Origin of the sequence: Vibrio sp. ER1A (assembly GCF_000733315.1) — a bacterium.
GTDB classification, from domain to species: domain Bacteria; phylum Pseudomonadota; class Gammaproteobacteria; order Enterobacterales; family Vibrionaceae; genus Vibrio; species Vibrio mediterranei.
Genome location: NZ_JPJA01000086.1, coordinates 1,623,784 through 1,681,013, shown reverse-complemented (window position 1 = coordinate 1,681,013; position 57,230 = coordinate 1,623,784). Strand labels below are relative to the sequence as shown.

Below are 57,230 nucleotides of genomic sequence, written 5' to 3'. Positions count from 1 at the left end.
CCGCGCCTTTCGGTTTCACAGGCTGTGAACACCAGTGAAATGCGCATTGAGCGCCGCATCTCTGCTACCTACAAAGATCTGCCTGGTGGACAAGTATTGGGGCCGACATATGACTATACCCATCGTTTGCTGGACTTTAGTTTGATTGCTGAAGGTGAAGCACCGCGAGTCGACACCTCAGATGTTCAAGCGATGGAAGTGTGCCCTCAAGTGATGAGCATTCTTGAAAATCTCGACTTGATGACGACCGAAGAAGATAACCAACAAACCCCAGAAGATATCACTATGCATCCGGTGAACTATCCGTGTGACCGCAGTGCGCGATTACAGAACTTGGTTCGCGGCGATGAAGGATTCTTGCTGGCGCTTGGCTATTCGACGCAGCGTGGCTATGGACGAAATCACCCATTTGCAGGCGAAATTCGTATCGGTTTCTGCGATTTAAGTTTGGTACCAGAGGAGCTTGGCTTTGCTATTGATATCGGTGAAGTTGAGTTAACCGAGTGCCAAATGGTGAATGGTTTTGTTGGTAGCAAAACAGAAAAAGCCAAACTGACTCGCGGTTATGGTTTGACGTTTGGCTCCACCGAGCGCAAAGCGATGTCAATGGCGCTGGTGGATCGCTCACTGCAAGCGGCAGATTACGATGAAGCCATTGATGGGCCAGCTCAAGACGAAGAATTCGTGTTATCGCATTCTGATAACGTTGAAGCTGCAGGCTTCGTTTCTCATCTGAAACTGCCTCACTACGTGGATTTCCAAGCAGAGCTAGAACTGCTTCGTAAGATGCACAAAGAGCATGATGAATTCATTCAGTCTCAGGGTGAACAGAACCAACAGGAGAGCCAGTCATGAGCCAAGTACAAACTAACACTCATGCGCAAGGTGTGACCGGCTACAACTACGGTTACCTTGATGAACAAACCAAACGTATGATTCGTCGCGCTCTGCTCAAAGCCGTTGCGATTCCTGGTTATCAAGTGCCATTTGGTGGCCGTGAAATGCCGATGCCGTACGGTTGGGGAACCGGCGGTGTTCAGATTACCGCAGCGATCATTGGTCAAACTGACACGCTGAAAGTGATTGACCAAGGTGCCGACGATACGACGAATGCGGTTTCCATTCGAGAGTTTTTCAAGTCAGTAGCAAGCGCGAAAACCACCGAGAAAACGGTAGACGCCTCAATCATTCAAACGCGTCACCGTATTCCGGAAATCACTCTCGATAAAGACCAGATCTTAGTGTATCAAGTTCCGATTCCAGAGCCGTTGCGCTTTATTGAACCGCGAGAGACGGAAACGCGAAAAATGCACGCGCTGGAAGAGTACGGAATCATGCACGTCAAACTGTATGAAGACATCGCACGATTTGGTCATATTGCTACCTCTTACGCGTATCCGGTTTGCGTCAACGATCGCTATATCATGGACCCTTCTCCGATCCCTAAGTTTGACAACCCGAAAATGGACAAAATGGCGGCGCTTCAGCTGTTTGGTGCAGGACGTGAAAAACGAATCTATGCCATTCCGCCATTCACTAAAGTAAAGAGTTTAGATTTTGAAGATCATCCATTTGAAATCCAACAATGGGATGAGCCGTGTGCCATTTGTGGCGCAACGGACACCTTCCTAGATGAAGTGGTGATGGATGACAAAGGCAATCATATGTTCGTTTGTTCGGACACTGATTACTGCTCTCAGCAAGTCGAAAAACACACCATCCATATTAAGGAAACGGAGAGTCACGCATGAGCACGTTAGCGGTGAAACAGCCAACATTTGACACTAATACCTTTGATGTAAGTGAGCAGCCACTATTGTCGGTTCGTAATCTCACCAAACTTTACGCACCAGGAAAAGGCTTTACCAATGTCTCGTTTGATTTGTACCCCGGCGAAGTGCTAGGCATCGTGGGCGAGTCAGGTTCAGGTAAAAGTACCTTACTAAAGTCACTATCGGGTCGCCAAACGCCAGACAGCGGTGAGGTGCTTTACATCCGAGGTCGCGGAGAAGATCAGGTAACTCAACTCGAAGACCTCTATTTGATGGCAGAAAGTCAACGTCGTCAATTACTGCGCACAGAGTGGGGCGTTGTGCATCAGCATCCGATGGATGGATTGCGCGGCCGTGTTTCTGCGGGCGGTAATATTGGTGAGCGTTTAATGGCCGTAGGCGAGCGCCATTATGGTGATATTCGAACGGCATCAACTAAGTGGCTCACTGATGTAGAAATTCCTCAAGACCGAATTGATGACATGCCAACCACGTTTTCCGGCGGTATGCAGCAGCGCTTGCAGATTGCTCGCAACTTGGTGACTCATCCAAAACTGATTTTTATGGATGAGCCAACAGGTGGATTGGATGTCTCGGTGCAAGCAAAACTCCTCGACCTATTACGCCGCCTTGTCACAGAACTGGAACTGGCTGTGGTTATTGTCACTCATGACCTAGCGGTGGCGCGTTTACTAGCTCATCGACTGATGGTTATGCGTCGCAGTGAAGTGGTAGAAACTGGGCTGACGGACCAAGTACTTGATGATCCGCAGCACCCTTACACCCAATTACTGGTTTCGTCCGTGTTGCAGAACTGATGGCTGAATAAAGGAATTACTATCATGATAACTGAGACAAAAATTATCGTTTCCGATGTAAGCAAAACCTTTGTTCTGCATAACCAAAATGGCATTACTTTGGATGTGCTGAGCAACGCTAATTTTAGCGTCGCAAGTGGCGAGTGTGTGGTGCTTAATGGTCGCTCCGGTTCAGGGAAATCCACTTTGCTACGGGCACTTTACGCTAATTACCTTGTGGACACAGGCAACATCGAAGTCGAACATCAAGGGCGCTGGGTCAATATTGCTAAGGCGCAGCCGCGTGAAATCATCAATGTTCGCAAACATACCATCGGTTGGGTCAGCCAGTTTTTGCGTGTCATTCCTCGTATTAGCGCTTTGGAAGTCGTGATGCAGCCGATGTTAGAAATGGGTGGATGTCGTCATCAAGCCGAGCAAAAAGCGAAAACACTGCTGACTCGTCTTAATGTACCAGAGCACCTTTGGAATTTAGCGCCTGCCACATTTTCTGGTGGTGAGCAGCAACGGGTGAATATCGCCCGAGGCTTTATCGTCGACTATCCGATTCTGCTGTTGGATGAGCCTACGGCGTCGTTAGATGCCACCAACAGTGCAGTAGTGGTGAATCTGATTCAAGAAGCGAAAGATCGCGGTGCCGCCATTGTGGGAATTTTCCACGATGAAGCGACTCGAGATCAGGTGGCTGACCGTTTGTATGACGTGAAGAAACAAAACGAAGCCACTCGACAGGCCGAGCAGGGCAGTGCTCAGGCAACCTCCATCTCAGCATGCGCATAACGGGAGAAAGCAGCATGATTATCACCAATGTAAATTTGGTTCTTGAGAACGAAGTAGTAAAAGGCTCATTAGAGCTCCGTGACGGCAAAATCGTTAGTATGTCAGATTCACAAAGTCAGGTGGCAGGTGCCTATGACGGAGAAGGTGACTTTCTCATGCCGGGCTTTATTGAACTGCATACCGACAACCTAGAGCAGTACTTTACTCCGAGACCAAAAGTGGATTGGCCGCCTTTCTCTGCGATGAGTGCGCATGATACTCAATTGATTGGCTCAGGCATTACCACGGTACTAGATGCCGTGGCGCTGGGTGATTTTCGAGATGAGAAACGTCAAACTAACTTGGATCTGTTCATCAATACGGTCGTGGATAGCCAAAAACGTAACTTGACTCGTGCTGAGCACCTACTGCACCTTCGCTGCGAAGTACCACATGAAAGCACAGTCGGAATGTTTGAGAAATATGTCGACTTACCGGAAGTCCAGTTGGTGTCGTTGATGGACCATGCACCGGGTCAGCGCCAGTTTGTGGATGTAGAAAAGTATCGTACTTACTATCAAGGCAAGCACAACTTAACGGACAGTGAGATGGTGGCGTTTGAGAAGAAACAAGTAGAGCTCTCAGAGCGCTGGTCGACACAAAACCGCAATGAAATTTGTCATCAGTGCCGAGAGCATAACATCCCAATGGCGAGCCACGATGATGCGACAAAGGCGCATGTTCAAGAATCAAAAGACTTAGGAATGGTCATTGCAGAGTTCCCTACGACAGTGGAAGCGGCGAAACGCTCTCATGAGCTTGGACTGAAAGTGTTGATGGGCGCACCCAATGTGGTTCGCGGAGGGTCTCATTCAGGCAATGTCGCTGCGCACGAACTGGCCTCTCACGGTGTATTAGACATTTTATCGTCAGATTATTACCCAATGAGCCTGTTAGAAGGTATCTACAAGTTATCGTGGGATGAGCGCAACACGTTAACGCTGCCGCAAGCTGTTCAACTGGTCACCAAGAATCCAGCGCAAGCACTGAGCCTAAATGATCGCGGTGTTATTGCAGAAGGGAAGCGTGCCGACCTTGTATTAGCAAAACAAGTGGATGGGCATCCTTTGGTCGCTCGTGTTTGGCGACAAGGTAAAAAGGTGTTTTAGCCGATGACTAATAACACATTATTAGAAGCATCTTCGGATGCTTCTTTTTCATCTACGGCGGACTACGCCGACGCCTCAACCAAACGCAAAGGTAAGCTCTACTACGTGATAGGCCCTTCAGGTGCGGGCAAAGATACCCTGATTGACGCCATTCGCGCCGATCATCCTGACGATATTATTGTTGCTCATCGCTATATCACGCGTCCTTTTGGTGCTGGTGGTGAAAACCATGTTGCCGTAAGTGAGCAAGAGTATTTATCAAGACAGCAAAAAGGGCTATTTGCCATGAGCTGGCAGGCCCATGGGCTGTGCTACGGTGTGGGGTTAGAGGTGAAAGCATGGCTAGATAAAGGCTTTTCGGTTTTGCTGAATGGCTCGCGTGCGGAATTGGCTCAAGCGCAGCAGTGCTTTGGCTCAGATCTGGTTCCGGTTGTGGTCAATGTAGATTTGGACGTATTGCGGACTCGATTGCAAAACCGAGGACGTGAATCTCGCGAAGAGATTGAACGTAGGTTACAACGCGCCACCGAATTCACCCTATCGAAACAAGAGGGTTTTTACCCAATTGATAATAGCGGTGACGTGCAATCGAGCGCAAAGCAGTTCCGCCACATTCGTTTTCAACTTGAAGGGAAATCGTGATGAAGCTGGTCATGTTGGGCACGGGGAACAGTGCCATGGTGCCTGTTTGGGGCTGTGACTGCGAAATATGTGCTGAAGCAAGGCTGGATAGAACTCTGCGACGTGAGAAAAGCTCGGCTTATGTTGAACACAATGGTCGTAAGCTGCTGTTAGATGCCAATGCTCCCGATCTTCTGGATCGTTTCCCACCTGGTTCGATCGATAAGATTCTGTTAACACATTTTCATATGGACCATGTGCACAGCTTGTTTGATCTTCGCTGGGGGAAGGGGGCGCTTATTCCCGTACATGCACCTGAGGACGAGCAAGGGTGTGATGATTTGTACAAATACCCCGGCGTGTTGGATTTCTCGCAGCGTTCACTGCCGTTTCAATCCTTTATATGGCAAGACATCACTGTAACGCCACTCCCCCTCAACCACTCTAGACCTTGTGTGGGCTATGCCTTTGAGCTGAATGGCCATTGCATTGCTTACTTGACCGATACCAATGGGCTGCCAGAAGCGACGACGCAGTGGCTTAAACAGCGCACAGTGGACTGGATTGTCACCGATTGCAGCTTTCCCCCTGTCGAGTGCGAACACACAAGACTTAGCAATAACCATAACGATATCTACCAAGTGCAGAACATCGCTGAGCAATGTCAACCTGAGCGTATTGGCCTAATTCATTTAGGTCACAACGTTTTGCTTTGGGCCAAGCGACATCCACAGTGTTTTTCTGACAGCTTTCAGCTTCTTCATGACGGACAGGAGATCCCACTATGAACCAGCCGCTATCACCAACGCTCTCTGCTGAACCGAGCGTATCGCCGTGCAGCCAATTACATCGCACCGAATTAGGTCGTTGGACTGAGATTGCCCAGCGATGCGTGTTAAATAACGTCACCGTTGGTGATTACAGTTATATCCAAAATGATTGCAATTTGATGTTTACCGAGGTGGGAAAGTTCACGTCTATCGCCGCCGCCGTTCGCATCAATCCAAGCAATCATCCATGGTGGAGGCCAACTCTGCACCACTTCACTTATCGCCCAGGTAAATACGGTTTGGGAGATAACCCATCGGTATTGGATGACGAAGTGTTCAGTTGGCGTGAAGAAGACAAGGTAGTGATAGGTCATGATGTTTGGATTGGCCACGGCGCGATCATTTTGCCCGGAGTGACCGTAGGCAACGGCTCGATTATTGGAGCAGGGAGCGTAGTGACAAAAGATGTCCCAGCTTACTCAATTGTGGTCGGTAATCCGGCGCGAGTCCTTCGTCCCCGTTTTGATGATGACAGCTTCGGGCCCCGCTTAGAGGCTCTGGCATGGTGGAACTGGAGTGACGAGCAAATCGCGATGGCGCTGCCGCTGTTTCAAAAGGATACTCGAGAATTTTTAGCTTACTTTGAAAATATGCAGTAACCCACTTTCTTCCTACCTGATTATCTGTAGATGCTCGAATAAGCGCGACATCGTTGGTGTCGCTGCACATTATTCGCGGCATCTACCTATCCATTCTACGGTTAAATCTGAGATATTACTTTAGGTAATATTTTAAGTTTAATGAGTCATTTCAGACGCCAGTTAACTTTGTTTTATTATTCATTCTGTCAGGTGAAGGTATGGCTTGCCTGAGTTTGCTTGGAATTAATTGCCTGAATTTAATAAGTAATTAATTCCAATAATTTGTTTTTGCTAAGGAGGGCTTTTGAAATAAATCAGAGTAATTATGAATTTACAAACAGCAAAAAGTCCGCTGAGTTGGACGATTTTAACAGCATTGGTTTCTTTAACGTCATTTTCAGTAACGGCAGACGAATATCAGGATATGTCTGACCCACTAGCCGTGTATTCGCAAGCGGGTATGGGCGTGACCAATAAAGGCATCAACTTTAAGTTTGGTCAGGCTTACGATACCAATAATGACTCAACCATGGCGATGCATGTACTAGAAGCGAAAGGGTTTGCTGCAGACAGCTTGGGGCTAAAGGGGGATGATAGTTTCGACTCACTACGCTATCGACATTTTAATGTCGACATCAATAGTGGGCTGGGCTCTCAAGTTGATCTTAGCTGGGACTTTGATAACAAATTAGGCTCAGCTTCCTATTCCTTGATTCAAGCGTTACCAAAAATGGGCGCCGTACAGTTTTATCCACTAGCGGGAATTGGCATTAATGTGGCGGATGTTCATTCGTCTTTGATTCAACCGAGCCCGGATTATGACGGTTCTATCGGTTACACCATCCCCTCGAGTTTTGCTCTAGTGGGTTTCTACTCAAAAATCGAAATTACCGATGATATCTGGCTGAACTACAACCCGATGTACACCACTCAACTTGGTGGAGTGGAGTCTTTCAGCAACTTTTATGGCTGGCAGCATGAAATTGCGGCGAGCTATCAGTTGAACAACCGAAGTAACCTGCGAGCATTCTGGAACTTTGGCGAAGTGCTACAAGGCACGGACTTTAGAGTGGAATACAACTACCAATTCTAACTCTGGCTTTCTTACCACCCATCAAGACGACAATCCAATGAATTGCTAAGGCAATCACAAACGGTTTTATAGGTACGACGATGAAAAAAACAACACTCTCTTTATTAGTAGCATCCTTGTCTTTCGGCTCTCTGGTCAGCGCCGCAGATACCACTCCTACGAACGCAGAACTTACGGGTCAACGTGTCTACCATCATATGGAAAATATGGTCGCGTTTATGGAGCAAAATGGAGTGAATACTTTTGAGTTCCCAGGGTTGGCAGACCACACATGGGATGTCATTACCCCTGCACTGGACCATATTTATGGCAAAGCGATGTTAGACGTGACAGCTGGTCCTGTGGAGTTGACGGTTCCTCCTCGTGAATCAGAGCGTTACGCATCTCTGCACTTGGTGGATGCGGAGCACTTCTCGGTTTATCACGAAGTGACACCAGAGGTTGGCGGTACTTATCTAATCGTACGAGAAGGCGCTGACTATACGATTCCACAAGGCGATTATATCGATACGATTACGGTGAAAGACGACCTTATTTTCTCTTTCATTCGTGTCCAGACATTTGAGTATCGCGATAGTGGAGTTGCCGATACTTGGCGTAAACAGATTGAGGTTAACAACCTTGCGCCGAAGTCTGAGATTGCGTTGCCAGACCGCAACAATATTCATGCTGTAATCAAGTTTGCCGATGAGATTTCAGATGGTTGGGCACAAACGCACACTAATATGCAAACCATTATTTCCGATGACAGCTTTGATAAACAAAGGCTTAATGAGGTTCGCGATTACGTACACGAACTAGGAACATCTGGCTTGGTGGTGAATAACTTATCCGGTTTTGAGCACCCAGGACATGCTGATGACCTTGCTGATGAGCGACGTCGTTCGCTGTTGACTCATTTAGGTCACTTAGGCTTCCCTGCTGAGCACGCTTATTATGAGCTAATTCCAATGACGCCTGAAGGTAAGCAGTTGAATGGCTCAGAAGATTTTGTGTTGACTATGCCTCATGACCAAGCGGTGGGTAAGTTCTGGTCGGTAACACGCTATTCTGATGAGACGCGCTTACCGCTGGACCCAGCGACGATAGGTGGGTCTGACCGTCAAGTATGGGCTGGTGGCAATACTACGCCAGACGACGAAGGAAATGTCACCATTACTTTCTCAAGCGACAACCCTGAAAATGGGACTTATTGGATGCCAGTGGTCGATGGAGAGGACTATTACTTTGTGGTCCGCTATTACCTACCTCAAGCGGGTCTAGCTGGTAATACTGCTCAAAGTATTATCTACAAGGGAACCGAGCTGGAAAGTTTGATGGTTCCTAAAGCGACGTTTAACTATGGTAATTAACTGAGCGTTCAACCACGCTGATACTTTTGCCCCACTGTCAATGAGCTAGTTACGGAAATTAGTTCGCAGTGGGGTTTGTGGTATTAATGCTCTTGCTCAGTCTTTTCCTGCTGTTCAAATACGGTGCGAACTTCGCTATATAACCATTTCACCAATGGCGCATTGGAGAGTTTGCTTGGAATCAAGGCACCAATATCACTGCCTAGTTGGTGTTCTTTATGAGCTGAGAAGAACTGAGTCCCTTGCGGTAAATCAGCATCAAAAATGTCGACACAAGGCAAGATCGAGTCGGTTTGAGCAACGACATGTAGGCAGATACTGAGTTGGTCCGCTCTAAGCCCGACTTGCGGCGTAATTCCGACTTCTCGCAGTTTGGTTTCAATCAAGTTCTCTTTCTTATTGAAGTCAGGAAGCTGAAGCAATGCGAGTGGATATTGTCCAATATCTTGTGTGGTTCTTTGTGTTTCAAGGACTGGATGCCCGTCTCGACAAATTAGCTTGAAATAGCAATGAGTCAGCTTTTTCTGTATCACCTGTTTGGAGATATCTAGAGGTAAGTAATTGATGCCAATATGAAGGCGTGCAAGCTTAAGATCGTGCTCGGTATCTTGCCCCCAGTTGATGATTTTGAGCGTAGCGTTAGGCAGCAAAGGACGAAGGTGGTGATACAGGCGCCTAGATACTGGTCTGTATAGAGTGGTATTGATGGCGATGCTAATGTCACCGGTATACAACGCTGGATTGAATTGTTGATTTCGAGAGAATAGATCTTCTAATAGCTCGAACAGAGCAGGCAGCTTTTCCAGCAGCTCCAAACAATAGGGTGTGGGTTCTAATCCATACTGCTTGCGGATAAACAGCTCATCGGCAAACTCTTCCCTGAGCTTTTTAAGCTGCTTGCTGACCGCAGGCTGTGATAAAAACATGCGGTCGGCAGCGCGTTTGGTGTTGCGTTCTTCACCAAGGACTTTCAGTAGCTTTAGTGTATTAAAGTCTAGCCTTCTTAATAGGTTATCATCCATCTTGGCTGGTATCCCGCGTCATGTGTATTCACTCAATACTACAATGTCATAAGTAACTCGACCAGCTTAACCTAGACCATGTAAAGCTATAATCCTCTCGCAATTTCGTTTCCAGTGTTAGTTGTTTAGCTGTTTTAACTTCATACCTAAAAAGACAAAACTGACTCCTTCAATTAGCAAAGAAATACCAATGAAAGTACCCAGTAATGAAGTGGAGAAAGCGGGGTCTTCAAGTAACGTGAAGAAGTAACCACCGATGATGACGGACAGAAGTCCACTGAAAATGATGAGGCCACTACTTGGAAGGCTGCGGTTGGCGAGCCCGAAGAAGATTCGTGTCAGTCCGTTTAATATCATCACCAACACCATCAACATAGTAATGGTGACCAGCCCTGCAAGTGGTTTAAATAAGATAAATAAACCGCCGATTATGTAGAGTACCGCGCTTAAGACATACCACAGCTTTTGTCCCCACGCATTTATCGAAAAGGTGTGATAAGCCTGCACAAGCCCACTAAACAAGAGTACGGCACCGATAATGGTTGAGATGGTGACACCAGCAAATACAGGTAACGCCATCGCTCCAATACCTGCTAGGGAAACGACGATGCCTACAGTAACAAAATACTTCCATCCTTTTGAAAGGAATTGAGCTTGTGGGGATTGGTTTGAATCTACCATTGAGCGCCTCTTAGATTAATGCCTTGGTTGCATATTCAGCTTAGTCTAAGAATCGTCAATCGCTCAACTGGATAGCATTTTTCGAAACACTCGTTGTTTCAATGTCTTCCAACGGGCGAGAAGTAGACCTATAGCGATTACGATGTAGATAGTAGGCTCAGCCACTTCTGACTTTACCGACCAGTAAAAGTGAATCGGTGCCAAGATGGCAGCTAAATAGACCCAATTATGCAGTTTCTGCCATCTTGCGCCCATTTTACGTTGTATTGCTTGAGTGGATGTAACCGCTAGCAGCAACAAAATCACCCACACTGCCGCTCCGACGGTGAGATATGGACGTTTAACGATCTCAGAGGCCAATAAGCTCCAATCCAATCCTAAGTCTAGCGTCGCGAAGGCAACCAAATGGAGCACTGCCCAAAAGAAGCTGTACAGTCCCAATAGCCGTCTTACGCGAAGAAGCAAACCTTGTTTAGTCCATTTTGCCAAAGGAGAAACCAGCAGAGTAATAAACAAGGTATTCAACGCGCTAATACCAGTGTAATGGATGATGCCTTGTACCGGATCGCCACCTAAGTTATCGGTATTAATAGCAATGACAAGCAGTGCTAAAAATGCCAATGATATAGCGTGGATGACGACTTTTAGCGCGATGATCGTTTTTGGCGTTAGCTTTCTCAATAGAACTTCCTCAGATCCATATTCTTGTATAGATGCGCCACTTCTTCTTCATAGCCGTTGAACATTAGGGTTGGCTGCCTGCGTGTACTGAGGACACTACCTTCTCCGATGAAACGCTCACTGGCTTGACTCCAACGCGGGTGGTCGACATTAGGATTCACATTGGCGTAAAAACCATACTCATTAGGAGCCAGACGATTCCACGTTGTTGGTGGCTCTTGGTCGGTGAGACGAATACGAACAATCGATTTGATGCTCTTAAATCCATACTTCCATGGCACAACAAGTCGAAGCGGGGCACCATTTTGTGGGGCGAGTGTTTTGCCATATAAACCAACCGAGATCAGAGTTAGAGGGTTCATGGCCTCATCAAGGCGAAGTCCTTCGACATAAGGGTATTCAATGCTACTAAATGAACCTTGAGCCGGGAACTGTTTGGGGTCGTAGAGGGTTTCAAAAGCAACATATTTGGCACCGCTTTTGGGGTCGGCCATTTTAATGATGTCTGCAAGTGGAAAACCAATCCAAGGAATGTTCATTGACCATGCTTCAACGCAGCGAAGGCGATAGATGCGTTCTTCTAACGTGAATTTACTAAATATGTCGTCATAGTCGAGTTTCATTGGGTTGTTGACCAGCCCGCCGATTTCTACGGTCCAAGGGTCTGCCACAAACTCCGACGAGTTCTTCGCAGGGTCGGATTTATCAGTACCAAACTCATAGAAGTTATTGTACTTCAGAACCTTACTTTCTGGCGTTAACGAAAGGTCGGCTTGGTATTGTTGTGGTTTAGTGGCTTTGAGATCAATTCGACTATCAGTGACGGGTTTCTCATCGGAAGAAAAGATATCCAGTATGCCCGCTTGGGCATTAGCCGCGATAGGCATGCCGACGACAGCAATACCGAGCTTCTTTAGTATGTCTCGACGCTCTTTGTAGACAGACTCTGGCGTTGCTTCGTTTTCAGACAGAGCCCAGCGATGATTCTTTTTGATCCACATAATCTTCCCCGAGTGTGATTCACGTTTTAGTAAACAGCAAATTGGTGATACGTTGATTAGAGCAGACCGTAGCAATGTCGATTCTCTTTCATAAAAATCAAAAAAACACGCATTCATAACAAAATGCGTGTTCTAAAGGCTGTGGTTATAACTGATTATTTTCAGAAGAACTTTTTAATGGCTTTTTCGGCACATGCGACATCCAGGTGACCTCCTGGTGCGCCTCCAACACCGATCGCACCAATCATTGCGCTGTTAACTTGAACGGGTACACCGCCTGCTAAGAACAGCAGATTATCGTCCATATTTTGTAGCGGTTGCATGATAGGTTTGTCAGCTATCAGCTTCATTAAGTTACCTGACGGTTGTTTCATACTCGCCACTGTGAAGGCTTTTTTACGTGAGCTATCCAGTGTGTGGATCCCAGCACCATCAGAACGAAGCTGAGCAATCACATTCCCTGATAGGTCGACAACAGTCGCGGAGACTTTATAGCCATCGGCTTCGCATTGATTTACCGCTTCATGAGCCAGTTCGAATGCCGCTTTTGATGAAATTTGAGTGATTGATACTGTTTGTGCATCTGAGGCCAGCGCGTTGTTAGAAAGGCTCAGAAAACCAAGGGTTGCAGCGAATACAGTCAGTGTTGTCGTTTTCATGTTTACTCCGTTAATAGCGTGTTTTTATTCAACGAGTTCATAGTAACCAACGGAGGATTGCGACAGGCTTTCTAGAACATTACAAAGTTGTAATCTTGGTTATATTCGAGAAAGGATATTGATAAAGTATATTCAGACCAAGGTTAAGAGGTACATGGACGTTAATGAAAATTCTACTGATCGAAGACGATAGCCATATCGCGAAATTTCTAGTGAATGGCTTTCAGCAAGAAGGAATCACGGTAACGCATTCAACAGATGGTGTAGACGGATTGTACGAAGCCGTTACCGCAGACTTTGATGTCATTATTCTCGACATTATGCTACCTAAAAAAGACGGCTTTGAAGTGTTGGCGGAGCTGCGAGGACAAGGACATGCTACCCCAGTCATCATATTGAGTGCCAAGCATTCTGTAGAAGAGCGGGTGCAAGGACTGCAATCGGGTGCGGATGACTACTTAGTTAAACCATTTGCTTTTCCTGAACTACTCGCTCGGTGTCAAACCTTGATGCGCCGGGGCAAGCCACCTTCGCCTCAAGCATTAGAACTGAATTATGGCCCTCTTAATTTGGATTTACTGAAGCATACTTTGCAAAGGGAACAGCAAAATATCGCCATCAATCAACGTGAGTTCATGTTGATGAAGTTACTGTTGGAAAACCCAGAAACCGTCATGTCGAAAACTGCCATTCTTGAACATGTGTGGGGGCATCAATTTGACCCACAAACTAACGTTGTGGATGTGTTAGTTTGCCGATTGCGCAGCAAAGTGGATAAAGGCTTCGCGACACCATTAATACATACACTGAGAGGTGTCGGTTATGTCCTCAAGTCATAGTATTGAACAAGCTCTTGCGGGTACGCAGCGACATCTTTTGGTGCGCTTTATGGCGACCTTACTGCTGTGTTTATTACTGGTGGAGCTAATTGTAGGCGCGATATTTTTCTACGATCTGTTTCAAACAGAAAAGAAGATTCTAACGTCCATGTCGACCGAGTATCAGCGTATTTTGACCTACGATTCGAGTGACCGTTTAATCCATGTTTTAGAAGCCAACCCTCACCGACTGGTCGACAACAACATCGCTGCCTATTGGGCGCAAGACAATTCGTCTCGACCAACGTTTGTAGCGGGTGATAAAAATGTTGTGCTTAATCTGCCCTTTGCTGACTATCAGATTGATGAGAGTCGTTCTTGGTTTGATACCTTTATTGTCAATCCGTATATGACCTTAAGCATCAAAGGGGAGCAACAGCAGTTTTGGTTGGTTCTGGACAATCGTGCCAGAGACTATATCGCATACAACCAATGGTTAATGACATTCTATGCACTGATTGCATTGGTGATAGTGACGACTGTTTTCACTCGTAAAATCATCCAAAGTGCCATGTCGCCGTTAGTGACATTTGGAGACCTGTTAGACAGGCTAAAAAAAGGACAGCTAGAGTTCGCAGAACCAGAGCCAGAGATTGGCCAAGGACTTACGGTTATTAGCTCTAGTGTTCACTCTGCCGTGGCCAAATTACAGCATGTCACCACCACGTTAAACACAACGGTAGACGCTATCGCACACGATATACGTACGCCGCTATCGCGAATTACTCTCGCGTCTCAAAGTGCGTTGCTGAATAACGCTGATCCGCAAGCAATGCGTGATGCTTTGGCCGATTGTGCAGAGCATGCCATGCAGGCCAGCAATATGTTGACCGCATTAATGAAACTAAACGATGAAGTGACCGGAAAGCGCCAGCCACAAAAGGTGGGTACTCAAGTGTCCGAAGTGATTTCCAAGGTAGTAAGCTGGTACGACGATGTGGCGGAAGATAAACAGATTCAGTTAGTCAGTGACATTGCCGATGGGCTTATTATCCAGTCCGATCCGGATAAACTGACTCAAGTACTGGTTAACCTTGTTGACAATGCGATCAAGTATACCGAAACCGGTGGCCGTGTGACGATTAAAGCGGAACAAAGCTCGAACATTAAGGCGAAGATAAGTATTCAAGACACCGGTATTGGCATTGACCCCAAATACCAAGATCTTATTTTTGAGCGACTTTATCGAGTGGATAGTAGCCGAAGCAACATCGAGGGTTATGGTCTTGGCTTATCGTTGGCACTTGCTATGGTGGAGAATCTTGAAGGACAGTTGATGGTGAAATCAGAATGTGGTGTAGGTAGTACGTTCACGATTTTGTTGTGATTTTCCCTGACCATGTAATATGCAAGCAACCCTGTGGGGAGCGAGATCATAAGAACCAATACGGAAATGCCCAAAGTTATTAGCTTTGGGCATTTCTTCTGGCATTTTGTCAATCACGGACAAGGTTTTACGTACCGAGATGATTACAACGTCATATGCAGAATTGGGAAAGGTTTTCCCGTCTCATCAAGAGATGATCGAGAGCTGATCTTAAAGCCCATGTGTTGGTAAAAGCCAACAGCACTAGGGTTTTGTTCATTAACGTCTACTTTGTTTGCTCCTAGTTTTTCTATTGCGTATCGCAAGAGTACTGTGCCAGTACCTTGTCCACGCTGTTGGTCTAGGACAAACAACATTTCGATCTTATTCTCATGAACACCAACAAAACCAACAATTGCTCCTTTGGTATTCTTAACACATTTCAATGTTACCGCAGGGAATGCTTGCTCGATAATGATGGGTTTAAAAAACTCAATATCTTGTTCTGTTATAAAGTCATGAGTCGCTCGGACAGAATTTTCCCAAACATCAAGCAGTTCAGCGTAATCTTTGGGAAGCACATTTTCGACAATCATAGAGTTCTCTCTGATTAGATTGATTAATTGACTGATGAAGTGTGCAGCCGCTCGGGGATTGTAGCAGTTAATTCCTTATTAAACACACCGCTTTAAGCGAAGTGTTACCACCAAGCCCCTTTGATAGATTTTACCAATTGAATAGATAGGAAAGGACGAATTCTCAAATATGCTCTCGCATTGCAATATAAACCCATCAGCGCAGGACAGCGCCAATCCGAATTACAAGACCATATTGAGAGAGTAAAATTATGATCAACACGACTATTAAGCCATTTTCAGCAACTGCATTCAAACAGGGCGAATTCGTAGAAATCACAGAGCAAGACGTGAAAGGTAAGTGGGCTGTATTCTTCTTCTACCCAGCAGACTTTACTTTCGTTTGCCCAACAGAGCTTGGTGATCTTGCAGACCACTACGCAGAGCTTCAAGAGCGCGGTGTAGAAGTTTACTCAGTATCAACAGACACTCACTTCACTCACAAAGCATGGCACGACAGCTCAGATACTATCGGTAAAATCAACTACTACATGGTTGGCGATCAAACGGGTACTATCACTAATAACTTCGGTGTAATGCGTGAAGGTCAAGGTCTAGCAGACCGCGCGACTTTCCTAGTTGACCCAGAAGGTGTTATCCAAGCAATGGAAATCACTGCAGAAGGTATTGGTCGCGACGCAGAAGACCTAATGCGTAAAGTGAAAGCAGCGCAATACGTAGCGGCTAACCCAGGTGAAGTTTGCCCAGCGAAATGGAAAGAAGGTGAAGAGACTCTAGCACCATCTCTAGACCTAGTTGGCAAAATCTAAGTCATACAAGCCTTAGCTTAAACGGAATATCGGGTCCGTGTTGCATGCCCCAATATCGCATAGCGAATTGGGGCATGTTTTTATTTAGCTTTTATGATGAATACCAGCGCAGAGTCATATGCTGATGGAAAAATGCCGTTTAAGTTCCTGACGGCCTTTAGGTGTAATTATCACCTCTCTGTATCCGAGAACTCTTTCAATCCAGCCATTGTTTTCTAAAAATTCGAGGATAGAGGCGCCTAAGTAGCCGCCTAGATGAAATGTCCTCTCACTCCAGTCTAAACATGGACAACATTTTTTCCGCTTAGTTTTGGCATCGACGGTAATACCAAGTTTCAGAAACTTCTCTTTACCTTGTAGGGTTAGGTCGCTTCCATCACTTTCGAGCCAATGGTTTGATATTAGGCAGTTGTATAGTCTTACTGCTACGTCTCCGGCTAAATGGTCATAACAAGTTCTTGCTTTCAAGAGCTCTTTTGGGATTTTCGAACGCGCAGGGTTGTTGGGTTGAAAAGTAATATTCATCATACTTTCCAGTAATGAAGCAATGTCACTGCTATAAAGGCGAAAGTACCGGTGTCGACCTTGGGATAAACAAGTGACAACATTGGCTTTCATTAGACGAGCTAGATGTGAGCTGGTTGTAGATGGAGAAATGTCAGCGACGGCACTTAACTCTGTCGCAGTCCAGGCTCGCCCGTCCATAAGAGCACATAGTATATTCATCCTTGAAACATCAGACATGGCAGCAGCTAATGCTGCCATATTGGCCTCTTGGCCGTGGACTTTAGGTTCACTAAAAAACGGATCTTGTTTACTCACGTATGGGTTACCTACGCTGTTCTGACCTAGACGGTCACTGTATAGCGACTACGGATGACTATCAAATGTTTAAGACCAATTAGTACGTTATCCATGAGTGTGAACGCTATCTGCAGGCGCTTCGGCGCGTTGATTCATACCATAGTCTCTGACGACACCTGCCACTCTTAGTCGATAGTTTTCAAATATGGTGTTACGTCCTTCGGATTGTGCAAATCGGTGGGATTCTAAAGCACGCCACTCTTGAATAGACCCTTCATCTTTCCAAAATGACAAAGAAAGGACTTTTCCTTCATTGGTTAGGCTTTGAAAGCGTTCAACTGAAATAAACCCTTTCATTTCAGATAGTAATGGTTTTAGATTATTAGCAATATCTAAGTACTCGTCAGACTTGCCTTTGGCAATTTGAACTTCGAAGATCACAGCAATCATGGTTTATTCTCGTTAATCTGATTGGATTGATGCGTTTATTGTAACGACAAAATTTATGGATACTTCGTTGGGTGTCGAAATGTGATCGTCGAAACTGCCATGCTTCAATGTCAAACAAGAATGCCGAGAGGGTACCCTTTAAGAGTTAGTGCTCTCAGAGACACCGTAAATGATCACCTCACTCTGCGTTTACCATGCTGGCAAGTATTTGAAGTTGCTTGTCATCGACTAATACAAGCGGTGATGTAAATTCAGTGTGTCTACGGTACTTTCCACATACTGTTTGAATTGAGAGTCATATATCGACGTTTTTTCGACATTCATAGGAATACTCTACATGTATTGAATTAATCCACTGACATGAAAAGAGTATGGTATGAAAAAGAAACATCTCTCCCTAAGCGTATTACTAGGCCTAATGACATTGTCGACACTGGCTTTTGCAACTACTTCAAACAACATTGACGCACATAAGAAATTCCGAGGAGAACAAGCTCTTGAAGTAGACCAATCACAATGGTTTCGAGAGCTAAGAATGGAAAATTGGACTCACGTTGTACCCGAGCAAGACATACGAGATACGTTAGTTAAGATTGATTCGGGTGAACCGCTGCGCGATTTCATCAACACAAACGAAGCGGGTCACTGGACATATGAATTCGCTCAAGCTGCTGATGATTATGCAAACTCAGCAAGTGATTATGAGTCGTATCGTAAGGCATCCATGATGTACTTAATTGCTTCATACCCAAACCACATGACAGAGCACGAACACGAAGCCATAGAGCTATCGGTTGATATGTATCTTAAAGCAGAAGCATTGAGCCCTACTATTGATGTAGAGCGCGTGGAGATGCCGCTCACGACTAAAGGTTCGATCACGGGTTTATTACATATCCCAAAAGGTGCCGAGAAGCCCGGCGTTATCCTTTACACAGGAGGGATCGATAAAATTCTGACTGAACACCGTGATGCAATTGATACCCTTTTGAGGCAAGGCTTTGCTGTGCTGACTTTTGATATTCCTGGTGGCGGCTTGAACAACAACATCATTATTGAGCTGGGTAAAGAAGATCAGGCCCACCAAGCGGCATTAGCGTACGTTAAATCTGATTCAAGGCTGGATAGCAACAATGTCGGAGCGCTGAGTTCATCGGGTGGTGGCGTTCCATTGATGACATTCATTCTCAACACTCCACAACTCAAAGCGGGTGTTGCTCGCTGTGCTGTAGTGACTGATGTACTGACAGATACGCAGGTATTTCACCACGCCCCTCTCATGTCATCGATGTCTTACGGTTATCGAATTGGTGTCAAAGACGTCAGTGATCTTAATTCTTACGGACAATGGACGATTCCATTAGCACTTATGACTAAAGGCTTTAAATCTAATGAAACCGATGTTCCTGTATTGGCGATTAATACCAAAGATGACATGGTGAACCCGCCGGAAGAAATGAGGTATACAGCAGGGCTTTCAACAAGAGGTGAAGTGGCGTACTTCGGTAACTCAGGTCACTGCCCGGATGGAGCAGAAGCTGAGTTGGCGATTACTAACTTTTTCCTTAGGTACATGTAAGATAACTAAACTTAGGCAGCTTTGTTGAGATTACAGCTTTGTTGAGACGACATAGTGCCTTAGTTCTATTGCTCTAAAGTTGCCGTCATCCAAACTCTCAGTGATAGGATGCGGCCACTTTAACTAAATGACTGCCTGTCCTAACACGCTTAACTGACTGGAAATGACGCCCCTGTTCATTTCCATTTCATCGCACCTATCCTATGTACATCGATGCTAGTTCATTTTTGATTCTGAGTGTTGCTCGATCATAAAGTCAATCACTTCATCATTTAAGCAAGATTTACTGACGTATTGGCGTTGTTTGCCTATATGAAGGATAAAACCCAAATCGCTTTGTTCAAGCTGATCAATATCATTCCAAGTGATGTTTCGGGTGTTCTTGCCGCTTTTATAACTCATACCGTCAGAGTTAATCTTAAGTTGCACTTTACCGCCAGAACTCGTACTGAGTGTTTGCCTCCACAACCACCAAGTTCTTTTAAAATAAACACTTAAAGCTTCAATAATACTCAAGACAATAAAGAACCAACCCACGTAACCACTTGGAAGCAGCTCAAATTTTACGAGTACTACACCAAAAATTAGAAAAAGCATCCCTTTATAATAAGCTTTTGGAAATGTAGCGGGGTGGCTAGTTTGATCAAAGCATTCCGCAAAAAAGGTCTTGTCGAGCGTGTATTCTGTAGTGAAATCATAATCTTTAGACATAGGCAGTTACTTTGGACCTTTCTGTGAGTGAGTATTTCATGCTACGGCCGGGCAGCGAGAGTATTGTATCGCTTAACGGTGTGTTGTTTTAATTGTTTTTGCCCCTCTTCGTCTCTACCTACTTTTTAATCAAGAAAGTGTTTTGATAGGAAACCCCTATCAAATAGATAGGAAAGGACGAATTTTCAAAAACACGCTCTCATTGCAATATATATATACATCGGCGCAGGACAGTGCCAAAACAAACAACACGAACACTTTGAGAGAGTAATCACTATGATCAACACAACTATCAAGCCATTTTCAGCAACTGCATTCAAACAGGGCGAATTCGTAGAAATTACAGAGCAAGATGTAAAAGGTAAGTGGGCAGTATTTTTCTTCTACCCAGCAGATTTTACATTCGTATGCCCAACTGAGCTTGGTGATTTAGCTGACCATTACGCAGAGCTTCAAGAGCGCGGTGTTGAAGTTTACTCAGTATCCACAGACACGCACTTCACTCACAAAGCGTGGCACGACAGCTCAGACACTATCGGCAAAATCAACTACTACATGGTTGGTGACCAAACAGGCACTATCACTAACAACTTCGGTGTGATGCGTGAAGGTCAAGGTCTAGCAGACCGCGCGACGTTCCTAGTTGATCCAGAAGGCGTCATCCAAGCAATGGAAATCACTGCAGAAGGCATCGGCCGTGACGCAGAAGACCTAATGCGTAAAGTGAAAGCAGCACAATACGTAGCGGCTAACCCAGGTGAAGTTTGCCCAGCGAAATGGAAAGAAGGTGAAGAAACACTAGCGCCATCTCTAGACCTAGTTGGCAAAATCTAAGCTAGTCACACTCTAGCTTAAGCGGAATATCGAGTCCGTGTTGCACGCCCCGTCGTCACTTTTATTGCTTCTACCATTGGCAGGTAAAAGTGGGGGCGTGCACCCTTAAACCATCATTTTAGTGAATAACCAAACATCAAAAGGGTCCCCTTTTATTTTTCCCTTTTTAATTCCTTCTGATGTTAAGCAGTCTTATAGAATAGGTATCAGTATGTTAGATCAAGCAATGAAGCAGCAGCTAAAAGCGTATTTAGAAAACGTAAAAACCCAAGTTCAATTAGTTCTCAGCCTTGATGACAGTGATACTGCGAGCAAGATCGAATCTCTTGCTAACGACATAGCATCACTTAGCAGCAAAATTGACGTCGTTCGCGACGACGCAGCAAGCCCTCGCAAGCCAGTCATGCGCGTTATTAACCCAGAGAAGGGCACCGCTATTGGTTTTGCCGGTCTGCCAATGGGTCACGAATTTACGTCACTTGTGCTAGCGCTACTGCACACAGGTGGCCACCCAATCAAGCTAGAAGCGGAAACCATTGAGCAAATCGCAGAGCTGAACTCACCGCTAGATGTCGAGATTTTTATCTCTCTATCATGCCAGAACTGTCCAGAGGTAGTTCAAGCCTTCAACATGATGGCGGCAATTAACCCGCTGGTAAACGTCACTATGATCGACGGTGCAGCGTTCCAAGAGGAAGTGAAGCAGCGCGACATCATGGCAGTACCAAGCGTGTTCATTAACGGTGAACTATTCGGTCAAGGCCGCATGTCACTGAATGAAATCCTAAACAAAGTAGACACAGGTGCAGCGGAGAAAAAAGCTAATCAGTTAAATGAAACAGCACCGTTTGATGTTCTTGTCGTGGGCGGCGGCCCTGCGGGCTCTTCAGCGGCTATCTATGCAGCTCGTAAAGGTATTCGCACTGGTGTGGTTGCTGACCGTTTCGGTGGTCAGGTGATGGACACCATGGCAATAGAGAACTTTATTTCAGTGAAAGCGACCACAGGTCCTAAGCTGGTGGCAAGCCTTGAAGAGCACGTTAAAGAGTACGGCGTTGAAGTCATCACTGAGCAGCGTGCTGCAAACATCATCGATTCAGAAGATACCGATGACGGTTACACCCACGTAGTACTAGAAAGCGGCGCAGTACTAAAAGCTCGCTCTGTGATCACAAGTACTGGTGCTCGCTGGCGTGAAATGAACGTACCGGGTGAACAAGAATATCGTAACAAAGGTGTGGCGTACTGCCCTCACTGCGATGGTCCGCTATTTAAAGGTAAACGTACCGCGGTTATCGGTGGTGGTAACTCTGGTATTGAAGCAGCCATTGACCTTGCGGGTATTGTGGAGCACGTAACGGTTCTGGAGTTTGCTGATACACTTCGCGCTGACCAAGTACTTATCGACAAAGCGAATAGCATGGCGAATATCGACATCATCACGATGGCACAAACCACAGAAGTTCTGGGTGATGGTACGCGTGTTACTGGTCTTGAGTACAAAGATCGCAATACGGATGAAATCAAGCATATTGAACTTGCTGGCATCTTCGTACAAATCGGCCTAGTTCCTAATAGTGAATGGTTGAAAGGGACAAAAGTTGAGTTGTCACCTCGCGGAGAAATTGAAGTAGACGCTCATGGTGCAACCAGCATGAAGGGAGTCTTTGCGGCAGGTGATGTTACCACTGTTCCATACAAGCAAATCATCATCGCAATGGGTGAAGGGGCAAAAGCTAGTTTGGGAGCGTTTGATTTCTTGATTCGTAACCCAGCTCCTGTGAAGCAAGCTGAAACGGCTTAAGGTTAAATAACCTATTTTCATAGCGCTGTTCTCAACTGAGAGCAGCGCTTCTTCGTTTTGTTACTGAGAAAAAAACGCCCGACGAAAATCAGCAACTTGCTGGGCATAGTAGTGTTGCCACTCATCCTGTGATAACCCCGAAAATTGCGTCACTCTTTGTTGTTCAAGGGAAGCTTCTAGGCGCTGTAGTTCACTCTGGTAGTTACTGACGACGGCTTGTTGTTGAGTGACCTGCTGCTGCCGAGTTGCGATCTCTGCACTCTGTTGTGGGGTCAGGAAATGGTGTTCTAGCTCGCTAATCAAAGCGTCACGCTCTGATTCACTGAGATTCTCAGGTACAAGAGCAACAGCCTGTTCAAACTTAGCTTGGTTGCTCACTAGTCCTAATAATTCTGCTCTTTCCTGCCATGTCTGCATCAGGTCTTCAAAATTTTGAATATAATCCTCTGCCGAAATGTACTCTGGAGCTTCCACCTCCAAATGCTTACTCTGAATGGTAAAATCATACAGCGCAAATTCATCTTCAAACATGACGTCAGCCAGTTGACCCCAGACTCTTCTCGCCTCTGCTTTTAATTGTTCGATACGTGCGGCTAATGATATCTGTTCATCAAACAATAAATTGCCGAGCGTTTGTTGCCATTGGTTGTTCAGTTGTTGATAGTTTTCAATAAGATAAAACCGTTCTGGTGAAAGAAATAGAGCTAGATTATCTAGTAACACATCGCAGTTTTCAGCTAGGCTACAACGGCGCCAAAACGACTCGATGTCAGCGATTAAATCGCGACCTCTCGCCTTATTGAAAGCTGCTGCGGTTGCTTGAATGTCGGACTCGCCTTGTTTATTTATTGATGGCATAAACGATGTTTGTTCTACAGGTACTAGAATGTCGGTTGTCGCTGTTTTTGAAATCGTTGAGGTCGTGTCAACGGATGCCGTAGTTTGTTTGATTTGCGGATGGTTGTTGTCGAATGACCACCAAACCGTGCCCACCAAGATGGCGGACACAATGATTAGCGTGAATTTGTTCATGGCTTTATAACAGCCGTAACGGGAAAGTGATCCGAGAGATTATAGTGTTTCCATAGACTCTCATCCGTTGTGCGAGGCACATCAACTCGGTTGTCGTTATACGATTTTGTACCATATTCATTGCTGACCATGACGTAATCGAGATATTCAACATTAGCACCACCTGACAGTGCCCCACCGGCGAAATCATTGATCCGAGGGTCGAATGTTGATGCGGTATAGCCAGAATATTGCGGTTCAGAGACGTTTAGGTTTGTCATCATTTGTTGATAATCATCTGGGAACTTGAGTTTGTTGACATTAAAGTCACCACTGTAGATTACCGCTTCATTTGCTGGGATATCGAGAGATTGGGCTAATGCACGTATTTGTTTGAACTGGCGCTGACGATAATCACGAGCGGTGTCGGTATCAAATGATGCGGTATGTGTTGCAAATACATGATAAGCCTGACCACCTTTAATGACTTCTGCGTAGTTTACTCCTTTATCGGCAAAACAATCGGTTCCGGAGCAATCTGGAAATACGTACTGAGCTTCATTAACGATGGGATAGCGACTAACAATGATGACGCCCCCGTCGTAAATATTGATCCCTTCCTTATCCAACATTTTCGTTTGATAAGGGTATTCTTTGGCAAGCTCTCTTAAGAATGCGTCGCGTCCACTAGCAAACACTTCTTGTAGCGCAAGTACGTCATAACCCTTCACATATTCTGGAATTAGCTCATATCGGTCTCCAATATGAGAGGCGATAGCGGGAAGTGCCCAGATGTTATAGGTCATTAGCTTTAAGTTCTGTTCGTCGTTATCGACCTCTTCATCAAAATGAGCAGGGGTAATGGTGTAGTACAAGTCATCGTAGCGTGCGGTCTTTGCTGATTTGAACGCCAATTCTGTATTGAGACTGCCAAATGAGTTTGTGTTGTGGCGATGAATATTTCGATCATCTTTTAAGGTTAAGTCGACATCGGCAGCGGACATTCCATACTCTATGGTTGAATTGTACCAGTGACCCTCCATCACTTGATTAAGCGATACGCTTTCACCGTGAGGATTCGAGACTATGGTTTCGAAGCGATAAGTCTGATTCGATTTCACGCCTTCCCAACGATTAAAGCTCAGTATCGACTTTGTTTCCCAAGGGGCTAGAACTTGAACATGTTGCTGCCATTCCTCTCCCTCTTCCAGTAAACCAGTGCCTTCATGACTGATCTGGATTGTTAGCGGCTGATCTGAGTTATTGGTTAGGTACACATCAGTGTCTGCCAAGGCTGGCAAGGCGATTAAGCCACTGAGTAAAAGATTCCACTGTGAAAACTTCATCTTATTTATCCATGGTTTGAGTTAGAGTAATGATTCTGATTGATAAATGTTACTCAAGCGTTAAATTTGAATTAAGCAAATAAAACTTGCTCATTTTGTTATTTAATTGTGAACCTGATTCAAAATTGGTGTGATTCGCTAGAATAAACCACGCTATTTCTCCAATTTTTATCATCTTGGGTGTCGCTTTTGGTGTATCTACAGCATATTTTTCGGCATAACTTCACAATTTTGTAACATTATCTTGGCGGGCTAGAATTGTGCAATCTACGCTCAATTACTCATCGGAGGTCTGACAAGGAGGTGTTAAATGAAAGCGTTCTTCACATTCATTTTATGTAGCGTAATCGCATGGAATGCACAGGCGATAAGTTTTTGGTCGAGCAAAGGGTATACCGAAACCAAATACCCAATTGTGCTAGTTCATGGCTTATTTGGTTTTGATTCACTAGCAGGGTTCGATTATTTCTATGGTATCCCTCAAGCATTGAGCAAAAGCGGAGCAAAGGTTTATGTTGCCCAAATCTCGGCGACCAACAGTTCGGAAGTACGGGGTGAACAGCTTCTAGCACAAGTGGAAAATGTCTTGGCGATCACGGGTGCCGACAAAGTAAATCTAATCGGTCATAGCCATGGCGCGCCAACGGCGAGATATGTTGCATCAGTTGCACCGCAAATGGTCGCGTCAGTCACCAGTATTGGAGGCGTGAATAAAGGGTCGAAAGTTGCGGATATAGTGCGAAATACCGTACCGGAAGACTCAGTGTCTGAGGCAATCGCTGTTGAACTGGCTAGTGCACTTACGACGATCATTGGTGTGTTATCTGGAGGTAGTGACTTACCACAAGATGGTTTGAGCTCATTGCAGGCGCTCACCACAGAAGGGTCGCTGGCCTTTAATGAGCATTATCCAGAAGGCGTGCCAAAGTCGTCTTGTGGTGATGGTGAATGGCAAGCTACAAACGGTGTGTACTACTACTCATGGACCGGGACTTCGACTTACACTAATGTGCTAGACCCGGCTGATCCCGCAATGTTTATCCTAGGTTTAACGTTTGATGAACCTAATGATGGATTAGTAGGAAGGTGCAGTACTCATTTAGGTCGAGTCATCCGTGATGATTACAAGATGAACCACCTAGATGAAATCAATGGTCTACTCGGTATCCACCATCTGTTTGAAACGGATCCTAAGACCTTGTATCGACAGCATGCTAACCGTCTGCAGCAACAAGGACTTTAGGCCATGAACAGGTTCTCCAAAACAACAGCAGTGATGGCCTTATTGGTGGTGATAGCTGCAGGATTGTTCTCTGTGTTCGACGCGGATGATCATGACTTGCTCAAAGTGAGCTCCCAGCTTGATACTCAAATCGACAACGCATCAGAGCGTGATACCTTCGAGTATTTTATCTCGGGGCTTGTCGACAACGACACCGATACGATAGAGCAGCGGTTTGAACACTACAGTCAGCAGCGGGATGGCTCTGAACAGCTTGAGCCAGAGTTGTTCGAAAAATATATGCGATACAAAGCTGCACTAGCTGCGCTCAAACGAAACGGTGACGAAGCTACAGATTTTCAAGATCTGCACCAGCAAATCTTACTAATGCAAAGTGAATTTTTCACTGCGGATGAACAAGAGCGTTTGTTTGATGAAGAGAATCTACTGCGTGAACTCGCCCTGACTAAAAAAGCCATTAAAGAGTCGGCACAAACCCCAGAGGAGTATCAACAGCGTTGGGAGAATGAACTCAACCAACTGTCACCAGAGCTGCAAAACAGCTTTCGTAATGCCACAGTGTTGACGGCTCTCAATGATACCAATGCTATGGATACGCAAAGTCAGTACATAGCTCGAGAGGCACTGGTGGGTAGTGAAGCCGCAGAAAGGTTAATGACGCTCGACCAAAAACGTGCTGATTTTGACCAGCAGTTCGACTCTTATCTAGTAGCGAGAGCCGACATATTGAATAACGCATCATTTAATGATGCAGAAAAAGTTCAGGCTATTAACGACCTTAGAGAACCGCTGTTTGATAAGAATCAGTGGCGAAGGATTGAGGCGTTAGAGCGGATTCATGATAATCAGGGTGAATAGTTGAACAATAAATTGAATGAAATATTGGTGCTTTTCTCTTAAAGCACCAAAACTCAAAAGCAATTTTCTGATGGTTATGCCCCAGGAACCTGCTTCGTTCTACCCTCATAGGCTGGCGTAGTTCGGTACACGGCTTTAAATGTGCTATCGACCCAAAGCGCACAGTTTTGACAAGGTGAGGCAAAATTCCCTCTTTCGTTCAGGGCTCCGATAATGTAGTTCTTTGGGTTTTTACCTCTGGCTACTATTTCAAACCAAACATGGGCTTCAGCACAGTCACAAAATTGTCGGGTTAGGTTTTTTCGAATTAGACTTCTCCAAGGAGCTTCAGCGGCAAACTCACGTGCATACTCTTGATAATTCTTGCCGGGAATGTAACCACTTGCTTCGAATACTGCTTGCTTACCATCAAACGCAAACGCCATCATCTTGCCTAAGTATTCGCCTTTGCATTGATACAAGTACTGCCTAGCTTCTGATCTAAATTGACGCATTTCCTGATGCTCACGTTTCCAATTTCTCTGTTTGCCCATAGCAACCTCGCTGTACTAGTAAATGAGAGACGGGAATTTAGTTTGTTAAACGTAGCTCATTATTATGTTGGTTGCATATTAAATTGGAAAGAATGTGCTACAGGAAAGTAGATAGCGCTTCTGCTCTTATCCAAGAAGCTTATTAAAGAGTGAGAGGTTGGTAGAGGCTACCTTGAATCGGTTATCAAGATAGCCACTTGGTTGATGTGTTAGTTTTTCTCTTTAAAGGCAACTTGATACATACCTAACCCTTCATAGTCAATTGTCGTAGGCTTATCAAAATCTACTTCAATAATGCCACAGTAGGATCCAGTAATAATTGCTTCACCCGCTTTAAACTCAATACCACGACGAGTCATTGCATTAATGAGCCAGTAGATCGGAGTCTGTGCTAGCTTGTTTGGGTGTTCTCCAGCGAATGTCTGCACATTGTTATCTTGAGATACGGTGATTTGAATGGTTGCAGCATCAAAAGCTTGTTCACGAGCAATTTCTGGCCCAATAAACAATCCTTGGTTAACCAAACAGTCCGCTAATTTCTCATAAAACTCAGCGCCACTATCATCGGCATAGCGAGATTGCATAAGTTCCAATGCCATATGGCAAGAGCCAATGGCATCATTGATCTGTTCTTCACTATAGCCATCAGGATTTGCGGGTAACGATTTTGAAAGAACGAATGCGATTTCTGGCTCGACTCGTACGGTATTGTTGTCAGCAAAGAGCTCGCAGATTTCTCCTCGTTGCACGCTATTAGAGAAAATTGGCGCAACGACAAATTGGTCATCGGATAGAGGTAGAAGACACTTCCATCCTCCAACTTCATCGCTATGCATATCGATCATTGAAGATTGGATTTGCAGTGCATCATCCAAGGTATTTGGACGTTGTAGTTCATTAAGTCGTGGTGCTTTGGTTCCCGCTACACGGCGGCTTAGCAGCTCATAGGCAGCTTGCTGAAAAACATTTGTCATATAATATCACCTGCATTGTATCCTTTAATCATATAGCAAATATTTTCAGCAAAATAGATGATGAGATCATGAAGTTATGAGTTTTTCGAAACCGAATTTCTAATCTGTTATCCCCGCCAACTTTTTACTAAATTCGCTGCGCCTGTTACGTATAAACTCGATAAAAAGCTGAGACTTAAGTGGCAAGTGACGCTTGTCTGGGTACACCAACAACATGGTTCGATCTTGTGGAACCCAAGGTTCAAGGAGTGTTTTGATGGCACCGCATTGGATCTCTTGGTGCAGCAGCGAGTAGGGTAAGTAACAGATCCCGGCATGGTGAAGGGCGAGTTCTTTTGTGACGTTGAAGTCATCGGATATCAACTCTGAGTTGTGGGTGATTTCTATTTCTTCGCTATTGCGAGCAAAACGCCAAGGGAGGAAATAGCCTTCGACGTGATTTTTTATACACGGTTTTTGATATAGCTCTAACGGGTGTGTGGGTTCTCCGTATTTATCTATGTATTGCGGTGAAGCGGCTAATACATATTTCACTGGAGACAAAGTTAACGCCACGAGACTGGAGTCATGTAATGGACCAAGCCGAAATGCGAAATCGATGCTTTGTTTGGTTAGGTCTTGATAGCGATTTGATGATGCCAAGTTAATGCGAATGGTTGGATATAGCGCTCTGAACTCAGCAAACATGGGAGCAAGTAAATCTTGGCTCAGCGCTTTAGGTGCAGTGATGGTCAACGTCCCAATTGGCTGATTGGCCATGTCTTCTGCATCGCTGTATAGCTCGGCGACCGTGTCGGCGATAAGCTGAGCTTTTGGAAGGACTTGAATACCCAATTCGGTCAAAGACAGGGAGCGGGTGGAACGATTCAACAGCTTGCCACCAAGATCATGTTCAAGTTGCTGTATTTTGCGGCTGACTGTTGTAGTAGGCACATTGAGCTGTCGTGCTGCTTCAGCGAAGCTACTGAGTTCTACAACTTTGGCAAACAACGGTAAAGCCGAGAGTTCTTTCATTGTATTGAGTATCTATTCATCCCATATATGGGATAGTAAAGTTCATTTTAACCTTCTAATCAATGTTTTTGGTATTGGCTATAGTTACAACATACCGACGCGGCACTCTCAAACTATGCTGCACAATAAGGTTCAATAGATAAGACGATTAAGGGGTTCACGATGGAAATTCTAGTACTAGGCGCAACAGGTAACACAGGTTCAGAAGTGGTTCGTCAACTTAAACAGGTTGGTGCAAGCTTTGGTGTTATGGCACGAAATCTCGACGCTGCTACCAAGTTAGATCTCAACCCAGATCAAGTTCGCGTGAGCAACTACGACGATGTCGATACCATGACTGAGGCAATGAAAGGCATCAAAAAGATCTATGTAGCAATGCCAGCCCATCCAAACAATCAGCAATGGATGAAAAATACGGCTGCGGCAGCCAAGGCAGCAGGTGTTGAGCTTATTGTGAAACTATCTGGTATGGGAGCAAAAGCTGACGCGGGGTCAGAAATTATTCGCACGCACGTAGTAACAGACGACATTGTTAAGGCATCGGGCATTGCTTATACCATCGTGCAACCAAACTCATTTTTCCAAAACCTATATGGCAGTCTTGGGACGATCAACGCAATGGGACAGTTTTTCTTACCGATTGCGCAAGCAAAACAGAGTGTGATTGATATTCGTGATGTGGCGGCTGTTGTGGTTGCGGCATTAACTCAACCTGGACATGAGAATCAGACCTATCTTATTTCCGGTCCTGAGGCCTTAACGTTTGCCGAGCAAGCAGAGATATTAACGCAAGTATCCGGAAAGCAAATTGACTACGTTGCTGTACCACAAGAAGCAGCAGAAGCGGCAATGAAAGAGGCGGGGATGGATGACTGGAGTGCTGAAAAACTTGCGGAGATAATGGCGTGGTTTGGTGAGGGTCATTACGCAGAAGTTACAACTACCGTCGAGCAAGTTACCGGCAAAAAGCCAAGAACCTTCCGTGCTTTTGCTGAAGAATTTGCATCGGTTATTGAGAAATAATCTAATTTTGATCTATCAATAGAGGAGAGCCTTAGCTCTCCTCTACCTGTTGTAATTTAGTAAGGAGTTAGGCTATTTCACCAACTTAGAAACATAAGGCACATTTCTGAGTTTATCTTGCCACGGTAAGCCATAACCAACGAGCAAGTCGTCGTTTTCCATTTCATAGGCGTAAAACTGTTGGAATGGGATATCCACTCGACCGGGTTTTACGAACAGAGTGGCAATAGAGACCGACTTCGGGGCAAAATTCTCAGCAAGATACTGGACCAGTCGCTTCATCGTCCCTCCTGATTCAATCGCATCGTCGATAACAATGACGTCTTGACCCTCAATGCTTATGTTCTGATGATAAACAATTTCTGAAGAGTTGTTGCTATCGCCAGGAGTATGAGGACAGGAAATATAGTCCATTTTTATGTCAAAGGTGAGGTGACGGACGAGATCGGCAGTAAACAGTATGCCTCCCGGAACAACACTGATGATGACCGCAGATTCAAAATCGTTATTAAGCACGTCCGCAATCGCAATCACGCCGTCTTGTATCTGCTCTGTACTGAGAACCAACTCTCCAATATGTTTACTCTTCATTGGCTACGCCTCTTCTATTTCGAGATGTTTAATGATGTGCGCTGGGTTTCCACCAATCACGACATTATCTGCAAAGCTTTTTGTAACGACTGCACCTGAGGCAACGACAACGTTATTACCAATGATAACGCCAGGATTAATCGTTGCGTGCCCTCCTATCCAACAGTTATCTCCGATCGTAATGGGTTTAGCGAACTCAATACCCGTGTTCCGAGTTGTAGGATCCAGTGGATGGCAAGCGGTATATAGCCCTACTTGAGGGCCAATAAAGCAGTTATCGCCGATTCGTACTTCGGCACAATCGAGAATGACACAGCCAAAGTTCATGTAAAAATTGGTGCCTACATGAATGTTCTTGCCATAATCGCAATGAAAGTTTGGTTCAATTTTAATCTCACCACCAATAGTGCCAAACAACTGCTGGAGCAATTGCTTCCTATCATTATTTTGGTGACGAGAAGTACGGTTGTATTGTTCGGTTAGATCGCGCGCTGCAGTGCGCAGCGTCGCCAAGGTGTGCTCACTTGGGTCATAGTGAAGTCCCGCAAGCATTTTCTCTCTTTCAGTCATAAGGTCACTCAAGTGTTTTAAGCTCTACTCATCAAAGCGACGATCTTTGTAAAAGTAGGTTTTATCGCGGTCATTAATCTCTCTGAGTACTCGACAAGGGTTACCAACTGCCACCACATTGGCAGGAATATCTTTCGTCACCACACTGCCAGCGCCAATGACACTGTTTTCTCCAATAGTCACGCCCGGAAGCACGACAGTATTAGCACCAATCCAAACGTTATTTTTAATGTGAACGGGTATATTGAATTGAGCTAGAACCTTGCGCTGCTCTGGCTCAATAGGGTGTCCAGCCGTTGCTATGGTTACGTTAGGCCCAATCATTACATGGTCACCAATGTAAATATGGGTATCGTCAACCAGCGTGAGATTGAAGTTAGCGTAGACGTTATTACCAAAATGGGTATGGATACCCCAATTAGCATGTACAGGAGGTTCTAAATAACAATCTTCTCCAACTTCTGCGAACAGAATTTGCATTATTTGCTCACGTTTTTTGGTCTCACTAGGGCGGGTATGATTAAAGTCATACAGTGTTTCTAAACACTCAGTTTGACGTTCAGCAAGCGCTTCATCATAAACATAGACATTTTGACTGTGCAGTTTTGACATTGGATTCATGTAGGTATTCACTATTAAGCTGGTATTGGATAATGATCGATATCCTAGCACTACGATTTATCCATAAGCCACAGACTTCGAAAGGTTTAATTCGAATCTGACAGCCGCTTCTCATTGGTGTTTTCTTCCCACTCATATAGAGCCATTAATGAATTTGTGTATTCGCTGACGGCTTGCTCAATACAGACTATCGCTTCATCGAGATCGGTTTCAGAAAGATTGAATGTGAGTGCGTTTTTGATGGCTTTCAACATAATTTAGTCCTCATTAATCGTGGCACAGTCATGTGGTGTGGAGCTGTTGGTGTTCAAGACTCGAGATAGATTATGAACAATTAATAGGAGGGGAAAAACTGAGTAATTGGTATTGTTTAGTTCCACATTTAACGTTAATTTGTCTGGATGAGGTTATGTTTGCCTGATTTTTGGTCTTATGTGGAACTAAGGTGATATAGAAATGCCGGAAATAAGTAACGATAGAGCACTGCTGTATTATCAACGTCTAGCGGTATTAGGAACGAATAAAGGCATCAGTACCACAATAGATAAGCTTGCGGAGCTGATGTTTACCAGTACGCGGCATAGTCGAACCTTACTTAAACAGCTTGACGAGAAAGGGTGGATCGATTGGCAACCCAAAGTGGGACGGAATCAACGCTCGATACTTCATCTCAACCATTCTGAGAGCACGTTGGTCGTCAATGTTGCGTCAGAGCATATCTCGCAAGGTCACTATGAAAAAGCACTGCAACTATTAGGTGGGGATAAAGCGTTATTCGGACAAGTGTTACAACAAACTGCCGGTCCGCAAGTAAGAGAAGGCGTAGTTCATATTCAGCTTACTTATGACCGCTTATTGTCACCGTTGGATACCACCAATTCGTTACGAAATAGTGAGCGATTCCTAACCCGACAAGTATTCTCTTGTTTGACGCGCTGTGACGGTGAGGGTAATGTCGAACCTGATCTGGCTCATCATTGGCGCTATGACTCGCAGGCGCTAACTTGGCGATTTTATCTAAGACCTCATCTTAGATTTCATGACGAAGCACCAATAGATGCAGAGACCATTGCTGAACTCTTCATGCGTCTTAAACAGCACCCTAATTATTGTTCTTTGTTAGCTAATGTTGTGACGATCTGCGCCGTGGGGCGATTGTGTATTGAGTTCACTCTGTCTCAGCCAGAGCCAAGCTTTGCTGCACTGCTAGCGGATTACCGATTCTCTGTATTACCGAGCGCTCAATTAGAAAATAATTCCGTTCGTATTGGTAGTGGTCCCTTTAAGCTAGTCGAGCATTCTCAGGAACAGCTTGATTTACAGGCGTTTGAACATTATCACGGCCTTTGTGCACTATCAGACAGCGTGACGATCTGGCAACTCCCAAAAGCAGGAACAAGCAGTTGTTCTACCTCACTTGTTACTCATGATTTACCTACACCCTATGATGCTGTTTGTAGTCATTTGGTCTCAACTGAAAGCGGCACTGAGCCATCAACTCAGGCGACTCCTCAGAGCCGGATTGAGGATGGCTGCTTACTGGCAATGTTCAACCACACTGCAGCTCTGGATAGCACGCAGCGTCACTATCTTGGTCAGTTGATGAATTCAAGGTCGGTGTTGCAACTGTTGTCCAATAACGACGCAGCTAGAGTTCAGGGCATTGCGGCATACAACCTTTTGCCAAGCTGGATGAAAGTATTGATTCCTCCAGCAGAGACATCTCCTTTGCCGAAGCAGCTAGATATCGCCATCTACCAACATCATGCTTTACGCGAAAGCGCCCAAGTAGTTGCCGATTTGTTGGAGCGGGTTGGCGTGAGCTGTCAGATTAACGAATACAGCCATGCCGACTTTTATGAACTGTGTGCGCGTCATAAGCTTGAGGAAGAGATTATCCTCACCAGCATGAGTTTGGATGACAACCGACCGTCTTCGGCGTTTATTTGGCTTGCGACGGATAGAGTGTTAAGACAGTGCCTAACACCGTCCACGGAGCAATGGCTGCAACATGAGCTTGAACAAGTGAAACAACAGAATCAATCTACGGAATACATGACGGCCCTTGAACCGATCGCATCGACGTTAGTCTCTGATAGATGGATAATCCCGCTGTTTCACCATAAGCAAACTCTGAATTTTGCTGACCAGCTGCAAGGCGTATCCATGACTATCTGGGGCTGGCCGGATATTAAGAGCGTCTGGGTCGAGGAGTAGAGTTTCTGTATTACTTTAACAACAGGTTGGAGTTGATGTTGGCATAATTCTGCTAAAGTAGCCGACAGTTTGAGACGTGGATGACTGAATTTACGATGCAAGAGATAGTTTTCGCTGGTGGCTGCCTTTGGGGCGTCCAAGAGTTTATGCGACATTTACCTGGGGTAATAAATACCGAAGCGGGTAGAGCCAATGGGAGTGCGAGTACCACACAGTGTGATTACGATGGATACGCTGAGTGTGTTCGAACTCAATTTGATGCGAACCAAGTGTCAATTGAGCAGCTTTTGGATTTCTTTTTTGAAATCATTGACCCCTATAGCGTCAACAAGCAAGGGATAGATGTAGGAGAGAAGTATCGCACTGGAGTTTATAGTGTAAATCCCCAACATCTTGAGCGAGCGAAACGCTACATTGCCGAGCGTTCCGATGCAGATAAAATCGTGGTAGAGGTGTTGCCACTTAGTAATTACGTAAAGAGTGATGACGAGCATCAAGATCGGCTCACGCTTCACCCCAATGATTATTGCCATATACCCAAGGCGATTTTGCATAAGTACAAAAAATAGCTTCAAGTGCTGACTATTTTGGCGCGTTCCTCTGTGAAGGATCGCGTTGAAACGCATGAATAAGTTCGGCCGGATCGCTGGCGCTGCGCTGAACTTTGGCACCTTCCGCCCACCAAATAAGTTGAGCAAGCGTTCGATTCATATAACTATCCCACTCTTGTTGAGATGCTTCGTTTAGCACCTCACCTTTTTCATTGAATACGCTAGCAGCATTGGGAATGTGAATCATGGCAGATACTGGCAAACAGCCTAGCTCGGAGAGAAAAGTTCGCATTGAAACGGCTGCTCTAGCGCCGCCCCATTGTCCTGCAGAGTAGGTCACAATTGCACTGGGTTTATAAGAAAACAGAGAGCTGCCAAAGTGGTTAAGAAGGTGAGCAAGTGCTGGACTCATAGAGTGATTGTACTCAGGTGAGACCATCACATAGCCATCAGCTTGTTCAATCTTCGCTGCCAGCTGCTTTAAGTCTTCTGGTACTTTACTTCGGCTGTAAGCAAATTCAGGTTTAAAAACCGCATCAAAACTCAAAGTAAGAGGATCGATGATTTCCACGTCAATCTCGGGATAAAAGCGTGTTAGCAGAGACTGACAGGCATCACTGACTCTTGCGCCCAGCCGAGCGGGGCGAGGTGGGGTACTTTCTCTTACAGAGCCGAGAAAAATCAATAACTTCACTATCTAGTACTTCCCTAATGTTTTCTGATGTTGTTCGTTTTAGCTTAAAGGGTCTGGATTTTGTTGCAATGAGAAGTCACAAAAAAAGGAGCGCTTGCCCCTTTTCTGATTTTTAGGAGTCTAATTAGACACTTTTGACCAGCTTGTCAGTGACAAATGCTCGGTTGCGAACCACAAACCATAGTAGACCGCCCACAATGCCGGTTGAGAGTTGAATCATACCTAAATTAGCGATGAGTGCGTCGGGACGCATGGAAACCAATAACATGCCCGCTGAGCCACAAATCATGGCAAAAAACTGAATCAATGCCACAGCGGAGCCGGTGTCTTTGTCTTGCTGATCAAGCATCAAGTTGGTACCAGGCACTCGCATCATAATAACCATTAGCGTCGCTGGAGCGGCTATTAATGCGAAGACCCAAGGCGCGGTAGAACCAATACTGAGCGTTAACACACCCATCAGTGCCAAAATAAAAAAGCACAAAGTAATCACTTTTTGTACTGAAATATGGCGGGATAACTTCATGTAAATAGAAGGGCCTAAAGAGGCGCACATCGCATTGAATGCGAAATAGTAACTGAACTCTTGCTCAGTCAGGCCAAAACCATTGATGTAAATGTACGAACCTGCCGCTAAGAATGCCATAAGCGCCATGGGTGCGATTGAGAAAATACACAGCAGCATCACGAATCTTGGATTCGTCATTACCACGCCAAGTCGAGTCCAAGAGCGAGCCAAAGAGCCTGTATACTGACTTTGCAGTGTTTCGCGATAACACATGGCTAAGATGGAGGCAAACGCGCCAAATACTGCCAAGGTCACGAACATCATTCTCCATGAAGCGACTTTGAGAAGAAACGCACCGAGTACGGGAGCGACCATTGGCGCAATAATCACGAGCGACATGATAGTGGCCATGATTTTCTCGCGCTCACGTCCTTCGAACATATCTTTGACGATGGCGGTAGAGACGACAGTAATGGCACTGCCAGCAAACGCTTGTAGTACCCTTGAGCCAATGAGGTGCTCAATGCTTCCTGCCATCGCACAGGCAATACTGGCAAGCATGTAAGCACCGATACCTATCAATAAAATTGGCTTGCGACCAAATTTCTCACTTAGCGGCCCCCAGAATAGAAGACCAATCGCGTAAGTAATGAAATAGCTACTTAACGTGAGGTTTACCATTGATTCTGTGGTACTAAATATATCGACCATAGTAGGCAAAGCTGGCAGATAAAGGTCAATCGTTAATGGTGGAAATGCACTGATAATAACGAGAAAAAATAGAGTGCCTTTTTGCCCAAGGATGGGTTGTGTTGATTTCAAATGATTCTCCTGTGGGTGAAATTAGTAACTCAAGTTGTCGTTAACGCGTTCTAATAGCTGCTTCAGTGTGCTTGCTTCGGTCTGAGAGAACCCAGTCAGCATTTCTGTGATCATTTCCATTTCGACTTGGTCGAGGCGTTCTAACAGCTTTTCCCCTTTTTGGCTGAGGTATAGTGCAACCGAGCGTCGGTCGTTAGGACAACTTTGTTTGATGATGAGATCTTGACGATGAAGCCTTGCGATAATTCTCGCAATTTGGGCTTTATCTCGGTTCATTGACTCGACTAACTTCTGCTGAGAGGCGCCGCCGAAGGCACGAATATCACTCATAGCTTTATGCTCAAGGGGGGAAAACTCGACTTTTTGACGGGTGATCTCCGCCACCATCTTGCCGCGGGTTTTCATTCGAATTTCACGTAAGGCGTGATTAATTGCTCGATAGTCTATTGTCATCAATGAAGGCCAATTAGTTGATCTAGTCAACCATTTTAGCTAGTTAGTTGATTAGATCAACTAATTAGTCACAGTTTTGAGTTTTTGTTCTAAGAACAAAAATCATAGATGCTCAGTTTTTGCTCTTTAATATATTGAATTAAAAGTAGTTGTTGGTGTAGTTCTATTGAATGGTGCACTTTGTTTGTTCATAAATTAGTCACAAAACTATCCCGAATTCGTCAAAAATCCACGCTCTAATATTCAATCAATAACTACTATTGACTGGAATGAAACTTATGGCCATGACCATGCCTGAACTGACGGTTGTATCGGATGCAGAAGAGTTTGCATCGCCGCAACTGGGTAGAAAAGTTCTTGAAACTCGCGCTTTGACTAAGTCTTACCAACAAGGAAAAGTGGTTCTAGATGGAATCAGCTTTGATCTTCACGCTGGTGAATTTGTTGCGGTGGTAGGCCGTTCTGGAGCAGGAAAGTCTACGTTGCTGCATACGTTGAATGGCACCATACCCGCGACCAGCGGCGAAATTCTTAATGTGCATAAAGACTTATCGACTGACAATGTACTATCGATGTCGAGAAAAGAAATCCGTGAGTGGCGTACTCACTGTGGCATGATTTTCCAAGATTTTTGCTTAGTGCCTCGTTTGGATGTGATTTCCAATGTCTTACTTGGACGTTTGAGCCATACCTCGACGCTTAAATCGCTGCTTAAAATCTTCAGCGACCAAGACAAAGCTCAAGCTATCCAACTGCTTAAATGGCTTAACATGTTGCCGTACGCACTGCAACGCGCAGAAAACCTCTCTGGGGGACAACAACAGCGTGTGGCGATTTGCCGTGCGATGATGCAAAACCCCAAGATCCTGCTTGCCGACGAGCCAGTGGCCTCGTTAGACCCAAAAAATACCGTTCGCATTATGGAAGCGCTGCAAAAAGTCAGCCGTGATGGTGTGGCGGTAATGGTAAATCTTCACTCAATCGAACTGGTTCAGGAGTATTGCTCCCGCGTAATCGGTCTTGCCAAAGGTAAGGTGATTTACGACGGACATCCTTCTGGCCTCAATGATGATGTTTTACATCGTCTCTATGGCGATGAGATCGACCAAATCAACTAATCCAATCGGAAAACTGGACACAATAAATTTTAAGGACAAGTGATGAAAAAGCTTCTATCTATTGGTATCGCTGTTGCGTCTGCTATGACTTTTAACGCAAGTGCGGCTGCTCCAAGTGAAATCAATCTAGGTATTCTAGGTGGTCAAAATGCAGCAGACCAAATTGGTGATAACCAGTGTGTTGCTGATTTTCTCAATGCCGAGCTTGGTGTAAAAACTAATATCCGCAACTCAAGTGACTACAATGCTGTGATTCAAGGTTTGTTAGGTGAGAAGATTGATCTGGTTATCAACATGTCACCAAAATCGTATGCTGAAATATATTTGAGCGACCCTAAAGCGGTAGATTTGGTGGGTATCACAGTAGATAACACTGACAACTCTCGCGGCTATCATTCGGTTATTTTAGTTAAAGAAGATAGCCCTTATCAGTCCATTGAAGATTTGAAAGGTAAAGTGTTCTCCTTCGCTGATCCAAATTCAACGTCAGGTTTCCTTATTCCAAACAACCAGTTAGAAAACACTCTGGGTGGAAATATGGATAATCAATTTGATGGTTTTTTCAAATCGGTCAACTTCTCTGGTGGACATGAGCAAGATATCGTTGGTGTTCTTAACGGTCAGTTTGATGCTGCGGTAACTTGGTCATCAATGGTGGGCGATGCAGATAAAGGGTATAGCGCTGGGGCGTTGCTACGTTATATGGACCACGACGCTGACCTAATGAAAAAAATCCGCATTATTTGGGAATCGCCACTTATCGCTAATGGCCCAACTATTGTTAGCAACCGCCTAGACCCCGATTTCAAAGATAAGCTTGTTGCTGCTGTGAAGAAACTGGACCGTGAAGACAACGCTTGCTTTAGCAAAGCGGCGGGTGGGTCGCTTCACCTAGAAGAGACCAGTGTTGCTGAATACCAGTCAATCATCGACTTAGTTAAAGCGACTAAATTCGCTCAGCGTTAATCCCCCCTCCAATTAAAAGCTGGCAGGCGCTGCCAGCTTATTACTTCTACGGTCAATTTCATGCAGTTTGAACAATATTACCAACAGGCTCGTCGTAAGCAGAAGATGGATGCACTTATGTGGTCTTCCATGTTTATGCTGCTTTACTTGCTTTCTGGGCATTATGCAGAGTTTAGCCTTTCAACCATTCTACATAACGCGCCTGCACTTTTTGATTATATCTACGACACACTTCCGCAGTTGTCATGGGATGTCTTATTCGCCAGTCGCGATGAGACTGGTCGCGCGGTTCCGGGTTCACTCATCTATTGGGGCTACCGACTACCGATTCAAATCCCTCTATTGTGGGAAACCATTAATGTTGCGATCGCCGCGACTCTAGTCTCATCAGTTATTGCGATTATCTTGGCATTTTTAGCCGCCAGTAATGGTTATGCGCCTGCATCTGTCAGAGTGGCTGTGCGTTCTTTTGTTGCCTTCTTGCGCACCATGCCGGAGCTTGCCTGGGCGGTGATGTTTGTGATGGCTTATGGTGTCGGAACGTTCCCAGGGTTCGTGGCACTGACACTGCATACGATAGGTAGCTTGACCAAGCTGTTTTATGAATCCATCGAGACCATTTCTGATAAGCCAGTTCGAGGTTTAACGGCGTGTGGTTCAACACCAATCCAACGACTACGTTTTGCCTTTTGGCCGCAGATTAAGCCAACAGTTCTGTCGTATATATTTCTAAGATTTGAAATCAATTTTCGCTCATCGACCATTCTTGGTTTAGTTGGGGCGGGTGGTATTGGTCAAGAGTTGATGACGAATATTAGCTTGGGTAGACATGATCAGGTCAGCATCACGCTGTTGTTGATCATCATTGTCGTCGCGCTCATAGACATGACGTCTGGTGTGCTACGCAAAAAAGTTATCAGTGGAGATGTAAAATGACGGAACTAACGTTAGAGCAAATCAAACAAGAAAATAAAGCGATTTTCTCGCAACAAAAACGTTATTTAACCATTGTTGCAGTGCTTGCGAGCAGCGTTTTGGTGTATTACTTCTTGTTCTTTACGTTTTTTGGCGTGTCTTCAAAGCAGTTTGAAATGGGCAATAGCAAAATTATGAGCTATTTCCTGCATATGTTTGTATGGAGAGACTTTTGGGATTGGCCGTTTGCCTATTACTTTAAGCAAATAGCGATAACACTGGCGATTGTATTTGGCGGCACGTTAACGGCGTCTCTTGTGGCGTTGCCTTTGTCATTTATGGCTGCTCGTAACGTGATGACGGGACCATTTCGCTTTATTGCTACCTTTATGCGCCGTGTGTTTGATGTTTTACGCGGAATTGATATGGCGATTTGGGGCATGATCTTTGTGCGTGCTGTGGGCTTAGGGCCTCTTGCCGGTGTAATGGCGGTATTCGTTCAAGATCTAGGGCTATTCGGAAAACTGTATGCAGAGAGTCACGAATCAGCAGATAAGAAACCGTCACGTGGCTTAACCGCGTTGGGCGCGAATAATCTACAGAAACATCGTTTTGCCATCTTTACTCAGTCGTTCCCGACTTTTCTTGCATTAACCTTGTATCAATTGGAATCAAATACTCGTTCTGCGGCGGTATTAGGTTTTGTTGGTGCTGGCGGTATCGGCTTAGTTTATGCGGAGAACATGCGCTTGTGGAATTGGGATGTAGTGACGTTTATTACGCTGGTTCTTGTTGCCATCATCATGGGTCTGGATAAGGTATCGAGTATTCTGAGACAGAAATACATTGTGGGAGAGAATGTCCCGTTGTATGAAAAGCGTTAGTCAACGCAGAGTTAGCCTTAAAACGGGCTAACCCTGGGTGCTTGTTCTTGTGTGCTAAAGGGTTAGTCTTCACGTACCAATGCGGCATGACTGCAACGCATTCCACCACCAGTGGCGTGATTGGTTTCAGTCATATCTGTGTAGAGAACTTCGATCCCTTTAGCTTCAAGCTGATCACCAATATGCTTGAACTCGCTCGACATGGCATAAACCCCTTTTCCTAATGGGAGACCATTACAGGCGTCTATTCGAGCTTCTTCCAATGTGCAATTGACAATATCCCAGTCTTTAATCAGATCTGGCAAGCCGTACGGGAAGGCATCTAGACAGACTAATGCTAAGCCTTCTCGAGGTAAGGACAAGCAACAGTCAAGGTGCATTACCTCTGGGCTATATTCGACAAAGTGAACGGTCCAACCTTGTGAATGCAGGAGATCTGCCGCCCATTGTAATCCTTTCATATTGGAGTCAATACCGTTGTAGCCCAGCAACACGTTATTGTTGCCCATAACGAATATGTCACCACCGGTTAAAAATGGGCCTTGGCCGCCCTCCGAACACTCCATATCTGTTTCCGGCATTGGTATATTGACCCATTTAGCATCGGTACCTGCGACACGTTCATTAAGAATATGGCGATATGTGAACACATCTTTATGGCGCATTGGGAAGCGATTAGCACCTTCGATGACAATGTTACCAACTACTGAGAGCGGGTCTTTCACAAACAACGAGCCTACACCGGATTCTTTGTAGAGTAGTTCTTGTTCGGTTAACAATCTTGGACGGTGTACTTTAATACCTTTAGTTTCAAGCAGTTTGACCCAATCTTCGACTTCTTGTTTAATTTTCTTAAAGCGAACCGGATCGGCGTCAGCAAAGGACTGACTGCCATTAACCATAATTTTGTCTCGATCTTCTTTATTAAAGATGCCCATACGGTTGGCTAAGGTCTTGCCGATAACCGGGTAGGCGAGTTGGTCGGCGCGTCCAATGATTACCTCTTTCAGAGTTCCCCATTCTGACCCGACCCAAATATCAGATTTTCTGGTTTTACTTAACATTTTTTGCATTTATCCACCTCACGCAGTTGTTGTAAGGTGAGCATGCCATTGTCTCGTCTCTGTCCATAATCAGACACCGATGGGAGAAAACAACAGTTTAAAAACAATGATATATGATTTTCTCCGCTATTAATTTTATCTTGAGCGTTCGTTCAAAATGATTTGGAACGAGCGTTCAGTTAAAGCAATTGAAGTATTTCGTGAACTCATGTGTACGGAACGATCACAAAGAACTCCTAATCGCTGATAAGAGTCATTAAACTTTTTTTCGAGTACGAGCATCCGATGAGAAAGTTTTAATAAGCTTAGGAGCGTTTCTAGGGGCCTTAAATTGGCGATTTATAGGGGTGGTAATGTACTGTATTTTAAAGGTTTATTTTTCTAGGAACTGTGCGTTATGAGTGTTAGTCTCGCAGCATAATGAGGAGCAACACTATGAATCTGAAAGATAAAGTATTCCAACACCATGACTTTTCTCGGCAAGATCTTTCTGGAGCCGTTTTTGAAAACTGTCAGTTTTTTCACTGTGACTTTGCTCGGGCAGATCTCACGGATGCAAGGTTTGAGCGTTGTAAATTCATCGAAACCTCGGACCTAGAAGGATGTCATTTTGACTATGCCAATTTGAAGGATGCCAGTTTTAATAATTGCCAGTTAGCCATGTGTAATTTTGAAGGAGCTGATTGTTTTGGCATAGAGCTACGTGAATGTGACTTGAAAGGGGCGAATTTCCAGCGTGCAAGATTTGCCAATCAAGTCAGTCACACTATGTATTTTTGTTCTGCGTATATCACGGGTTGTAACTTGTCTTATGCCAACCTAGAGCGACAGGTTTTAGAAAAGTGCGAGTTGTTTGAGAACCGTTGGATTGGGGCTAACTTAATGGGGGCGTCATTAAAAGAATCAGATCTCAGCCGTGGGGTATTCTCAGCTGACGCTTGGTCGCAGTTTCGGTTTCAAGGGGCGGATTTGTGTCATGTAGATCTTGAGGGGCTGGACCCCAGAAGAGTGGATCTCACCGGGGTAAAAATTTGCGACTGGCAACAAGAGCAGCTTTTAGAGCCACTGGGTTTGGTAGTTCTACCGGGCTAAGTGCTCTCGGTGCCTTTTCATCAGGTTTGGGGTTAATCATTACCCCAATTATCGGCTTCTATTTTTGCCAGTGCCTTCGCTGCTTTTTGTAGTGCAGGCAAGAACTTGATGGCTTCATCCGGTTTAACGCGAATAACCGGAGCCTGTATCGCTAAACCGAGGTTAGATTGCCCGGTAGGAGAGGGTACCAGAACCGCAATACACACCAAGCCAGGTAAGAATTCCTCATCATCGATAGCGAAACCTTGAATCTTTGCTTCCTCAATGTCTTTTTCCAATTCTGAGTATTCGGTGATGGTGTTCACGGTATATTGAGTAAGCGGAACGTTTTCAATCAGGCGTCTACGCTGTGACTTCGACATATGTGCGAGAAACAGTTTGCCTGTTGCAGAGCAGTGAACAGGAACACGCGAACCTGGATGTAAGTGGAAGCGAAGCGGGGCTTCTGTCTCTGCTCTATCGAGGTAAATGATTTCGCCACTGGAGAGCGCTGTCAGGTTACAGCTTTCGCCCACTTCGGCCCGTAGGTTTTCAAGAATCGTGCGGCGGGCACTGTGCATGGTGCTGTTTAGCAACAAATTCTCGGCTAGCTTTCTCAAACGAATTCCGGAGCTATAGTGCTTTTCATCCCCATCTTTTTGAATGATGCCTGCGGCCTCTAACTGCTGCAGCATACGATGTAGGGTTGGCTTTGGTAATCCCGTTTCTTCTACTAATCCTTGAAGAGATATGAACTCGTCTTTTTGCGCTATCACCTCTAATAGTGCAAAAAGTCTGAGCGTAGGAGTATCTCCTTGAACTTGTGGTGTTTCTGTTGGCATAGAGTCATTCATCCTTGCGATACGTCGAAGTCTAAGATTGTACATTCCAATTTAGTATATATCCATTTTCTGAATAAAATTTGATCTTTTGTATTAGTGTCATTAACATGAAATAAAATTATGGAACAATATGTCTCGATAAATGGAGTTTGTTATATGAAGGCGATAGAAAGGATTGTCAACAAAGCTCACTTAGATCGTAAGAGGGTGGTGTTGAGTGAAGCAGAAGACCCTCGTGTGCTTACCGCTGCTCGCATGGCTGTCGATAAGCAATTGGCATACATTACCTTAGTTGGCGACGAACAAACCATTGCAGAGGCTGCGGAGCGGTATCATGTGAGTCTCGCTGGCATTCATATTGTTTCACCACAGAGTTCACCGCTTAAAGAAGTGTTAGCAGAGCGGTTATATCTGCTGCGTAAAGCAAAAGGTATGTCTTACAACGACGCGCTCGAACAAGTGCAAAACCCGCTTATTTTCGCCAACCTAATGGTCAGAGAAGGGCTAGGCGACGGTACTGTGAATGGTGCTGTGTACACTACTTCTGATGTGGTTCGTGCAGCGCTTCAAATCATCGGTCCTGCTCCAGATAGCGAGCTAGTATCGAGTTTCTTTTTAATGATGTTATGTGAGCCTTTTCATAACCTCAAAGGTGGTTTGATTTTTAGTGATTGCGGATTAGTCATTGATCCGAATGAAGCAGAGCTGGCGTCTATTGCGATTTCAGCTTCAGCCAGCGCCAAATCGCTATTAATGGAAGAACCTAAAGTTGCCATGTTGTCGTTTTCCACCAACGGCAGCGCTAAACATGAGTCCGTTGACAAAGTTCGCAATGCCGCACAACTTGTAAAGCAGCGCTGCCCTGACATCGCTGTTGACCAAGATGTACAGTTGGATGCGGCAATTGTTACTGAAATTGCTGCAAAGAAGCTGCCTGACTCACAAGTCAAGGGCAAATCAAATGTACTGATATTCCCCAATTTGGAAGCCGGAAACATCGGTTACAAGTTGGCGGAGCGATTAGGTGGTGCAGTAGCTATAGGACCGTTGTTGCAAGGGTTAAATCAGCCTGCGAATGACCTATCTAGGGGATGCAGCGCCGAGGATATTCTTCATGTTATTGCGGTTACTGCAGTGCAAGCCCAACAAGATCGAAACATCAAACACACTCCACCCGCTTCAATAAAAGAAGGGATAACCAACTAGGGAAACAAATGGAATTACCGACGTTACTCGCCATTCTTGCCACCATAGTCATTGGCACCTATTTTCAGACAGTAACTGGCTTTGGCCTTGGCATCATTGTCATTGGTTTGACGGTGAGCCTAAATCTGGTCGCTTTACCTGTGATTGCAGCGGTGGTGAGTATTGTTACCTTGTTCAATTGTTTGGTGGCGTTGGTAGGTAAACCATTATCTGGTGATCTTAAAACCATGTTGGTTCTGGTAATTGGCATTATACCGGGTGTCGTTGCTGGAGTATTTTTGCTTGATCAACTCAGTGAATCGGCAACCAATATGTTACGCGGTCTTCTTGGTGTCATGATTTTAGCGGCTGGGCTCAATTTCATGTTTAAGCCGAAAACGTTAACGCGGCGTTCTGCTGCAGCGTCTTTTCTATTTTCTGGTTTTGGTTCGGGGCTTACTGGCGGCCTATTTGGTATGGCGGGCCCACCGATTGTTTACCATCTTTATCGGCAGCCTTTTTCTATTGAATTAGTGCGCAGCACGCTGTTGATGGTCTTCGCTTGTACCTCGGCTTCGCGCACCGCTTACGTGTATTTCGACGGTAGCTTGAGTGTCAGTATCCTTTGGTTATCTGTCATTGCCGTTCCGCTGGTGGCTTTGGTCACTCTAATCGCTAGGCGTTATCCGCCTCCATTATCAAACGATCAGTTGAGAAAGACGGTGTTCGGTGTCTTGATGGTTATTGGAGGGTATTTAATGGGGGTATCTGCTTCGGCGTTGGTATGAAAAGTCCCCTATCTAGTTACAGTCCCATAAACCCTCAAATAAGCTATGTTTAGTTGCCACAGTGTTACTCTAACCTGTGTGCTTTCTCAACATCCCAAACACCTCTTGGCATAAACTAAACAAACAACTTTCTTGGACATCTAGGGTGATGTTGTTGCGATAGTAGGGGCTCAGGTCGACGCCCATGCCGACGCCGTAGATCTCAATGTTATTACGGTGGGATTCGCGCTCTATGGTTTGCTTTAGGTGGTTGTCTAGATAAAACTGATCGTTGGCGGTGCTGGTGGCGGTGTCCATAGGGCAACCATCTGAGAAGATGATGAGGATTTTTCGTTGCGCCCCTTGCGATGTTAAACGTTGGGTGGCGAACTGGACGGCTTCTCCATCGATGCCCTCTTTAAAAATATCAGCCTTTCGTAAGCTGGCGATGCCGAGTCGAGCGCGTCGCCAATGTGTCTCAAAGTCTTTGAAGACGATATGTCTAAGCTCGTTCAGACGGCCAGGGTGTTTTGGCTGGCCTTGCTGAAGCCACTGTCGATATACTCTTCCACCATTCCAGTTACCGGTCGTGAAACCAAGGATTTCGAAAGGGATATCGGCTAACCCTACCGATTTAAGTAAAGTATCCATCAACAAGCTCATTTTGTGACTGTGCTTTTGCATAGAACCAGAGCAGTCCATTAGAAAGGTAATTGCACATTGGTGGGAGATGCCTAGTTCTGGCTGTGAAAAGATGCTGCGTTCAAGAGGTGACGTAACCAGCTTCGTGAGAGTGTCGGCGTTGACTACCCCCTCTTCGAGATGGTCTTGGCGCTTATTGTGCTGAGGAGTTTGTACAATACTAGACAAGATAGCGGCCAACCGGCGAGTATTCACTTGCCTAGCCATCATATCATCTGTGAGTTTTTGCCGCAGATCCAGTAGTAATGCTCGTCTAACCAAAGTGTCGGCTCTAACCTCTCTGTCAAACTCCCGACTAAACACTTGGTAATTTGATCCAGCCAATTGAAAAGCTTTACTGTTGCCAGTGATGTCTGCTTCGACGTCATGATCTTCAATATCGCCGTCTACAATCAAGGCAAGTTGCGCGAGGATTTTAATGTCTTCCTCTACTGTTGGTGTGGGCTGGTTGTTGGATTGTTCCTGCTCTTGCTTTATGAGTTCACTGGCTAGCGCGGCAAGCTCCTTAGCGTAAGCAGCATATAGTTGTTGATCGCAACGGTGTTTTTTAAGCTGAACTAAACAGGTGCCGATTATCGGCACGATCCCTGCGCGAGTAGATTCTATCGCTTCGGCTATAGGCTCTGAAACCGGCATGCCAATCATACGTGTGTAAATGACTTGCATAAGAGTGAAAAGAAGCATCCCGAGACGAGACTCGGTAAAGCCGTTTTGATGATACTGCTCACTCCAATAACTGAAATTAAATCGAGTGCTGGTCTGAATACCAGCTAAGTAATGCGGGATTTGCGACTCGATACGTACTTGTTCGCAAAAGTCGAATAGGAGCCGTTCTACTTCATGACTTGGACGCAGCGAATAATGTAATTCTGCGTCAGAAATCAATAGTCGGAATGCTGAAGAGTCTATCTTTCCCTGCATCGCCAGTTTACTTTTTGTTAACTCATGTCGAGAAACAAACGTGAGATCGTTAGCATGCGCTGAGAGAAAGTAGCAAGGTTGGTCGCCTTTATACAATCGCTCACCACGGTAGTTTAGCGTGGCATCACCGCTGATTGCGCGGGCAACAGAAACGCTTAGGTCAAGAATCTTCTTCTGTCGAGACGACACATTAGCCATGGCTTGTCTGCTCCATAGTAGAGGAGGAGGAAGTGCTCGCAATCAAAGGTTCGCCGAAGCATCGGAAGTAGTACTCGCTAACAAGTTGCTTTTCTTCTTCTTCACATCGATTTAGAAAGGACAGCCGGAACGCTGTTGCGACATCATTAAAGATTCGAATGTTCTCTGCCCAAGTCAGCACGGTCCTGGGGGACATAACGGTAGAAAGATCGCCTGCCATAAATCCATTGCGCGTCATTCCTGCTGTCGCAATCATTTGCTCGATGAGTGTAAAGCCAAGGTCATTATTAAGTTCCGGATTCTTGGATAACACGATATTAGCTTCGTGTTTAGGGTCGAGATAGTTCAGAGTCGCAATGATATTCCATCGATCTAGTTGGCTATGATTGAGTACTTGAGTACCGGAATACAAACCAGAGAAGTTGCCAAGACCTAGGGTGTTACAGGTAGCGAACAACCGGAAATAAGGATGCGGAGTGATGACACGGTTTTGCTCCAGAGACGTGTATTTGCCATCTTGCTCTAGTAATTGCTGAATCACAAACATCACGTCTGGTCGCCCTGCATCGTATTCGTCCAATACCAAAGCGATAGGTTGTTGGATACTTTGTGGCAGAATCCCTTCTTTAAATTCGGTCACTTGCATTCCATCTTTTATAACTATGCTGTCTTTGCCGATGAAATCTAATCGACTTAGATGACCGTCAAGGTTGATCCTCAAACAAGGCCAATTGAGTCGGGCAGCAACTTGTTCTATATGCGAAGACTTACCGGTACCGTGCGTACCTTGAATCAAAGTTCTGCGATTAGATGAGAAGCCAGCTAGGATGGCCAACGTTACTTCGGGATCAAAACAATAGTTGGGGTCGATTTGTGGAACGTATTCTCCAGCTTCCTCAAACGCCCACACCGTTAAGTCACTATCAATACCGAAGTACTCTCTAACGCTAACCTGTTTCGTCGGTACCCATTCCTTTTCTTTCATTGCTCATTCCCTCTATATAGCGTGCAAATTTCCGGTAACGGTTGGTGATGTTCATCGATTATGAACAGCGTAGCTTGAGTTAACGATACTTTTTGTACAAAAAACTATCAATAATGTGATCTAGTTTTATTAATTGGAATAAATTATTCCAATTTAAGATAAAAAATTGACGCGCAAAAATTCTACTACTAAGGTGAATGTGAATTTAAAAAAGAGACAATTCATTCCGAAAAATGAAATTTTAGTTCAACTCAAGGAGAAGGGAAGGATGAGCGAGCAAGAAAAACGCACGGTTGTTTCCGGCAATACAACGATGACACCATCAGAAGCGTTTGTTGAAACTATGGTCGCCAATGATGTTACTGACATGTTCGGCATCATGGGGTCAGCATTTATGGACGCAATGGACATCTTTGCTCCTGCTGGCATTCGATTAATTCCAGTGGTTCACGAGCAGGGCGCTGCTCATATGGCGGATGGTTACTCACGAGTATCTGGTCGTCATGGTGTGGTTATCGGACAAAACGGTCCGGGTATCAGTAACTGTGTTACTGCGATTGCAGCAGCTTATTGGGCACATAGTCCCGTGGTTATCGTCACGCCAGAAACCGGAACAAAAACAATGGGATTAGGTGGTTTCCAAGAGTGTAACCAGCTTCCTATGTTCCAAGAGTTCACTAAATATCAAGGTCATGTGACGCACCCAGACCGTATGGCGGAATACACGGGTCGTTGTTTTGACCGCGCGATGAGTGAGATGGGTCCAACGCAATTGAACATTCCGCGTGACTACTTTTATGGTGAGATTCAAACGGAAATTCCAAAACCTGCACGTTTAGATAGAGGGCCAGGTGGCGAAAAATCTCTGAATGAAGCTGCAGACCTTATTGCTGAAGCGAAGTTCCCAGTCATCATTTCTGGTGGTGGTGTGGTGATGGCAGATGCTGTCGAAGAATGTGCTGCATTAGCAGAAAGACTTGGTGCACCAGTTGTAAACAGCTACCTGCACAACGATTCCTTCCCAGCAAGTCACCCATTATGGTGTGGTCCTCTTGGATATCAAGGCTCAAAAGCAGCCATGAAGTTGATGGCGCAAGCAGACGTTGTTATTGCTCTTGGTACCCGTCTTGGTCCATTTGGTACTTTACCTCAGCATGGTATGGATTACTGGCCGAAGAACGCGAAGATCATCCAAATCGATGCCGACAACAAGATGCTTGGATTGGTTAAGAAAATCTCCGTGGGCATCTGTGGCGATGCTAAAGCGGCAGCAGTTGCATTAACAGAGCGTCTGGAAGGTCGCGAACTGCTATGTGACGAAAATAAAGCGTCTCGCCAAGACACAGTCGCAACAGAAAAAGCACTCTGGGAGAAGGAATTGGATGAGTGGACGCACGAACGTGACCCATTCAGCCTAGATATGATTGAAGAAAACGCGCAAGAAACGCCGTTCTCTGGTGGTGAATATCTCCACCCTCGCCAAGTGCTTCGTGAGTTGGAAAAGGCGATGCCAGAAGATGTCATGGTATCTACCGACATTGGTAACATTAACTCGGTTGCTAACAGCTATCTGCGTTTTGAAAAGCCACGTAGCTTCTTTGCAGCAATGAGTTTTGGTAACTGTGGTTACGCATTCCCAACCATTATTGGTGCGAAGGCTGCTGCACCACATCGTCCAGCTATTTCTTATGCCGGTGACGGTGCGTGGGGAATGAGCCTGATGGAAACCATGACATGTGTTCGTCACAACATTCCAGTGACTGCAGTAGTATTCCACAACCGTCAGTGGGGCGCAGAGAAGAAAAACCAAGTGGATTTCTACAACCGCCGATTCGTTGCAGGCGAGTTAGATAACCAAAGTTTCGCGGAAATTGCACGTGCGATGGGCGCTGAAGGGATCACGGTTGATAAACTAGAAGATGTCGGCCCTACTCTTCAAAAAGCCATCGACATGCAGATGAACGAAGGCAAAACGACGGTTATTGAAATCATGTGTACACAAGAACTGGGCGACCCGTTCCGTCGTGATGCGCTATCAAAACCGGTTCGCTTCCTAGATAAATACAAAGACTACGTATAGGTCACGGGAAGACTGTCCGGCCAATGTTTGGCCGGACAATAAGAACACACGGAAAGGTGAGCGTGATGATTTCGAAAACCATGAAAATGCCGAGAACGCTGTATGGAGAAGCGATGGGTATCGCACCTGGCTTATTACTCAGCATAGTAATAGCTGCGGCCGCGACGTTCGTCTCCGACCATTATGGTGGTCCCAAATTTCTTTATGCATTGTTGCTTGGTATTTCTCTGCATTTTCTTTCTGACCATGAAAAATGTGGTGCAGGTATCGAGTTTGCAGCTAAAAAATTGGTGCGCATAGGTGTTGCTTTATTAGGGGTACGCATTGCATACAGCGATGTCAGCACTATCGGATTAGATGGCGTTGGTATTCTTGCTGGTGCGGTGGTGTTGACCATCATGTTCAGCCTACTTTTTGCCAAGCTGTTGAATGTTTCTGGCACATTTGGATTACTTGCAGGTGGCGCAACGGGAATCTGTGGTATTTCTGCCGCGATGGCCATTTCATCTACGATACCGCAAAACAAAGAGAATGAGCAGTACACGTTAATGACTGCAATTGGTGTGGCCGCGTTTTCAACGATTGCTATGGTACTTTACCCATTAGTGGTGACCTCATTGCAACTATCGCCAAGTGAAGCAGGCATGTTCTTAGGTGGTTCAATTCATGATGTCGCTCAGGTTGTTGGTGCAGGTTTTATGCTGTCGACAGAGATCGGTGATGCATCAACGTTGGCGAAAATGTTTCGAGTAGCCATGCTAATGCCAGTGATACTGCTAATCGCATTGTCATTTCGAGCGCAAAAACAAAGTGACGGAAAGGAAAACCATATTAATGCGCCAATAATCCCTTTTTTCCTATTGGTGTTTATTGCTCTGATTGTTGTCAATAGCTTTAATCTTGTCCCTGATTCTGTCTCGGAAGGTATGTCAGAAATATCTAAGTGGTGCTTGGTTATTTCAATTGCAGCCTTAGGCGTAAAGACATCATTTGAGAAGCTTTTCTCATTAGGGTGGAAACCAATCATATTGCTTTTACTAAATGCAATGTTCATTGCCGGGTATATGTTGGCGGTAATTTACACCCAGAGAATGATTTAATTAGCTAATTCATATTTCGGTAGCAAGAGTGTTCATTATGAATGATAAGCATTATATAAATACAATAGAAGAACTATATGAAATAGTGAATTTATTCTCTGAATGCAATAATAATGACCCTTTGATATATCGAGCGGAAGAATGTTCAAAAGGCGGACTAATTCCAAGCTTGGGTAAAGTAAATAGTAATAATCTAAGGCGAGTAGAACAAGAGCTTCTTTCAACTATGAAAGTTTATGGTGTGCCGATGTTGGACTCTCGTGACATCAATGAATGGCTATTAATGTGTTTATCCAATCAGCAAGGGTTTCCAACGCGTTTACTTGAATGGACTGACAGTCTGTTTAACGTAATGTGGTCGGTTTGTAATAGCTCAACAGAGGACTGTGTAAATATTCTTAAGGTCCGGGACTGTCATAAGGTGAATTTTGTAAAATCTCCCCATGACATTGAAAATACGAAAATATTTAAAGCGACCGACTGCGATTTTAGAACGACGAAAAACGATGAATGGTACTCAATTCATCCATTTGAAAAGGAAAGAAATGGCAGCCTTCTTTCTCTTTATGATGATCAGCGATATGTAACGGATTTGATATCTATTTACATATCGCCATCGGTAAAAAATAACTTATTAAAGGAGCTAATATCTATGAGTGCATTAAACAAAACTTCAATAACAGTTGAAGAAAAAATGGCGAATATAGATTCCAAACATAATTTAGATAATAACGGTAAGACTAATAAGGGTGAAATAAGTAACGACCTTGAAGTAATTTTTCATGATAGAAAACTGGAACAATATGGACGTAAGTATCATCAAGATTTTGATTTCGACTAGAAAGAATTAGCAGAGAAAGCAAACAAGCGTTTGAATTATCAGTGAGTGATAAATGCTTTTAAATCTAACGAGGTCAATAATTAAATTATAAAAAAAACTAAATCTGTGAGCTTAAAGTTTGTACATACCATAACTCAAAGTTAGAGTTGGAGTTATGTTATAAATTTGTTAACTTGCTGTATTTCTAGTTTAAATACTCTAATAAAACGGCAGTCTAAAACTGCTTTGTATTAAATCAATAACGAAAACATAAAAGGACCCTGGAATATGAATATGCAAACCAATGCCGCGACATTAGTGCAGGAAAACCAAGTCGATACGACATTTTTACAGTCCTTTAGTGATGCGTGGAATAACCACGATATCGAAGCCTTGATGTCATTTATGACCGATGATTGTGTGTTCCACACTGTTGCAGGTGATGGCTTGCTAGGAAACACCATTGAAGGGTACGAAGCGGTTCGCAACAGTTTTGAGTTGGTATGGCAAAACTTTCCAGACGCAGCTTGGAGCGACCCTGTGCACTTTGTTTGCGGCGATCGAGCAGTAACAGAATCTACATTCTCCGCAACTAACCCAGATGGCACTGTTATCGAAGCTCGTATGGTGGACGTTTTCACGCTACGTGAAGGGAAGATCAGTGTTAAGAACGCCTTTAGAAAAACTCGACCAGTAATAACTCCCAATAAGTAAACGCGGCAACCACTGTTCGTTCACGTGTTATGACTAGGAGAGTCGAATTATGAGTTTAGTAATGGAACAACCAGCAGTAGATGCTGTAGAAGCTAAAGCGAAAAGTACCCAAGCCAAAGATAAATACGACCCGAAATATGATCCTCTAAAAGACAAAACGCCAGGTCACGGTAAAGAGTATGCGCCGACATACTGGGTTGATACGGCAGGTGCACCGCCAGAAGATGATGGGCCAATAATGTCCGATATGGACGTTGATGTTGCCATTATTGGTTCTGGATTTACTGGGCTGAGTACGGCTATACACCTTGCCGAAATGTACGGTATTAAAGCAACCGTTATTGAGGCGAATCGCTTAAGTTGGGGCTGCAGTACTCGAAATGGCGGTCAGGCTCAATGTGCTTCAGGGAGGTTAAAGCGCTCTCAGTGGATTGAACGCTGGGGTCTAGAAACGGCTTTGAAAATGCACCGCGAATGCGTTGATGGTATGAACACATTTAAAGAGTTAATCAAAGATATCGACTGCGACCCACAGCCTGGCGGTCACCTCTATGTGGCGCACCGACCCAAAATGATGCCAGGTTTAGAGAAAGAAGCAAAACTGCTGCGTGACACCTTCAATTACGATGCGCAAATTTTGGATGCTGAGACAGTAAAACGCGATTACGTCGGCGATCAAGAAGCCGCAGGTGCAATGCACGAGCCAGAAGGCATCGGCATTCACGCAGGCAAACTAGCGTTCGGCTACTTGAGAAAAGCACGAGCATTAGGTGTGAAAGTTCATCCGTCAAGCCCTGTTATGGGATGGGAAACTCGCGGTGGCGTGCACTACCTTAAAACACCAGGTGGTGTGGTAAAGGCTCGTTCAGTTGGGGTTTGCACTGGTGGCTACACCAGTCAAGGTCTGCACTCTGAGCTAAAAAACCGTTTGTTGCCAGTGCTGTCCAATTCAATGGTTACACGCCCTTTGACGCAACAGGAGATTGCCGCGTGTAATTTCAAAACCAATCAGGTGATTACAGATACGCGTGTTCTTCGTCATTACTATCGCTTGCTACCAGACAATCGAGTTCAGATAGGAACTCGCAGTGCCATTACAGGTAAAAATGCGCCAGAGAAGAAATATGAAGATATGTTGCTCGCCGATCTCACGCGTAAATTCCCAGCCCTAGATCAGATCAAAATCGATTACTCATGGTGGGGATGGGTGGATGTAAGCCACGACATGATGCCAAGGATCTATCAGCCCAATCCATCGCAATCCATATTCTACGCCTTAGGTTACGGCGGTAATGGTGTGATGTATTCCGCACAAGCCGGCAAACGTCTGGCTCAATGGATTGGCGGAGAAGGACACAAACTGGATTTACCCATATTCGAATCAAAACTTCCGTTTCCAAACGTGAGGGAAGTGGTGGAGTCAGAGATGTTTGCACCATTTCGACGAGTAGGACAGCGATTCCTTTATCAGTGGTATTCGCTAAAGGATGAGGTGCTGTGACACTTAAAACATGTTTCCAAAATAGGGAAATAATGACGACCAGGAAAGTTGTACCAGGTCACCTTGTGAGCAAAGTACAGAGCGGATGTCTGTACGATATTAAAGGTTAAGACTATGAAACTTATTAAGAACAAAATCATTGCGGGTATGACAATTGCGGCGACGGCAGTGTTCTCGTATACGGCTGCGGCAGCAAATTTCAAAATGGCTATTGGCGATGCCGCTGGCGGAACGCAATGGGAGCTAGCCACAACGTTCTCCGAGCTAATGGAGAAAAAGACGGATGGCAAAGTAAAGATTGACCTATTTCCAAATGGACAATTGGGTAATGAACAAGACACCGTCAATGATGCGGCTATCGGTCTATTAGACTTCTCTGTTCTAGCTATAAACAACGTAACCCCATTTTCACCAACGGTTGGCCTACTGACCATGCCATATGTGATTCAAAGCCCTGAAGAAGCAGTGCTATTGACACAAGGCCAGGTTGGTCAGGAGCTGGTTGAAAACACCATTCGTGATGCAGGCGTTCGTATTGTAGGTTGGGCGTACTCAGGCTTTAGAGTCTTGACCAACTCGAAGAAACCAGTTGCCTCACCAGAAGATTTAAAAGGGTTGGTTATTCGTGTTCCTCGCAACGAAATCATGATCGCGTCTTATCAAGCATGGGGCGTAAACCCAACTCCAATGGCGTGGTCTGAGACTTTTACAGGTCTGCAACAGGGCGTGGTAGATGGTCAAGATAACCCATACATCACAGTGTATGCGATGAAATTTAATGAGGTACAAAAGTATGTCACTAATATTCGCTATATCTTCTCTCTTGAGCCGTTGATTGTCAGTGAAACTGTATTCCAGCAACAAACTCCAGAGATGCAAAAAACCATTCTGGAAGCAGGCCAAGAGGCGACAGAGCATAGCTTCGCTTACCTTGAGCAAACTGAGAGCAAGATTCGTAAAGACCTTGAAGACAAGGGCATGGTATTTACCGACCCTGCCAATGGTGAAAAAGAGTGGATCGAGAAAGTCACGACGTCTGTTTGGCCAAAATTCTACTCAAGCATCGGAGGTAAAGAGAAGCTAGACAACGTTCTTGAGCTACTGGGTAGACAATAACGATTAGTTACGCCCTATCTATTGGTGACCTGATAGATAGGGTTTTTGCATGGCTTTACTCGTTTATCTGTTCATACATATTGAGCGACTGGTTGTCATGTAAAAATCAACATTGGAGGTTATATGTCAGTCGCTAAAATAATTAGAAAACACCTAAACAACATTGAGGAGTACACCTGTTGTTTACTACTAGCGAGCTTTGTCTTACTGCTGTTCACGCAAATTTTAACTCGTCAGTTGTTTGACTATTCCATTCCTTGGGGTGATGAAGTCGCCACCTACATGTTTGTTTGGTTCGCTTATTTAGGTGCGGTAGTTGCCGCGAAAATGTCCGCTCATAACCGAGTGAGTTTCCACTTCAAGTTCTTTCCACCGATTGTTCAGACCATCAGTGAAACCATCGCAGATTTCTTATGGCTGCTGTTCAAGGTAAGGAAACTCA

Annotated in this window: 60 protein-coding genes (1 of these 60 running past the window's edge); 35 read left to right on the top strand and 25 right to left on the bottom strand. The window is 45.0% G+C overall.

The genetic code is table 11. The annotated features are described in order from the left end of the window. The 10 genes from HW45_RS14350 to HW45_RS14305 all read left to right on the top strand — a co-directional run. Window positions 1-855, top strand: partial view of a carbon-phosphorus lyase complex subunit PhnI gene (locus tag HW45_RS14350; protein ID WP_038227591.1) — the 3' portion only. It extends 255 nt beyond the left edge of the window; the window shows 855 of its 1,110 coding nt (coding positions 256-1,110); the start codon falls outside the window, past its left edge; its stop codon occupies window positions 853-855. After that, window positions 852-1,751: an alpha-D-ribose 1-methylphosphonate 5-phosphate C-P-lyase PhnJ gene (locus HW45_RS14345; protein ID WP_038227590.1), complete on the top strand. Its 900-nt coding sequence runs from the start codon at window positions 852-854 to the stop codon at window positions 1,749-1,751. Before HW45_RS14350 ends, HW45_RS14345 begins: the two co-directional genes overlap by 4 nt. Next, complete coding sequence (gene phnK / locus HW45_RS14340) at window positions 1,748-2,590, top strand: phosphonate C-P lyase system protein PhnK (RefSeq protein WP_006069758.1); 843 nt, start codon at window positions 1,748-1,750, stop codon at window positions 2,588-2,590. Before HW45_RS14345 ends, phnK begins: the two co-directional genes overlap by 4 nt. A gap of 24 nt (window positions 2,591-2,614) precedes the next feature. After that, entirely contained in the window at window positions 2,615-3,370 is a 756-nt protein-coding gene (phnL, locus tag HW45_RS14335; RefSeq protein WP_038227589.1) for a phosphonate C-P lyase system protein PhnL, read from the top strand. A gap of 14 nt (window positions 3,371-3,384) precedes the next feature. Further along, window positions 3,385-4,518 (top strand): alpha-D-ribose 1-methylphosphonate 5-triphosphate diphosphatase, encoded by a 1,134-nt coding sequence (gene phnM, locus HW45_RS14330; RefSeq protein ID WP_038227587.1) that lies wholly within the window; start codon window positions 3,385-3,387, stop codon window positions 4,516-4,518. Between the two features lie 3 nt (window positions 4,519-4,521). Further along, window positions 4,522-5,160, top strand: coding sequence for a ribose 1,5-bisphosphokinase (gene phnN, locus HW45_RS14325; protein ID WP_081875825.1), 639 nt, complete (start codon window positions 4,522-4,524; stop codon window positions 5,158-5,160). Continuing rightward, entirely contained in the window at window positions 5,160-5,927 is a 768-nt protein-coding gene (gene phnP, locus HW45_RS14320; RefSeq protein ID WP_038227586.1) for a phosphonate metabolism protein PhnP, read from the top strand. Before phnN ends, phnP begins: the two co-directional genes overlap by 1 nt. Continuing rightward, window positions 5,924-6,568: a DapH/DapD/GlmU-related protein gene (locus tag HW45_RS14315; RefSeq protein WP_038227585.1), complete on the top strand. Its 645-nt coding sequence runs from the start codon at window positions 5,924-5,926 to the stop codon at window positions 6,566-6,568. Before phnP ends, HW45_RS14315 begins: the two co-directional genes overlap by 4 nt. 307 nt (window positions 6,569-6,875) lie before the next feature. Continuing rightward, window positions 6,876-7,643 (top strand): hypothetical protein, encoded by a 768-nt coding sequence (locus tag HW45_RS14310; RefSeq protein ID WP_006069765.1) that lies wholly within the window; start codon window positions 6,876-6,878, stop codon window positions 7,641-7,643. An 80-nt stretch (window positions 7,644-7,723) separates the two neighbouring features. Continuing rightward, a complete protein-coding gene (locus tag HW45_RS14305; protein ID WP_038227584.1) occupies window positions 7,724-8,995 on the top strand; it encodes a DUF1254 domain-containing protein in 1,272 nt (423 codons plus the stop codon). Window positions 8,996-9,078: 83 nt separating this feature from the next. On the opposite strand, the gene HW45_RS14300 is transcribed toward HW45_RS14305, so the two are convergent. The 5 genes from HW45_RS14300 to HW45_RS14280 all read right to left on the bottom strand — a co-directional run bounded on the left by HW45_RS14300 (window position 9,079) and on the right by HW45_RS14280 (window position 13,039). Then, the gene (locus HW45_RS14300) at window positions 9,079-10,017 is read right to left on the bottom strand and encodes a LysR family transcriptional regulator (protein ID WP_051868089.1); all 939 of its coding nucleotides are present in this window, start codon (window positions 10,015-10,017) and stop codon (window positions 9,079-9,081) included. Window positions 10,018-10,134: 117 nt separating this feature from the next. Continuing rightward, entirely contained in the window at window positions 10,135-10,698 is a 564-nt protein-coding gene (locus tag HW45_RS14295) for an HdeD family acid-resistance protein (RefSeq protein ID WP_038227583.1), read from the bottom strand. A gap of 63 nt (window positions 10,699-10,761) precedes the next feature. Continuing rightward, window positions 10,762-11,379, bottom strand: coding sequence for a protein-methionine-sulfoxide reductase heme-binding subunit MsrQ (msrQ, locus tag HW45_RS14290; protein ID WP_031493394.1), 618 nt, complete (start codon window positions 11,377-11,379; stop codon window positions 10,762-10,764). Continuing rightward, on the bottom strand, window positions 11,376-12,380 hold the full coding sequence (gene msrP, locus HW45_RS14285) for a protein-methionine-sulfoxide reductase catalytic subunit MsrP (RefSeq protein ID WP_038227582.1): 1,005 nt from the start codon (window positions 12,378-12,380) through the stop codon (window positions 11,376-11,378). Before msrP ends, msrQ begins: the two co-directional genes overlap by 4 nt. A 161-nt stretch (window positions 12,381-12,541) precedes the next feature. Further along, complete coding sequence (locus HW45_RS14280; protein WP_038227581.1) at window positions 12,542-13,039, bottom strand: GlcG/HbpS family heme-binding protein; 498 nt, start codon at window positions 13,037-13,039, stop codon at window positions 12,542-12,544. Window positions 13,040-13,203: 164 nt separating this feature from the next. On the opposite strand from HW45_RS14280, the gene HW45_RS14275 reads away from it, so the two are divergent. Both HW45_RS14275 and HW45_RS14270 read left to right on the top strand, forming a co-directional pair. Next, window positions 13,204-13,878, top strand: a complete 675-nt coding sequence (locus tag HW45_RS14275) for a response regulator transcription factor (protein WP_038227579.1) — start codon at window positions 13,204-13,206, stop codon at window positions 13,876-13,878. Next, window positions 13,862-15,244, top strand: a complete 1,383-nt coding sequence (locus tag HW45_RS14270; protein WP_038227578.1) for a sensor histidine kinase — start codon at window positions 13,862-13,864, stop codon at window positions 15,242-15,244. Before HW45_RS14275 ends, HW45_RS14270 begins: the two co-directional genes overlap by 17 nt. Window positions 15,245-15,387: 143 nt before the next feature. On the opposite strand, the gene HW45_RS14265 is transcribed toward HW45_RS14270, so the two are convergent. Next, a complete protein-coding gene (locus tag HW45_RS14265) occupies window positions 15,388-15,819 on the bottom strand; it encodes a GNAT family N-acetyltransferase (RefSeq protein ID WP_038227577.1) in 432 nt (143 codons plus the stop codon). A gap of 251 nt (window positions 15,820-16,070) precedes the next feature. Between HW45_RS14265 and ahpC (HW45_RS14260) the strand changes: the two genes are divergently transcribed. Further along, complete coding sequence (ahpC, locus tag HW45_RS14260) at window positions 16,071-16,628, top strand: alkyl hydroperoxide reductase subunit C (protein ID WP_006069782.1); 558 nt, start codon at window positions 16,071-16,073, stop codon at window positions 16,626-16,628. Between the two features lie 114 nt (window positions 16,629-16,742). Here the strand turns inward: ahpC (HW45_RS14260) and HW45_RS14255 are convergent, their stop codons facing one another. Beyond that, window positions 16,743-17,450: an ArsR/SmtB family transcription factor gene (locus HW45_RS14255; RefSeq protein WP_081875824.1), complete on the bottom strand. Its 708-nt coding sequence runs from the start codon at window positions 17,448-17,450 to the stop codon at window positions 16,743-16,745. Window positions 17,451-17,537: 87 nt separating this feature from the next. Continuing rightward, a complete protein-coding gene (locus HW45_RS14250) occupies window positions 17,538-17,882 on the bottom strand; it encodes an antibiotic biosynthesis monooxygenase family protein (protein WP_038227576.1) in 345 nt (114 codons plus the stop codon). Between the two features lie 376 nt (window positions 17,883-18,258). Between HW45_RS14250 and HW45_RS14245 the strand changes: the two genes are divergently transcribed. After that, on the top strand, window positions 18,259-19,461 hold the full coding sequence (locus HW45_RS14245) for an alpha/beta hydrolase (protein WP_038227574.1): 1,203 nt from the start codon (window positions 18,259-18,261) through the stop codon (window positions 19,459-19,461). Between the two features lie 216 nt (window positions 19,462-19,677). Here the strand turns inward: HW45_RS14245 and HW45_RS14240 are convergent, their stop codons facing one another. Beyond that, complete coding sequence (locus tag HW45_RS14240; protein ID WP_038227573.1) at window positions 19,678-20,172, bottom strand: YcxB family protein; 495 nt, start codon at window positions 20,170-20,172, stop codon at window positions 19,678-19,680. A gap of 276 nt (window positions 20,173-20,448) precedes the next feature. Between HW45_RS14240 and ahpC (HW45_RS14235) the strand changes: the two genes are divergently transcribed. Further along, complete coding sequence (gene ahpC, locus HW45_RS14235) at window positions 20,449-21,006, top strand: alkyl hydroperoxide reductase subunit C (protein WP_006069782.1); 558 nt, start codon at window positions 20,449-20,451, stop codon at window positions 21,004-21,006. A gap of 211 nt (window positions 21,007-21,217) precedes the next feature. Then, complete coding sequence (gene ahpF, locus HW45_RS14230) at window positions 21,218-22,810, top strand: alkyl hydroperoxide reductase subunit F (protein ID WP_038227572.1); 1,593 nt, start codon at window positions 21,218-21,220, stop codon at window positions 22,808-22,810. A gap of 60 nt (window positions 22,811-22,870) precedes the next feature. On the opposite strand, the gene HW45_RS14225 is transcribed toward ahpF, so the two are convergent. Both HW45_RS14225 and HW45_RS14220 read right to left on the bottom strand, forming a co-directional pair. Further along, on the bottom strand, window positions 22,871-23,842 hold the full coding sequence (locus HW45_RS14225) for a hypothetical protein (RefSeq protein WP_038227571.1): 972 nt from the start codon (window positions 23,840-23,842) through the stop codon (window positions 22,871-22,873). Beyond that, window positions 23,839-25,167 carry a sphingomyelin phosphodiesterase gene (locus tag HW45_RS14220; protein WP_038227570.1) on the bottom strand — a complete coding sequence of 443 codons (1,329 nt, stop codon included), beginning with the start codon at window positions 25,165-25,167 and terminating at the stop codon, window positions 23,839-23,841. Before HW45_RS14220 ends, HW45_RS14225 begins: the two co-directional genes overlap by 4 nt. A gap of 310 nt (window positions 25,168-25,477) precedes the next feature. Between HW45_RS14220 and HW45_RS14215 the strand changes: the two genes are divergently transcribed. Further along, window positions 25,478-26,410: an esterase/lipase family protein gene (locus HW45_RS14215; RefSeq protein WP_051868086.1), complete on the top strand. Its 933-nt coding sequence runs from the start codon at window positions 25,478-25,480 to the stop codon at window positions 26,408-26,410. A gap of 3 nt (window positions 26,411-26,413) precedes the next feature. Then, complete coding sequence (locus tag HW45_RS14210; protein WP_038227569.1) at window positions 26,414-27,268, top strand: lipase secretion chaperone; 855 nt, start codon at window positions 26,414-26,416, stop codon at window positions 27,266-27,268. 74 nt (window positions 27,269-27,342) lie between these two features. On the opposite strand, the gene HW45_RS14205 is transcribed toward HW45_RS14210, so the two are convergent. The 3 genes from HW45_RS14205 to HW45_RS14195 form a co-directional block, all read right to left on the bottom strand. After that, window positions 27,343-27,801 carry a hypothetical protein gene (locus tag HW45_RS14205; RefSeq protein WP_038227568.1) on the bottom strand — a complete coding sequence of 153 codons (459 nt, stop codon included), beginning with the start codon at window positions 27,799-27,801 and terminating at the stop codon, window positions 27,343-27,345. 209 nt (window positions 27,802-28,010) lie between these two features. Further along, complete coding sequence (locus tag HW45_RS14200; protein ID WP_038227567.1) at window positions 28,011-28,775, bottom strand: hydratase; 765 nt, start codon at window positions 28,773-28,775, stop codon at window positions 28,011-28,013. Window positions 28,776-28,874: 99 nt separating this feature from the next. Beyond that, window positions 28,875-29,789 carry a LysR family transcriptional regulator gene (locus HW45_RS14195; protein ID WP_038227566.1) on the bottom strand — a complete coding sequence of 305 codons (915 nt, stop codon included), beginning with the start codon at window positions 29,787-29,789 and terminating at the stop codon, window positions 28,875-28,877. A 162-nt stretch (window positions 29,790-29,951) separates the two neighbouring features. Between HW45_RS14195 and HW45_RS14190 the strand changes: the two genes are divergently transcribed. After that, complete coding sequence (locus HW45_RS14190) at window positions 29,952-30,812, top strand: NAD(P)H-binding protein (RefSeq protein WP_038227565.1); 861 nt, start codon at window positions 29,952-29,954, stop codon at window positions 30,810-30,812. A gap of 72 nt (window positions 30,813-30,884) precedes the next feature. Here the strand turns inward: HW45_RS14190 and HW45_RS14185 are convergent, their stop codons facing one another. The 4 genes from HW45_RS14185 to HW45_RS29600 form a co-directional block, all read right to left on the bottom strand. After that, window positions 30,885-31,403, bottom strand: a complete 519-nt coding sequence (locus tag HW45_RS14185) for a phosphoribosyltransferase (RefSeq protein ID WP_038227564.1) — start codon at window positions 31,401-31,403, stop codon at window positions 30,885-30,887. A 3-nt stretch (window positions 31,404-31,406) separates the two neighbouring features. Then, window positions 31,407-31,973, bottom strand: a complete 567-nt coding sequence (locus HW45_RS14180) for a sugar O-acetyltransferase (protein WP_031493768.1) — start codon at window positions 31,971-31,973, stop codon at window positions 31,407-31,409. A 24-nt stretch (window positions 31,974-31,997) separates the two neighbouring features. Further along, window positions 31,998-32,594, bottom strand: a complete 597-nt coding sequence (locus HW45_RS14175) for a sugar O-acetyltransferase (protein WP_006069803.1) — start codon at window positions 32,592-32,594, stop codon at window positions 31,998-32,000. An 86-nt stretch (window positions 32,595-32,680) separates the two neighbouring features. Then, window positions 32,681-32,848, bottom strand: coding sequence for a hypothetical protein (locus HW45_RS29600; protein ID WP_006069804.1), 168 nt, complete (start codon window positions 32,846-32,848; stop codon window positions 32,681-32,683). 202 nt (window positions 32,849-33,050) lie between these two features. Here HW45_RS29600 and HW45_RS14170 point away from each other — a divergent pair, with 202 nt between their 5' ends. Continuing rightward, the gene (locus HW45_RS14170; protein WP_038227563.1) at window positions 33,051-34,811 is read left to right on the top strand and encodes an SgrR family transcriptional regulator; all 1,761 of its coding nucleotides are present in this window, start codon (window positions 33,051-33,053) and stop codon (window positions 34,809-34,811) included. Window positions 34,812-34,906: 95 nt separating this feature from the next. Beyond that, entirely contained in the window at window positions 34,907-35,380 is a 474-nt protein-coding gene (locus HW45_RS14165; RefSeq protein WP_038227817.1) for a peptide-methionine (S)-S-oxide reductase, read from the top strand. A gap of 13 nt (window positions 35,381-35,393) precedes the next feature. Here the strand turns inward: HW45_RS14165 and HW45_RS14160 are convergent, their stop codons facing one another. The 3 genes from HW45_RS14160 to HW45_RS14150 all read right to left on the bottom strand — a co-directional run bounded on the left by HW45_RS14160 (window position 35,394) and on the right by HW45_RS14150 (window position 37,839). Then, the gene (locus HW45_RS14160; protein ID WP_038227562.1) at window positions 35,394-36,056 is read right to left on the bottom strand and encodes an NADPH-dependent FMN reductase; all 663 of its coding nucleotides are present in this window, start codon (window positions 36,054-36,056) and stop codon (window positions 35,394-35,396) included. A gap of 124 nt (window positions 36,057-36,180) precedes the next feature. Beyond that, on the bottom strand, window positions 36,181-37,386 hold the full coding sequence (locus tag HW45_RS14155; RefSeq protein WP_051868084.1) for a multidrug effflux MFS transporter: 1,206 nt from the start codon (window positions 37,384-37,386) through the stop codon (window positions 36,181-36,183). Window positions 37,387-37,407: 21 nt separating this feature from the next. Then, entirely contained in the window at window positions 37,408-37,839 is a 432-nt protein-coding gene (locus HW45_RS14150) for a MarR family winged helix-turn-helix transcriptional regulator (RefSeq protein ID WP_038221812.1), read from the bottom strand. Between the two features lie 278 nt (window positions 37,840-38,117). Between HW45_RS14150 and phnC the strand changes: the two genes are divergently transcribed. Genes phnC through phnE (HW45_RS14130) form a run of 4 tightly spaced genes read left to right on the top strand, consistent with a single transcriptional unit; the run spans window position 38,118 to window position 41,722 of the window. Beyond that, entirely contained in the window at window positions 38,118-38,957 is an 840-nt protein-coding gene (phnC, locus tag HW45_RS14145) for a phosphonate ABC transporter ATP-binding protein (protein WP_038227561.1), read from the top strand. Window positions 38,958-38,999: 42 nt separating this feature from the next. Continuing rightward, entirely contained in the window at window positions 39,000-39,923 is a 924-nt protein-coding gene (gene phnD / locus HW45_RS14140) for a phosphonate ABC transporter substrate-binding protein (RefSeq protein ID WP_006069811.1), read from the top strand. 60 nt (window positions 39,924-39,983) lie between these two features. Further along, window positions 39,984-40,859, top strand: coding sequence for a phosphonate ABC transporter, permease protein PhnE (phnE, locus tag HW45_RS14135; protein WP_038227560.1), 876 nt, complete (start codon window positions 39,984-39,986; stop codon window positions 40,857-40,859). After that, window positions 40,856-41,722, top strand: a complete 867-nt coding sequence (gene phnE, locus HW45_RS14130) for a phosphonate ABC transporter, permease protein PhnE (protein ID WP_006069813.1) — start codon at window positions 40,856-40,858, stop codon at window positions 41,720-41,722. The genes phnE (HW45_RS14135) and phnE (HW45_RS14130) overlap by 4 nt, the downstream gene beginning before the upstream one ends. Window positions 41,723-41,784: 62 nt before the next feature. Here phnE (HW45_RS14130) and HW45_RS14125 read toward each other — a convergent pair whose 3' ends face one another. Beyond that, entirely contained in the window at window positions 41,785-42,795 is a 1,011-nt protein-coding gene (locus HW45_RS14125; RefSeq protein WP_038227559.1) for an arginine deiminase-related protein, read from the bottom strand. Window positions 42,796-43,221: 426 nt separating this feature from the next. On the opposite strand from HW45_RS14125, the gene HW45_RS14120 reads away from it, so the two are divergent. Further along, window positions 43,222-43,878: a Qnr family pentapeptide repeat protein gene (locus HW45_RS14120; protein WP_006069815.1), complete on the top strand. Its 657-nt coding sequence runs from the start codon at window positions 43,222-43,224 to the stop codon at window positions 43,876-43,878. 32 nt (window positions 43,879-43,910) lie between these two features. Here HW45_RS14120 and HW45_RS14115 read toward each other — a convergent pair whose 3' ends face one another. Further along, complete coding sequence (locus HW45_RS14115; RefSeq protein ID WP_006069816.1) at window positions 43,911-44,699, bottom strand: IclR family transcriptional regulator; 789 nt, start codon at window positions 44,697-44,699, stop codon at window positions 43,911-43,913. Between the two features lie 156 nt (window positions 44,700-44,855). Here HW45_RS14115 and pta point away from each other — a divergent pair, with 156 nt between their 5' ends. Next, window positions 44,856-45,905, top strand: coding sequence for a phosphate acetyltransferase (gene pta / locus HW45_RS14110; protein WP_038227556.1), 1,050 nt, complete (start codon window positions 44,856-44,858; stop codon window positions 45,903-45,905). Between the two features lie 8 nt (window positions 45,906-45,913). Beyond that, a complete protein-coding gene (locus HW45_RS14105; protein ID WP_038227553.1) occupies window positions 45,914-46,672 on the top strand; it encodes a sulfite exporter TauE/SafE family protein in 759 nt (252 codons plus the stop codon). Window positions 46,673-46,741: 69 nt separating this feature from the next. Here HW45_RS14105 and HW45_RS14100 read toward each other — a convergent pair whose 3' ends face one another. Both HW45_RS14100 and HW45_RS14095 read right to left on the bottom strand, forming a co-directional pair. Further along, on the bottom strand, window positions 46,742-48,472 hold the full coding sequence (locus tag HW45_RS14100) for a cobaltochelatase CobT-related protein (protein WP_038227552.1): 1,731 nt from the start codon (window positions 48,470-48,472) through the stop codon (window positions 46,742-46,744). Then, window positions 48,465-49,457, bottom strand: a complete 993-nt coding sequence (locus HW45_RS14095; protein ID WP_031494238.1) for an AAA family ATPase — start codon at window positions 49,455-49,457, stop codon at window positions 48,465-48,467. Before HW45_RS14095 ends, HW45_RS14100 begins: the two co-directional genes overlap by 8 nt. Window positions 49,458-49,725: 268 nt before the next feature. Between HW45_RS14095 and xsc the strand changes: the two genes are divergently transcribed. From xsc to HW45_RS14060, 7 genes are all read left to right on the top strand, one after another. Beyond that, window positions 49,726-51,537, top strand: a complete 1,812-nt coding sequence (gene xsc, locus HW45_RS14090) for a sulfoacetaldehyde acetyltransferase (RefSeq protein ID WP_006069821.1) — start codon at window positions 49,726-49,728, stop codon at window positions 51,535-51,537. Between the two features lie 65 nt (window positions 51,538-51,602). Further along, complete coding sequence (locus HW45_RS14085) at window positions 51,603-52,637, top strand: YeiH family protein (RefSeq protein ID WP_038227550.1); 1,035 nt, start codon at window positions 51,603-51,605, stop codon at window positions 52,635-52,637. Between the two features lie 28 nt (window positions 52,638-52,665). Further along, window positions 52,666-53,478 (top strand): FRG domain-containing protein, encoded by an 813-nt coding sequence (locus tag HW45_RS14080; RefSeq protein WP_038227548.1) that lies wholly within the window; start codon window positions 52,666-52,668, stop codon window positions 53,476-53,478. A 267-nt stretch (window positions 53,479-53,745) separates the two neighbouring features. After that, window positions 53,746-54,171 carry a nuclear transport factor 2 family protein gene (locus tag HW45_RS14075; protein ID WP_006069824.1) on the top strand — a complete coding sequence of 142 codons (426 nt, stop codon included), beginning with the start codon at window positions 53,746-53,748 and terminating at the stop codon, window positions 54,169-54,171. Between the two features lie 49 nt (window positions 54,172-54,220). Beyond that, window positions 54,221-55,672, top strand: a complete 1,452-nt coding sequence (locus HW45_RS14070) for an NAD(P)/FAD-dependent oxidoreductase (RefSeq protein WP_038227546.1) — start codon at window positions 54,221-54,223, stop codon at window positions 55,670-55,672. Window positions 55,673-55,786: 114 nt separating this feature from the next. Then, entirely contained in the window at window positions 55,787-56,788 is a 1,002-nt protein-coding gene (locus HW45_RS14065) for a TRAP transporter substrate-binding protein (RefSeq protein ID WP_006069826.1), read from the top strand. Between the two features lie 123 nt (window positions 56,789-56,911). Continuing rightward, window positions 56,912-57,230 (top strand): TRAP transporter small permease (locus HW45_RS14060; protein ID WP_152559682.1); only part of this gene is annotated, 319 nt, incomplete at its 3' end.

Bases quoted from the DNA above. Each gene is read 5' to 3' on its own strand.
- HW45_RS14345 (WP_038227590.1), top strand. From the start codon at position 852: ATGAGCCAAGTACAAACTAACACTCATGCGCAAGGTGTGACCGGCTAC.
- phnK (WP_006069758.1), top strand. From the start codon at position 1,748: ATGAGCACGTTAGCGGTGAAACAGCCAACATTTGACACTAATACCTTT.
- phnL (WP_038227589.1), top strand. From the start codon at position 2,615: ATGATAACTGAGACAAAAATTATCGTTTCCGATGTAAGCAAAACCTTT.
- phnM (WP_038227587.1), top strand. From the start codon at position 3,385: ATGATTATCACCAATGTAAATTTGGTTCTTGAGAACGAAGTAGTAAAA.
- phnN (WP_081875825.1), top strand. From the start codon at position 4,522: ATGACTAATAACACATTATTAGAAGCATCTTCGGATGCTTCTTTTTCA.
- phnP (WP_038227586.1), top strand. From the start codon at position 5,160: ATGAAGCTGGTCATGTTGGGCACGGGGAACAGTGCCATGGTGCCTGTT.
- HW45_RS14315 (WP_038227585.1), top strand. From the start codon at position 5,924: ATGAACCAGCCGCTATCACCAACGCTCTCTGCTGAACCGAGCGTATCG.
- HW45_RS14310 (WP_006069765.1), top strand. From the start codon at position 6,876: ATGAATTTACAAACAGCAAAAAGTCCGCTGAGTTGGACGATTTTAACA.
- HW45_RS14305 (WP_038227584.1), top strand. From the start codon at position 7,724: ATGAAAAAAACAACACTCTCTTTATTAGTAGCATCCTTGTCTTTCGGC.
- HW45_RS14300 (WP_051868089.1), bottom strand. From the start codon at position 10,017: ATGGATGATAACCTATTAAGAAGGCTAGACTTTAATACACTAAAGCTA.
- HW45_RS14295 (WP_038227583.1), bottom strand. From the start codon at position 10,698: ATGGTAGATTCAAACCAATCCCCACAAGCTCAATTCCTTTCAAAAGGA.
- msrP (WP_038227582.1), bottom strand. From the start codon at position 12,380: ATGTGGATCAAAAAGAATCATCGCTGGGCTCTGTCTGAAAACGAAGCA.
- HW45_RS14280 (WP_038227581.1), bottom strand. From the start codon at position 13,039: ATGAAAACGACAACACTGACTGTATTCGCTGCAACCCTTGGTTTTCTG.
- HW45_RS14275 (WP_038227579.1), top strand. From the start codon at position 13,204: ATGAAAATTCTACTGATCGAAGACGATAGCCATATCGCGAAATTTCTA.
- HW45_RS14270 (WP_038227578.1), top strand. From the start codon at position 13,862: ATGTCCTCAAGTCATAGTATTGAACAAGCTCTTGCGGGTACGCAGCGA.
- HW45_RS14265 (WP_038227577.1), bottom strand. From the start codon at position 15,819: ATGATTGTCGAAAATGTGCTTCCCAAAGATTACGCTGAACTGCTTGAT.
- ahpC (WP_006069782.1), top strand. From the start codon at position 16,071: ATGATCAACACGACTATTAAGCCATTTTCAGCAACTGCATTCAAACAG.
- HW45_RS14250 (WP_038227576.1), bottom strand. From the start codon at position 17,882: ATGATTGCTGTGATCTTCGAAGTTCAAATTGCCAAAGGCAAGTCTGAC.
- HW45_RS14245 (WP_038227574.1), top strand. From the start codon at position 18,259: ATGAAAAAGAAACATCTCTCCCTAAGCGTATTACTAGGCCTAATGACA.
- HW45_RS14240 (WP_038227573.1), bottom strand. From the start codon at position 20,172: ATGTCTAAAGATTATGATTTCACTACAGAATACACGCTCGACAAGACC.
- ahpC (WP_006069782.1), top strand. From the start codon at position 20,449: ATGATCAACACAACTATCAAGCCATTTTCAGCAACTGCATTCAAACAG.
- ahpF (WP_038227572.1), top strand. From the start codon at position 21,218: ATGTTAGATCAAGCAATGAAGCAGCAGCTAAAAGCGTATTTAGAAAAC.
- HW45_RS14225 (WP_038227571.1), bottom strand. From the start codon at position 23,842: ATGAACAAATTCACGCTAATCATTGTGTCCGCCATCTTGGTGGGCACG.
- HW45_RS14220 (WP_038227570.1), bottom strand. From the start codon at position 25,167: ATGAAGTTTTCACAGTGGAATCTTTTACTCAGTGGCTTAATCGCCTTG.
- HW45_RS14215 (WP_051868086.1), top strand. From the start codon at position 25,478: ATGAAAGCGTTCTTCACATTCATTTTATGTAGCGTAATCGCATGGAAT.
- HW45_RS14210 (WP_038227569.1), top strand. From the start codon at position 26,414: ATGAACAGGTTCTCCAAAACAACAGCAGTGATGGCCTTATTGGTGGTG.
- HW45_RS14205 (WP_038227568.1), bottom strand. From the start codon at position 27,801: ATGGGCAAACAGAGAAATTGGAAACGTGAGCATCAGGAAATGCGTCAA.
- HW45_RS14200 (WP_038227567.1), bottom strand. From the start codon at position 28,775: ATGACAAATGTTTTTCAGCAAGCTGCCTATGAGCTGCTAAGCCGCCGT.
- HW45_RS14195 (WP_038227566.1), bottom strand. From the start codon at position 29,789: ATGAAAGAACTCTCGGCTTTACCGTTGTTTGCCAAAGTTGTAGAACTC.
- HW45_RS14190 (WP_038227565.1), top strand. From the start codon at position 29,952: ATGGAAATTCTAGTACTAGGCGCAACAGGTAACACAGGTTCAGAAGTG.
- HW45_RS14185 (WP_038227564.1), bottom strand. From the start codon at position 31,403: ATGAAGAGTAAACATATTGGAGAGTTGGTTCTCAGTACAGAGCAGATA.
- HW45_RS14180 (WP_031493768.1), bottom strand. From the start codon at position 31,973: ATGACTGAAAGAGAGAAAATGCTTGCGGGACTTCACTATGACCCAAGT.
- HW45_RS14175 (WP_006069803.1), bottom strand. From the start codon at position 32,594: ATGAATCCAATGTCAAAACTGCACAGTCAAAATGTCTATGTTTATGAT.
- HW45_RS29600 (WP_006069804.1), bottom strand. From the start codon at position 32,848: ATGTTGAAAGCCATCAAAAACGCACTCACATTCAATCTTTCTGAAACC.
- HW45_RS14170 (WP_038227563.1), top strand. From the start codon at position 33,051: ATGCCGGAAATAAGTAACGATAGAGCACTGCTGTATTATCAACGTCTA.
- HW45_RS14165 (WP_038227817.1), top strand. From the start codon at position 34,907: ATGCAAGAGATAGTTTTCGCTGGTGGCTGCCTTTGGGGCGTCCAAGAG.
- HW45_RS14150 (WP_038221812.1), bottom strand. From the start codon at position 37,839: ATGACAATAGACTATCGAGCAATTAATCACGCCTTACGTGAAATTCGA.
- phnC (WP_038227561.1), top strand. From the start codon at position 38,118: ATGGCCATGACCATGCCTGAACTGACGGTTGTATCGGATGCAGAAGAG.
- phnD (WP_006069811.1), top strand. From the start codon at position 39,000: ATGAAAAAGCTTCTATCTATTGGTATCGCTGTTGCGTCTGCTATGACT.
- phnE (WP_038227560.1), top strand. From the start codon at position 39,984: ATGCAGTTTGAACAATATTACCAACAGGCTCGTCGTAAGCAGAAGATG.
- phnE (WP_006069813.1), top strand. From the start codon at position 40,856: ATGACGGAACTAACGTTAGAGCAAATCAAACAAGAAAATAAAGCGATT.
- HW45_RS14125 (WP_038227559.1), bottom strand. From the start codon at position 42,795: ATGCAAAAAATGTTAAGTAAAACCAGAAAATCTGATATTTGGGTCGGG.
- HW45_RS14120 (WP_006069815.1), top strand. From the start codon at position 43,222: ATGAATCTGAAAGATAAAGTATTCCAACACCATGACTTTTCTCGGCAA.
- HW45_RS14115 (WP_006069816.1), bottom strand. From the start codon at position 44,699: ATGCCAACAGAAACACCACAAGTTCAAGGAGATACTCCTACGCTCAGA.
- pta (WP_038227556.1), top strand. From the start codon at position 44,856: ATGAAGGCGATAGAAAGGATTGTCAACAAAGCTCACTTAGATCGTAAG.
- HW45_RS14105 (WP_038227553.1), top strand. From the start codon at position 45,914: ATGGAATTACCGACGTTACTCGCCATTCTTGCCACCATAGTCATTGGC.
- HW45_RS14100 (WP_038227552.1), bottom strand. From the start codon at position 48,472: ATGGCTAATGTGTCGTCTCGACAGAAGAAGATTCTTGACCTAAGCGTT.
- HW45_RS14095 (WP_031494238.1), bottom strand. From the start codon at position 49,457: ATGAAAGAAAAGGAATGGGTACCGACGAAACAGGTTAGCGTTAGAGAG.
- xsc (WP_006069821.1), top strand. From the start codon at position 49,726: ATGAGCGAGCAAGAAAAACGCACGGTTGTTTCCGGCAATACAACGATG.
- HW45_RS14085 (WP_038227550.1), top strand. From the start codon at position 51,603: ATGATTTCGAAAACCATGAAAATGCCGAGAACGCTGTATGGAGAAGCG.
- HW45_RS14075 (WP_006069824.1), top strand. From the start codon at position 53,746: ATGAATATGCAAACCAATGCCGCGACATTAGTGCAGGAAAACCAAGTC.
- HW45_RS14070 (WP_038227546.1), top strand. From the start codon at position 54,221: ATGAGTTTAGTAATGGAACAACCAGCAGTAGATGCTGTAGAAGCTAAA.
- HW45_RS14065 (WP_006069826.1), top strand. From the start codon at position 55,787: ATGAAACTTATTAAGAACAAAATCATTGCGGGTATGACAATTGCGGCG.